59 protein-coding genes (2 of these 59 cut by a window edge) are annotated in these 55,715 nt (G+C 67.4%); 20 read left to right on the forward strand and 39 right to left on the reverse strand.

Annotated features, from left to right (window positions below; genetic code table 11):
* A protein-coding gene (hrcA, locus tag L5G33_RS13435; RefSeq protein WP_236998675.1) for a heat-inducible transcriptional repressor HrcA crosses the window boundary here: on the reverse strand, positions 1 to 69 show its beginning. The gene continues 966 nt to the left of window position 1, outside the view; 69 of the gene's 1,035 nt are visible here — the first part of the coding sequence; it begins with the start codon at positions 67 to 69; its stop codon lies off the left edge, out of view.
* 75 nt (positions 70 to 144) lie between these two features.
* On the opposite strand from hrcA, the gene L5G33_RS13440 reads away from it, so the two are divergent.
* Positions 145 to 576 (forward strand): type II toxin-antitoxin system VapB family antitoxin, encoded by a 432-nt coding sequence (locus tag L5G33_RS13440; protein WP_236998676.1) that lies wholly within the window; start codon positions 145 to 147, stop codon positions 574 to 576.
* Positions 577 to 597: 21 nt separating this feature from the next.
* Here the strand turns inward: L5G33_RS13440 and L5G33_RS13445 are convergent, their stop codons facing one another.
* Both L5G33_RS13445 and L5G33_RS13450 read right to left on the reverse strand, forming a co-directional pair.
* Positions 598 to 1,311, reverse strand: coding sequence for an HD domain-containing protein (locus L5G33_RS13445; protein WP_236998677.1), 714 nt, complete (start codon positions 1,309 to 1,311; stop codon positions 598 to 600).
* Positions 1,308 to 1,928: a TetR/AcrR family transcriptional regulator gene (locus L5G33_RS13450; RefSeq protein ID WP_236998678.1), complete on the reverse strand. Its 621-nt coding sequence runs from the start codon at positions 1,926 to 1,928 to the stop codon at positions 1,308 to 1,310. Before L5G33_RS13450 ends, L5G33_RS13445 begins: the two co-directional genes overlap by 4 nt.
* Before the next feature lie 79 nt (positions 1,929 to 2,007).
* Between L5G33_RS13450 and L5G33_RS13455 the strand changes: the two genes are divergently transcribed.
* On the forward strand, positions 2,008 to 2,478 hold the full coding sequence (locus L5G33_RS13455) for a PaaI family thioesterase (protein ID WP_236998679.1): 471 nt from the start codon (positions 2,008 to 2,010) through the stop codon (positions 2,476 to 2,478).
* 13 nt (positions 2,479 to 2,491) lie between these two features.
* Here the strand turns inward: L5G33_RS13455 and hemW are convergent, their stop codons facing one another.
* The gene (gene hemW / locus L5G33_RS13460; protein WP_372476909.1) at positions 2,492 to 3,715 is read right to left on the reverse strand and encodes a radical SAM family heme chaperone HemW; all 1,224 of its coding nucleotides are present in this window, start codon (positions 3,713 to 3,715) and stop codon (positions 2,492 to 2,494) included.
* A gap of 312 nt (positions 3,716 to 4,027) precedes the next feature.
* Between hemW and L5G33_RS13465 the strand changes: the two genes are divergently transcribed.
* From L5G33_RS13465 to L5G33_RS13485, 5 genes are read left to right on the forward strand one after another with little or no spacing between them, the layout of a single operon-like run.
* Complete coding sequence (locus L5G33_RS13465) at positions 4,028 to 5,752, forward strand: nitrite/sulfite reductase (protein ID WP_236998680.1); 1,725 nt, start codon at positions 4,028 to 4,030, stop codon at positions 5,750 to 5,752.
* 8 nt (positions 5,753 to 5,760) lie between these two features.
* Positions 5,761 to 6,501, forward strand: coding sequence for a phosphoadenylyl-sulfate reductase (locus L5G33_RS13470; RefSeq protein WP_236998681.1), 741 nt, complete (start codon positions 5,761 to 5,763; stop codon positions 6,499 to 6,501).
* Positions 6,498 to 7,457, forward strand: a complete 960-nt coding sequence (gene cysD / locus L5G33_RS13475) for a sulfate adenylyltransferase subunit CysD (RefSeq protein WP_236998682.1) — start codon at positions 6,498 to 6,500, stop codon at positions 7,455 to 7,457. The genes L5G33_RS13470 and cysD overlap by 4 nt, the downstream gene beginning before the upstream one ends.
* Positions 7,457 to 8,779, forward strand: coding sequence for a sulfate adenylyltransferase subunit 1 (locus tag L5G33_RS13480; RefSeq protein ID WP_236998683.1), 1,323 nt, complete (start codon positions 7,457 to 7,459; stop codon positions 8,777 to 8,779). The genes cysD and L5G33_RS13480 overlap by 1 nt, the downstream gene beginning before the upstream one ends.
* On the forward strand, positions 8,779 to 9,501 hold the full coding sequence (locus L5G33_RS13485; protein ID WP_236998684.1) for a sirohydrochlorin chelatase: 723 nt from the start codon (positions 8,779 to 8,781) through the stop codon (positions 9,499 to 9,501). The genes L5G33_RS13480 and L5G33_RS13485 overlap by 1 nt, the downstream gene beginning before the upstream one ends.
* A 46-nt stretch (positions 9,502 to 9,547) precedes the next feature.
* Here L5G33_RS13485 and L5G33_RS13490 read toward each other — a convergent pair whose 3' ends face one another.
* Both L5G33_RS13490 and L5G33_RS13495 read right to left on the reverse strand, forming a co-directional pair.
* Positions 9,548 to 10,546 carry a putative endonuclease domain-containing protein gene (locus L5G33_RS13490; RefSeq protein WP_236998685.1) on the reverse strand — a complete coding sequence of 333 codons (999 nt, stop codon included), beginning with the start codon at positions 10,544 to 10,546 and terminating at the stop codon, positions 9,548 to 9,550.
* 62 nt (positions 10,547 to 10,608) lie between these two features.
* The gene (locus L5G33_RS13495; RefSeq protein WP_236998686.1) at positions 10,609 to 11,532 is read right to left on the reverse strand and encodes an alpha/beta hydrolase; all 924 of its coding nucleotides are present in this window, start codon (positions 11,530 to 11,532) and stop codon (positions 10,609 to 10,611) included.
* 216 nt (positions 11,533 to 11,748) lie between these two features.
* Between L5G33_RS13495 and L5G33_RS13500 the strand changes: the two genes are divergently transcribed.
* Positions 11,749 to 12,141 (forward strand): DUF4189 domain-containing protein, encoded by a 393-nt coding sequence (locus L5G33_RS13500; protein ID WP_236998687.1) that lies wholly within the window; start codon positions 11,749 to 11,751, stop codon positions 12,139 to 12,141.
* Between the two features lie 7 nt (positions 12,142 to 12,148).
* Here the strand turns inward: L5G33_RS13500 and L5G33_RS13505 are convergent, their stop codons facing one another.
* The 7 genes from L5G33_RS13505 to lepA all read right to left on the reverse strand — a co-directional run bounded on the left by L5G33_RS13505 (position 12,149) and on the right by lepA (position 20,174).
* A complete protein-coding gene (locus L5G33_RS13505; RefSeq protein ID WP_236998688.1) occupies positions 12,149 to 13,138 on the reverse strand; it encodes a sulfate/molybdate ABC transporter ATP-binding protein in 990 nt (329 codons plus the stop codon).
* 1 nt (position 13,139) lies between these two features.
* Positions 13,140 to 13,988, reverse strand: a complete 849-nt coding sequence (gene cysW, locus L5G33_RS13510) for a sulfate ABC transporter permease subunit CysW (RefSeq protein ID WP_236998689.1) — start codon at positions 13,986 to 13,988, stop codon at positions 13,140 to 13,142.
* Positions 13,988 to 14,788, reverse strand: a complete 801-nt coding sequence (gene cysT / locus L5G33_RS13515) for a sulfate ABC transporter permease subunit CysT (RefSeq protein ID WP_236998767.1) — start codon at positions 14,786 to 14,788, stop codon at positions 13,988 to 13,990. The genes cysW and cysT overlap by 1 nt, the downstream gene beginning before the upstream one ends.
* Positions 14,789 to 14,820: 32 nt before the next feature.
* Positions 14,821 to 15,900, reverse strand: a complete 1,080-nt coding sequence (locus tag L5G33_RS13520; RefSeq protein WP_236998690.1) for a sulfate ABC transporter substrate-binding protein — start codon at positions 15,898 to 15,900, stop codon at positions 14,821 to 14,823.
* 187 nt (positions 15,901 to 16,087) lie between these two features.
* The gene (locus L5G33_RS13525) at positions 16,088 to 16,288 is read right to left on the reverse strand and encodes a hypothetical protein (protein ID WP_236998691.1); all 201 of its coding nucleotides are present in this window, start codon (positions 16,286 to 16,288) and stop codon (positions 16,088 to 16,090) included.
* Between the two features lie 9 nt (positions 16,289 to 16,297).
* Positions 16,298 to 18,316, reverse strand: coding sequence for a M3 family metallopeptidase (locus L5G33_RS13530; protein WP_236998692.1), 2,019 nt, complete (start codon positions 18,314 to 18,316; stop codon positions 16,298 to 16,300).
* Positions 18,317 to 18,320: 4 nt separating this feature from the next.
* Complete coding sequence (gene lepA / locus L5G33_RS13535) at positions 18,321 to 20,174, reverse strand: translation elongation factor 4 (RefSeq protein WP_236998693.1); 1,854 nt, start codon at positions 20,172 to 20,174, stop codon at positions 18,321 to 18,323.
* Between the two features lie 115 nt (positions 20,175 to 20,289).
* Between lepA and L5G33_RS13540 the strand changes: the two genes are divergently transcribed.
* The gene (locus tag L5G33_RS13540; RefSeq protein WP_236998694.1) at positions 20,290 to 20,973 is read left to right on the forward strand and encodes an alpha/beta hydrolase family protein; all 684 of its coding nucleotides are present in this window, start codon (positions 20,290 to 20,292) and stop codon (positions 20,971 to 20,973) included.
* 1 nt (position 20,974) lies between these two features.
* Here the strand turns inward: L5G33_RS13540 and L5G33_RS13545 are convergent, their stop codons facing one another.
* Positions 20,975 to 22,075 (reverse strand): sulfotransferase family protein, encoded by a 1,101-nt coding sequence (locus L5G33_RS13545; protein ID WP_236998695.1) that lies wholly within the window; start codon positions 22,073 to 22,075, stop codon positions 20,975 to 20,977.
* 192 nt (positions 22,076 to 22,267) lie between these two features.
* Here L5G33_RS13545 and rpsT point away from each other — a divergent pair, with 192 nt between their 5' ends.
* Positions 22,268 to 22,528, forward strand: coding sequence for a 30S ribosomal protein S20 (rpsT, locus tag L5G33_RS13550; RefSeq protein WP_236998696.1), 261 nt, complete (start codon positions 22,268 to 22,270; stop codon positions 22,526 to 22,528).
* Between the two features lie 106 nt (positions 22,529 to 22,634).
* Here rpsT and holA read toward each other — a convergent pair whose 3' ends face one another.
* Entirely contained in the window at positions 22,635 to 23,597 is a 963-nt protein-coding gene (gene holA, locus L5G33_RS13555; protein WP_236998697.1) for a DNA polymerase III subunit delta, read from the reverse strand.
* Positions 23,598 to 23,739: 142 nt separating this feature from the next.
* Here holA and L5G33_RS13560 point away from each other — a divergent pair, with 142 nt between their 5' ends.
* On the forward strand, positions 23,740 to 24,324 hold the full coding sequence (locus L5G33_RS13560; protein ID WP_236998698.1) for a D-alanyl-D-alanine carboxypeptidase family protein: 585 nt from the start codon (positions 23,740 to 23,742) through the stop codon (positions 24,322 to 24,324).
* Positions 24,325 to 24,393: 69 nt separating this feature from the next.
* Positions 24,394 to 25,305, forward strand: a complete 912-nt coding sequence (locus L5G33_RS13565; protein ID WP_236998699.1) for an alpha/beta fold hydrolase — start codon at positions 24,394 to 24,396, stop codon at positions 25,303 to 25,305.
* A gap of 41 nt (positions 25,306 to 25,346) precedes the next feature.
* Here L5G33_RS13565 and L5G33_RS13570 read toward each other — a convergent pair whose 3' ends face one another.
* A complete protein-coding gene (locus tag L5G33_RS13570) occupies positions 25,347 to 26,318 on the reverse strand; it encodes a glycoside hydrolase family protein (protein WP_236998700.1) in 972 nt (323 codons plus the stop codon).
* A 189-nt stretch (positions 26,319 to 26,507) separates the two neighbouring features.
* Between L5G33_RS13570 and L5G33_RS13575 the strand changes: the two genes are divergently transcribed.
* Positions 26,508 to 26,687, forward strand: a complete 180-nt coding sequence (locus tag L5G33_RS13575; protein WP_236998701.1) for a hypothetical protein — start codon at positions 26,508 to 26,510, stop codon at positions 26,685 to 26,687.
* On the opposite strand, the gene L5G33_RS13580 is transcribed toward L5G33_RS13575, so the two are convergent.
* The 13 genes from L5G33_RS13580 to L5G33_RS13640 form a co-directional block, all read right to left on the reverse strand.
* Positions 26,688 to 27,452 carry a sulfite exporter TauE/SafE family protein gene (locus L5G33_RS13580; protein WP_236998702.1) on the reverse strand — a complete coding sequence of 255 codons (765 nt, stop codon included), beginning with the start codon at positions 27,450 to 27,452 and terminating at the stop codon, positions 26,688 to 26,690.
* Between the two features lie 58 nt (positions 27,453 to 27,510).
* Positions 27,511 to 28,980 carry a ComEC/Rec2 family competence protein gene (locus L5G33_RS13585; RefSeq protein ID WP_236998703.1) on the reverse strand — a complete coding sequence of 490 codons (1,470 nt, stop codon included), beginning with the start codon at positions 28,978 to 28,980 and terminating at the stop codon, positions 27,511 to 27,513.
* On the reverse strand, positions 28,980 to 29,990 hold the full coding sequence (locus L5G33_RS13590; protein WP_236998704.1) for a helix-hairpin-helix domain-containing protein: 1,011 nt from the start codon (positions 29,988 to 29,990) through the stop codon (positions 28,980 to 28,982). The genes L5G33_RS13585 and L5G33_RS13590 overlap by 1 nt, the downstream gene beginning before the upstream one ends.
* Positions 29,991 to 30,111: 121 nt before the next feature.
* Positions 30,112 to 30,960: a DegV family protein gene (locus L5G33_RS13595; RefSeq protein ID WP_236998705.1), complete on the reverse strand. Its 849-nt coding sequence runs from the start codon at positions 30,958 to 30,960 to the stop codon at positions 30,112 to 30,114.
* Between the two features lie 2 nt (positions 30,961 to 30,962).
* The gene (octT, locus tag L5G33_RS13600; protein WP_236998706.1) at positions 30,963 to 31,700 is read right to left on the reverse strand and encodes a diglucosylglycerate octanoyltransferase; all 738 of its coding nucleotides are present in this window, start codon (positions 31,698 to 31,700) and stop codon (positions 30,963 to 30,965) included.
* A gap of 30 nt (positions 31,701 to 31,730) precedes the next feature.
* Positions 31,731 to 32,438: a histidine phosphatase family protein gene (locus L5G33_RS13605; RefSeq protein WP_236998707.1), complete on the reverse strand. Its 708-nt coding sequence runs from the start codon at positions 32,436 to 32,438 to the stop codon at positions 31,731 to 31,733.
* Positions 32,435 to 32,851: a ribosome silencing factor gene (gene rsfS, locus L5G33_RS13610; protein ID WP_236998708.1), complete on the reverse strand. Its 417-nt coding sequence runs from the start codon at positions 32,849 to 32,851 to the stop codon at positions 32,435 to 32,437. The genes L5G33_RS13605 and rsfS overlap by 4 nt, the downstream gene beginning before the upstream one ends.
* On the reverse strand, positions 32,838 to 33,500 hold the full coding sequence (gene nadD / locus L5G33_RS13615) for a nicotinate-nucleotide adenylyltransferase (RefSeq protein WP_236998709.1): 663 nt from the start codon (positions 33,498 to 33,500) through the stop codon (positions 32,838 to 32,840). The genes rsfS and nadD overlap by 14 nt, the downstream gene beginning before the upstream one ends.
* A 48-nt stretch (positions 33,501 to 33,548) precedes the next feature.
* Positions 33,549 to 34,952 (reverse strand): vWA domain-containing protein, encoded by a 1,404-nt coding sequence (locus tag L5G33_RS13620; protein ID WP_236998710.1) that lies wholly within the window; start codon positions 34,950 to 34,952, stop codon positions 33,549 to 33,551.
* 5 nt (positions 34,953 to 34,957) lie between these two features.
* A complete protein-coding gene (locus L5G33_RS13625; protein ID WP_236998711.1) occupies positions 34,958 to 35,881 on the reverse strand; it encodes an AAA family ATPase in 924 nt (307 codons plus the stop codon).
* Complete coding sequence (locus tag L5G33_RS13630) at positions 35,878 to 37,137, reverse strand: glutamate-5-semialdehyde dehydrogenase (protein WP_236998712.1); 1,260 nt, start codon at positions 37,135 to 37,137, stop codon at positions 35,878 to 35,880. The genes L5G33_RS13625 and L5G33_RS13630 overlap by 4 nt, the downstream gene beginning before the upstream one ends.
* Complete coding sequence (locus L5G33_RS13635) at positions 37,134 to 38,294, reverse strand: sensor histidine kinase (RefSeq protein WP_236998713.1); 1,161 nt, start codon at positions 38,292 to 38,294, stop codon at positions 37,134 to 37,136. Before L5G33_RS13635 ends, L5G33_RS13630 begins: the two co-directional genes overlap by 4 nt.
* Positions 38,291 to 39,040, reverse strand: a complete 750-nt coding sequence (locus L5G33_RS13640) for a response regulator (protein WP_236998714.1) — start codon at positions 39,038 to 39,040, stop codon at positions 38,291 to 38,293. The genes L5G33_RS13635 and L5G33_RS13640 overlap by 4 nt, the downstream gene beginning before the upstream one ends.
* Positions 39,041 to 39,172: 132 nt before the next feature.
* Here L5G33_RS13640 and L5G33_RS13645 point away from each other — a divergent pair, with 132 nt between their 5' ends.
* Complete coding sequence (locus tag L5G33_RS13645; RefSeq protein ID WP_236998715.1) at positions 39,173 to 39,802, forward strand: DUF305 domain-containing protein; 630 nt, start codon at positions 39,173 to 39,175, stop codon at positions 39,800 to 39,802.
* 28 nt (positions 39,803 to 39,830) lie between these two features.
* Here L5G33_RS13645 and L5G33_RS13650 read toward each other — a convergent pair whose 3' ends face one another.
* Genes L5G33_RS13650 through L5G33_RS13660 form a run of 3 tightly spaced genes read right to left on the reverse strand, consistent with a single transcriptional unit; the run spans position 39,831 to position 44,562 of the window.
* On the reverse strand, positions 39,831 to 40,565 hold the full coding sequence (locus tag L5G33_RS13650; RefSeq protein ID WP_236998716.1) for an HNH endonuclease family protein: 735 nt from the start codon (positions 40,563 to 40,565) through the stop codon (positions 39,831 to 39,833).
* 56 nt (positions 40,566 to 40,621) lie between these two features.
* Entirely contained in the window at positions 40,622 to 42,922 is a 2,301-nt protein-coding gene (gene recG / locus L5G33_RS13655; protein ID WP_372476910.1) for an ATP-dependent DNA helicase RecG, read from the reverse strand.
* Complete coding sequence (locus L5G33_RS13660) at positions 42,919 to 44,562, reverse strand: DAK2 domain-containing protein (protein WP_236998717.1); 1,644 nt, start codon at positions 44,560 to 44,562, stop codon at positions 42,919 to 42,921. Before L5G33_RS13660 ends, recG begins: the two co-directional genes overlap by 4 nt.
* 202 nt (positions 44,563 to 44,764) lie before the next feature.
* Between L5G33_RS13660 and rpmB the strand changes: the two genes are divergently transcribed.
* Both rpmB and L5G33_RS13670 read left to right on the forward strand, forming a co-directional pair.
* Positions 44,765 to 44,953, forward strand: a complete 189-nt coding sequence (gene rpmB / locus L5G33_RS13665; protein ID WP_236998718.1) for a 50S ribosomal protein L28 — start codon at positions 44,765 to 44,767, stop codon at positions 44,951 to 44,953.
* A gap of 168 nt (positions 44,954 to 45,121) precedes the next feature.
* On the forward strand, positions 45,122 to 45,916 hold the full coding sequence (locus tag L5G33_RS13670) for an enoyl-CoA hydratase/isomerase family protein (RefSeq protein ID WP_236998719.1): 795 nt from the start codon (positions 45,122 to 45,124) through the stop codon (positions 45,914 to 45,916).
* Between the two features lie 7 nt (positions 45,917 to 45,923).
* On the opposite strand, the gene L5G33_RS13675 is transcribed toward L5G33_RS13670, so the two are convergent.
* From L5G33_RS13675 to thiL, 3 genes are read right to left on the reverse strand one after another with little or no spacing between them, the layout of a single operon-like run.
* The gene (locus tag L5G33_RS13675) at positions 45,924 to 46,601 is read right to left on the reverse strand and encodes a uracil-DNA glycosylase (RefSeq protein WP_236998720.1); all 678 of its coding nucleotides are present in this window, start codon (positions 46,599 to 46,601) and stop codon (positions 45,924 to 45,926) included.
* A complete protein-coding gene (locus L5G33_RS13680; protein WP_236998721.1) occupies positions 46,598 to 47,122 on the reverse strand; it encodes a gamma carbonic anhydrase family protein in 525 nt (174 codons plus the stop codon). The genes L5G33_RS13675 and L5G33_RS13680 overlap by 4 nt, the downstream gene beginning before the upstream one ends.
* 32 nt (positions 47,123 to 47,154) lie before the next feature.
* On the reverse strand, positions 47,155 to 48,123 hold the full coding sequence (gene thiL, locus L5G33_RS13685; protein ID WP_236998722.1) for a thiamine-phosphate kinase: 969 nt from the start codon (positions 48,121 to 48,123) through the stop codon (positions 47,155 to 47,157).
* Between the two features lie 57 nt (positions 48,124 to 48,180).
* Here thiL and L5G33_RS13690 point away from each other — a divergent pair, with 57 nt between their 5' ends.
* Positions 48,181 to 48,738, forward strand: a complete 558-nt coding sequence (locus tag L5G33_RS13690; protein WP_236998723.1) for a DUF3515 domain-containing protein — start codon at positions 48,181 to 48,183, stop codon at positions 48,736 to 48,738.
* A gap of 6 nt (positions 48,739 to 48,744) precedes the next feature.
* Here the strand turns inward: L5G33_RS13690 and L5G33_RS13695 are convergent, their stop codons facing one another.
* On the reverse strand, positions 48,745 to 49,755 hold the full coding sequence (locus L5G33_RS13695; RefSeq protein ID WP_236998724.1) for an NAD(P)H-dependent glycerol-3-phosphate dehydrogenase: 1,011 nt from the start codon (positions 49,753 to 49,755) through the stop codon (positions 48,745 to 48,747).
* Between the two features lie 123 nt (positions 49,756 to 49,878).
* Between L5G33_RS13695 and cofC the strand changes: the two genes are divergently transcribed.
* From cofC to L5G33_RS13710, 3 genes are read left to right on the forward strand one after another with little or no spacing between them, the layout of a single operon-like run.
* Entirely contained in the window at positions 49,879 to 50,586 is a 708-nt protein-coding gene (gene cofC, locus L5G33_RS13700) for a 2-phospho-L-lactate guanylyltransferase (protein ID WP_308191575.1), read from the forward strand.
* A complete protein-coding gene (locus L5G33_RS13705) occupies positions 50,565 to 52,766 on the forward strand; it encodes an RNA degradosome polyphosphate kinase (RefSeq protein WP_236998726.1) in 2,202 nt (733 codons plus the stop codon). Before cofC ends, L5G33_RS13705 begins: the two co-directional genes overlap by 22 nt.
* 4 nt (positions 52,767 to 52,770) lie before the next feature.
* On the forward strand, positions 52,771 to 53,688 hold the full coding sequence (locus tag L5G33_RS13710) for an NUDIX hydrolase (RefSeq protein ID WP_236998727.1): 918 nt from the start codon (positions 52,771 to 52,773) through the stop codon (positions 53,686 to 53,688).
* Between the two features lie 12 nt (positions 53,689 to 53,700).
* Here the strand turns inward: L5G33_RS13710 and L5G33_RS13715 are convergent, their stop codons facing one another.
* The 3 genes from L5G33_RS13715 to leuC all read right to left on the reverse strand — a co-directional run.
* Positions 53,701 to 54,243, reverse strand: coding sequence for an HU family DNA-binding protein (locus L5G33_RS13715; RefSeq protein WP_236998728.1), 543 nt, complete (start codon positions 54,241 to 54,243; stop codon positions 53,701 to 53,703).
* 173 nt (positions 54,244 to 54,416) lie between these two features.
* A complete protein-coding gene (gene leuD / locus L5G33_RS13720; protein WP_236998729.1) occupies positions 54,417 to 55,004 on the reverse strand; it encodes a 3-isopropylmalate dehydratase small subunit in 588 nt (195 codons plus the stop codon).
* 27 nt (positions 55,005 to 55,031) lie between these two features.
* Positions 55,032 to 55,715: the final stretch of a 3-isopropylmalate dehydratase large subunit gene (gene leuC / locus L5G33_RS13725; RefSeq protein WP_236998730.1), read on the reverse strand. It continues 753 nt past the right edge of the window; only the last 684 of its 1,437 coding nucleotides appear in the window; its start codon lies off the right edge, out of view; the stop codon is at positions 55,032 to 55,034.

Consider the following 55,715-nt stretch of genomic DNA (forward strand, 5'->3'; position numbering starts at 1 on the left):
GTGAGTCCCCACGAAATCGGTGACAATGGCGTGGAGAATCTCAAAGCGACGGTCGTCTGTGCTCGACACAGGCACCTCCTCACACAGTGTGCATACAGTGAACTACGACCATTCTACGAAACTGACGGAAAGACTAGGCGGGCGATGATCTTCAAGGGGGTACACGAGGGCAGGCCGTACCCCGATCACGGTCTCGCCCCGCGTGATTGGGCCAAGATCCCGCCCCGCCAGTTTCGCCTCGACCAGCTGACCACCGTGACGACGGTGCTCGCACTCGACAAGTTGTTGGCCGAGGACTCGACGTTCTACGGCGACCTGTTCGCCCACATCGTCCAGTACGAAGACGTCATGTATCTCGAGGACGGACTACACCGCGCGGTTCGGTCCGCGTTGCGGAATCGGACGCTCATCCACGCCCGCCTGTTCGACTTCGACGAGCACCTGCTGCGCTTCGGTGTGGTGCCCGGTGCCGACGAGTCCGGGGCGGAGACGACGGCGCCCCTCCGGCCGGTATCGTCGCCGCTTCCTGTTCACCCGCGGCGTCCGCGGACACCCGGAGCACACCGGTTGGACTAGGTCGGCAGGGGGTGTCCGCGGTCAACGTGCCAGCGGATTCAATGCCATCGGCAGCCGAGCGCCGACTCGCCACAGCACCGCCGCGCTCGAATGCGGCCGGAGGCGGGTCTCGATCCGCATCGCGTCGGAGAATGCCTCACGGAACCCGTCACGTGGATGCTCGGCTTCGATCGTCGCGACCAACGCCGGATCGACTTCCCGTAACCGGTAGCCGACGACGTCGAGATTCACCGCCGAGTGAAGGCAGCGGGCGACCGGTTCGTCCGGCTCCGACGGATGGAAGTGCACGGCGATCGCGTCACGGACGACGTCCGCGTCAGCTGGGGGCCGGTGCCGCGCGACCAGCCGGGCCGCCGCCTCACCGCCGATCGCCGCGAAGCATCCGTACCCGGGCACGTCGGGACCGCCGAGCGCGAGATCATGCAGCATCGCCGCCGCCCACACCTGCTCCGGGTCGGTGCGCAGCTCGTCGATTCCCGCGAAGGCCATCGACCATTGAAAACATCGTCGACTGTGCGCGAGGACGGCAGGCGCCAACTGATCGGCGGCACGTTCAGCGACCTCCCTCGCATACCGAGAATCCGGCGGTCGGACCGGCTCCCCGCCAGATTCGACACGAACCCGACGGAGACAGCCGGGCATGGCCGTGGTCGCGGCGGTGGTCGCCGATGCGGCAGCGGCGAGCCGTTCCCGACCGGTCAGTTCGCCGACTCTCATGACTGGACCGACACTCATGACCGGGCGCCCTCTCGTGACTCGGCGATCCGCGCGGCCAACTCGGCGCGCACCGGCGAGAGAAGGTCCTCGACCTCGCTCGCTGTCGCGAACCCTTGCGTTCGCAGCGCGATCAACCCGTTCACCGTCCCCCACAGCCGGAGGGCTTCACCGCGTGCCGACCGGGCGTCGAGAGTCGATGCGGCCACCGTGCTGTCCAGGACGCCGCCGAGCAGGTCGCGGACGGTCCGGCGTGCCTGCGTGACGAGCTCGGAGTCGTCCCGCCCAAGATCTGACAGGCCCAGGATGCGGAATGCCGCCGGAGCGTCGGCGTGGAAACGGAGGTAGGCGTCGAAGACAGCGAGTTCCACCGGTTCGCGCGCGGCGGCGATGGCCGCAGCCATCTCGTCGGCGTGCTGTCGCGCGATTCGGCAGGCCAGTGCGGCGTAGACATCGGCTTTTCCGCCGGGGAAATTCGCGTAGATGGAACTGAGTGCGACATCGGCCGCCGAAGCGAGTTCGTCGACCGACGTCTCCCGGAACCCGCGGCTGGCGAACAGGTCGGCAGCGGCGTCCAGCACCGCGTTGTGGGTTCGACGGCGTCGTCGGTCGGAAGGCTCGATGAGCGGTGCGGTCATACCCGAACCGTAATTCACCTATGTTTTCGTAGTCAAATTATGTTTTCATAATTCTACTACGACTTGCTAGGAGATCGCGATGCCTGAACCGACCACCGGAACCGAGACCGAACCGACCACCAGCACCGAGGCTGACCTGACCACCGGCACCGAGACAATGCGCGCGTTCTTCCCGACGTCGCCGTTCATCTCGACGCTCGGAGTGAGGATCGTCGACCTCGGCGAAGGGACCGCACACCTGCGCTTGCCGTTCCGTGACGCCAACACCACGGTCGGCCCGATGGTGCACGGCGGCGCGATCGGTGCATGCGTCGACCTCGGCATCATGGCGGCCGCATGGGCGGGTGACGGACCAGTCCCGGAGCAGTTGCGCGGCGTCACCGTCTCCATGTCGGTCAACTTCATCGCACCGGCGATGAACGACGACATCGACATCGTCGCCACCCGATTGCGCCGAGGCCGCCGACTGTCCCACTGCGCCGTCGAGATCCGCACACGAACGGACGATCAGCTCGTAGCGACCGGCGCCGGCGTCTACCAGGTCGGCTGACTCGACGCGAGCATCAGTCGAGGATGTCGCGGACCACGCCGTCGGCGAGCAGGCGCCCGCGATCGGTGAGAACGTAGGCGTCGCCGCGGCGCACGAGCAGGCCCGCCGCCACCGCGACATCGGCCCGCATACGCTCACGGTCGTCGAGTGCATCGACGGCCAACCCGTCGCGCATCCGCAGGCGGAGCATCACCGTCTCGGTGTGCGCGTCCTCGAGGGTCAGGATCTCCTGCCCCGCGACCGGCAGCACCCCGCCCGCCAGCGACGCCGAATAGGTGGCCGGATGTTTCTGGTTCCACCAGCGCACCCCGTTCACATGCGAGTGCGCACCCGGTCCGACGCCCCACCAGTCGTCGCTGCGCCAGTACATCTCGTTGTGCCTGCACGTCGAACCCGGTTCCGGCAGCCCCGAATGTTCTTGCGCGCGAGCCCAATTCGACACCTCATACCAAGTGAGCCCGGCTTGCGAGAGCCGCTCGTCAAGCATCTCGTAGCGGGCCGCGAGGACGTCGTCGTCGGGCATCGGTACCTCGCCGCGTCGCACCTTGCGCGCGAAGGCCGTGCCGTCCTCGACGATCAGCGCGTACGCCGAGACGTGGTCGATCGGCACCGAGAGCACGGCGTCGATGGACGCGGCGAGATCGTCATCGGTCTCCCCCGGCGTCCCGTAGATCAGATCGAGGTTGAGGTGCTCGAAGCCCGCATCGGCCGCCTCGCGCGCCGCGTCGAGGGCACGCCCGGGGGTATGCGTGCGTTCCAGAACAGACAGGACGTGCTGCGCCGCCGACTGCATCCCCAGCGAGATTCGGGTGTAGCCGGCTTCGCGCAGCGTCGCGAAGAACTCCGGCGACGTCGATTCCGGGTTCGATTCGGTCGTCACTTCCGCGCCGTCCGCGAGATCGAACGAGTCGCGGACCGCGCCGAGGAGGTCGCCGAGTCCGTCCCCGCCGAGCAGCGACGGCGTGCCACCGCCGACGAAGACGGTCGAGACCTTTCTCACAGGCGACACCAGCTCCGCAGCAGCGTCGAGCTCCCGACGGACCCCTTCCATCCACGACTGCGGCGAGGACGACGAACCGAGTTCGCCCGCCGTATACGTGTTGAAGTCGCAGTAGCCGCATCGCGTCGCGCAGAACGGGACGTGCAGGTAAAGGCCGAGCGGGCGGGCGTCGTCGACGGCATGAAGGGCTGCCAGAGCCTTGCCTGAAAGCGCCTCGGGGGCCTGCCGGATCGTCACTCCTCCATGATGACGCACTGTGGAGCCTCACCAGCAGATGGGATTAATCCTCACCGTGAGTGAAAATATGCCCAAGTAGACGCGCTGGATCGGCTCGTGGCATGATGGACGACGTGACTTCCTCCGGAGTGTGGCTCGCCGAACGGCGGCACATCGATCTCAAGCGCGTCAACAGCGCATTCTGTCGGTTCTGACCGACGGCCACTCCGGCTACGCTGCCTTCTTGCGGTACGCCGAGTTCACGTCACTTCACCCCTGAGTACCAGCCCCCAGCAGTGCTGCCCTGTCCGCAGCATGCCATCAGGAGATCCGATGACGCTCACGTCAACCGAGTCGGCCGACCAGGCCGCGCAGGCCTCGGCCGCTGCGCCGCGAAAGCGGGCCCGGCCCACCAAGCGAAAGTCCGAAGGCCAGTGGGCCCTCGGCTACCGCACACCGCTCAACCCGAATGAGCAGTCCAAGCGCGACGACAACCCGCTCAACGTGCGACGACGCATCCTCGACACGTATCAGCACGTCGGGTTCGACGGCATCGACAAGGCCGACCTCCGTGGGCGCTTCCGCTGGATGGGGCTGTACACGCAGCGCGCCGACGGCTACGACGGCACGTATACCCACGACGACAACATCGACATCCTCGAGGCCCCGTACTTCATGATGCGGGTGCGCACTGACGGCGGACAGTTGTCCATCCCGCAGGTCCGCGCACTGGCAGGCATCTCCCGCGATTTCGCCCGCGGCACCGCCGACGTCACCGACCGGCAGAACATCCAGTATCACTGGATCGAGATCGAGAACGTCCCCGAGATTTGGCGTCGCCTCGACGAGGTCGGTCTCGACACCACCGAAGCGTGCGGCGACTGCCCGCGCGGCATGCTCGGCTCGCCGCTCGCGGGACTGTCCGTCGACGAGGTCCTTGATGCGAGCCCTGCGCTCGCCGAGATCAAACGTCGCTACATCGGCAACCCCGAGTACTCGAACCTTCCCCGCAAGTTCAAGACCGCGATCTCGGGACTGCAGGACGTCGTCCACGAGATCAACGACGTCAGCTTCGTCGGCGTCGAGCACCCGGAGCACGGCCCCGGCCTGGATCTGTGGGTCGGCGGCGGTCTCTCGACCAACCCGATGCTCGCCAAGCGTCTGGGCGTGTGGGTGCCGCTCGACGAGGTGCCGGACGTGTGGGAGGGCGTCGTCGCCATCTTCCGTGACTACGGCTACCGCCGACTGCGGTCCAAGGCTCGCCTCAAGTTCCTGATGAAGGATTGGGGCCCGGAGAAGTTCCGACAGGTCCTCGAGGACGAGTACCTGCACCGCAAGCTCGTCGACGGGCCGGCGCCCGAGGCACCGACGCAGCCGATCGACCACGTCGGCGTCACCAAGCAGAAGAACGGTCAGTACGCGGTCGGCTTCTCAGCCGTGTCCGGTCGACTGTCGGACGTCGTGCTCGACGCGATCGCCGACTCCGCCGAGACCGCTGGGAGCGACAGCGTCCGCCTCACCCCGTATCAGAAGCTCGTCGTCGTCAACGTCGACGAGGACAAGATCGCCGGTCTCGACGAGTCGCTCACCGCAGTCGGCCTGCAGTCGCGTCCCTCGGTGTGGCGCCGCAACCTGATCGCTTGCACGGGCCTGGAGTACTGCAAGCTCTCGTTCACCGAGACCCGCAGCCGGTCCCAGGCGCTCGTCCCGGAGATGGAGAGCCGGCTCGCCGAGCTGAACAAGGACCTCGACGTCCCGATCACCATCAACTTCAACGGGTGCCCCAACTCGTGCGCCCGCGTCCAGGTGGCCGACATCGGTCTCAAGGGCCAGCTCATCGACGAGGGCGGCACCCCGGTCGAAGGATTCCAGGTGCACCTGGGTGGCAGCCTCGGGTTCGACAGCGGGTTCGGCCGCAAGCTGCGTCAACACAAGATCTACGCGTCCGAGGCGACCGATTACATCGAGCGCGTCGTCCGCAACTTCGTCACCGACCGCAACGACGGCGAGCGCTTCGCCGAGTGGGCCGTCCGCGCCGACGACGAGAAGCTCAGGTAGGAGGAACTGTGAGTATTGATCTGGACTCCGCTCGATCGGTCGACGAGTTGCGTGCGATCGCGCAAGCAGGAGCGCAACAGCTCGGACCGGATGCGTCCGCCGATGAACTTCTCCGTTGGACCGCCGAAACCTTCGGCGCCGACTTCGTGATCGCCGCGAACATGCAGGACGCGGTTCTCATCGATGTCGCGAAGAAGGCGATCGACCCGGCGACGATCGAGGGGCAGCAGCTCAAGGCGCTGTTCCTCGACACCGGTTACCACTTCGCCGAGACCCTCGGCACCCGCGACGCGGTGACGGACGTGTACGACCTCGACCTCATCAACGTCACCCCCGAGCAGACCGTGGAGGAGCAGGACGAGCTCCTCGGAAAGAACCTGTTCGCGTCCGAGCCCGGCGAGTGCTGCCGATTGCGCAAGGTGGTGCCGCTCAAGGCGTCGCTCGCTCCGTTCAGCGCTTGGGTCACCGGCATCCGCCGCGTCGAGGCGCCCACCCGCGCCAACGCGCCGCTCATCTCGTTCGACGAAGGCTTCGGGCTGGTCAAGATCAACCCGCTCGCCGCATGGACGGACGAACAGTTCCAGGAGTACATCGACGCGAACGGCGTCCTCGTCAACCCGTTGGTCGACGAGGGCTACCCCTCCATCGGGTGCGCGCCGTGCACCGTCAAACCGAAGGCCGGAGAAGATCCGCGCAGCGGCCGTTGGGCCGGGCGCACCAAGACAGAATGCGGGTTGCACGCGTCATGACCATTTCCGATGAATCCCCCCTCGCTTCGCTGGACCGGACAGCGTCCGTCGACTCGTCGACCGACGAGTTCACCACGCTCGACGCACTCGAGTCGGAGTCGATCCACATCTTCCGCGAGGTCGCGGGCGAGTTCGAGCGCCCGGTGATTCTGTTCTCCGGCGGCAAGGACTCGACGCTCCTCCTGCATCTGGCGCTCAAAGCGTTCTGGCCTGCGCCGCTGCCGTTCTCACTGCTGCACGTGGACACCGGCCACAATCTGCCGGAGATCATCAAGTTCCGCGACGAGATCGTCGAACGCCACAACCTGCGTCTGCATGTCGCCAAGGTCGAGGATTATCTCGCCGACGGCCGCCTCACCGAGCGGCCCGACGGCATTCGCAACCCGCTGCAGACGATCCCGCTGCTCGACGGCATCACCGAGAACCGTTTCGACGCGGTGTTCGGCGGCGCCCGCCGCGATGAGGAGCGCGCCCGCGCCAAGGAGCGAATCTTCTCGTTGCGCAACGCGTTTGGCCAGTGGGACCCGAAGCGGCAACGTCCCGAACTGTGGAACCTGTACAACGGTCGCCACGCTCCGGGCGAACACGTCCGTGTGTTCCCGTTGAGCAACTGGACCGAACTGGACGTGTGGCGGTACATCGCCCGCGAGCAGGTCCTGCTTGCGCCGCTGTACTACGCGCACGAGCGTGAGGTGTACGAGCGCGACGGCATGTGGATGACGTCCGGCCCGTGGGGCGGGCCCCGCGAGGGCGAGTCCGTCGAGACGCGCATGGTGCGTTACCGCACCGTCGGCGACGGCTCCACCACCGGAGCCGTGCTGTCGGAGGCCGCCGACAACGAGTCCGTTCTGGCCGAGGTCGCAGCGTCGCGCCTCACCGAGCGCGGCGCCACCCGTGGCGACGACCGCGTCTCCGAGGCCGCCATGGAAGACCGCAAGCGCGAAGGATATTTCTGATGACTGCATCGAACACCGGGGTCGTCGCGGCCCCCGACCTACTCCGCATCGCGACTGCGGGCAGCGTCGACGACGGCAAGTCGACTCTCGTCGGCCGTCTCCTGTTCGACACCAAGTCGGTGCTCGCCGACCAGATCGACGCCGTCACCAAAGCGTCCGTCGACCGCGGCATGGACACCCCCGACCTGTCCCTACTGGTCGACGGCCTACGCGCCGAGCGTGAGCAGGGCATCACGATCGACGTCGCCTACCGCTACTTCGCGACGCCGAACCGGTCGTTCGTCCTCGCCGACACCCCGGGCCACGTCCAGTACACCCGCAACACCGTGTCCGGCGCATCCACCGCGCAGCTCGTCATCCTGCTGGTCGACGCCCGTAGCGGTGTGGTCGCCCAGACGCGTCGCCACGCGGCGGTCATGGCACTGCTCGGTGTGCCACGCCTGGTGCTCGCGGTAAACAAGATCGATCTCGTCGACAACGCCGAGCAGGTGTTCGAGCAGATCTCCGCTGACTTCAATTCAGTTACCGCAGCCCTCGGGTACAAGCCTGAGCAGGTGCAGGAGATCCCGGTCTCGGCGCTCCACGGCGACAATGTGGCGATCAAGTCGGACAACACCCCGTATTACGACGGGCCCACCCTGATCGAGCACCTGGAGACGGTTCCGAACGTGATCGATCGCAGCCCGGTCGGTCTGCGTTTCCCCGTTCAGTACGTGATCCGTCCGCGCACCCCCGAGTACCTCGACTACCGCGGGTACGCCGGTCAGATCGCGGCGGGTCGGGTGTCGGTCGGCGACGAGATCGTCGTCGCGCCGTCCGGCGTCCGTTCGACGATCGCCAAGATCGACACCGCGGACGGTGAACTGCAGACCGCGCATACCGGCCGCAGCGTCACCTTGCTGCTGACCGACGACATCGACGTGTCACGCGGCGACCTCATCGCGTCGGTGGACGACGCACCCGAGCCTGCGCAGCAGTTCACCGCGACGGTCTGCTGGTTGGCCGAGAAGGCGCTGCGTCCCGGCGCACGGCTGCTGCTCAAGCACGGTACGAAGACGACGCAGGTCATCATCGGTTCGCTCGACGCGCTGTTCGACGAGCAGAACCTGACGGTGATCGATGCACCGGACACGGTGGAGCTCAACCAGATCGGGCGTATCTCGCTGACGACGGCCGAGCCGATCGCCGCCGACGATTACCAGGTCGACCGGGAGTCGGGCAGCTTCCTGATCATCGACCCGCAGGGTGGCAACACTCTCGGCGCCGGGCTCATCGGTGACGCTCTCGCACCGCTGCACCTGTCCGAGGCTGCAGTAGTCTGATGACCCCCACTCTCGTGCTGGCCTCGCACGGCAGCCGAGACCCCCGATTCGATGCGACCGCCCGCCGGGTGGCCGACGCGGTCCGCGTCGCACTGCCCGGCGTGCGCGTCGAGTCGGCTTATCTCGATTTGAACGCGCCACTGATCGGCGATGTTCTAGCCAACCTTTCCGGTGCGGCTGTCGTCGTCCCGCTGCTGTTCGGCGACGGTTTCCACGGCAAGATCGACCTGCCGAACATGCTGGCGGACGCCTGCGCGTCGAACCCGTCGCTGTCGGTGCGGCAGACCGACGTGGTCGGCGTCCACTCGCCGGTGCCCGCGCTGGTCGACCGTCTCGCGGAGGCGGGTCTGCGCAGTGACGACGGGGTACTCATGATCGCCGTCGGCTCCTCCGATCCCGGGTCGGACGCGTCGATATCGGCCCGCGCCGACGAGCTCGCGTCGACACTGGGGCGGCCCGTCGAGTTGGTGTTCGCGACACGGATCGGGTGCGACGGGGCGGCGGTGCGTGAGGCCGTCGACTCTCTACTCGCCCGCGGCTGTGCACGGATCGCGTTGAGCCCGCTGTTCCTGTCGGCGGGGCTCCTCACCGAACGAGTGGAGCGTGTCCTCGACGCGCTCGACTCCCCCGCCGTCGTCGCTGGCCCGGTCGGCGCGCACCCGACATTGATCGACGCCATCGCGTCGCTGTACGCGCCGCACGCGACGACCGTCGCGGTGTGAAGGTTTCCCTCAACGCGGTAGATCACTGCCGCTCTATGACAGTGATCTACCGTGCTGATTCCGGCGGGCAGTTCGGGCACCGGACAAAAGGGCCGGGCCAGCCGTTGGCGGCGAGCGCCGTGGCGATCTTTCGAGCCGTCGAGCAGGGGCGCCCGACGACCTGACCGAAGCTCAGACGCAGGCTCAACCGTTGCTCCCCGATCGCCGCGTCGAGGTCGCGTTCCAGGTCCCGGTCGCGGGCGGCAGCATCATCGTGGAAGCGCCAGCCGTCGAGTTCAACGACCGTCTGCCACTCCGGATAGTCCAAGTCACGGAAACCTTTACGCCCGAACGCCGTCGGTGCCTGCCGGATCGGTGTCGGCAGAGCATGTCGACGTTCGACATGTGTCAGATATCGATACTCGAGTATCGAGCAGGTTCCATTCTCGATGTCGGTCAGAACAGCCTGGACAAGGGCGCGGCGCGGCATCCGGGCCCGCTCCGACAGCGCCGTCCTCAGCTGGGGCGCAGCAGTGATCCGAGAGTTGACGGCATCGGCAAGTATCGCGATAGCTTCCATCTCCGTCCGAGCCGAGGCTGCGATGTCGAGCACTGCTTCGTGCACGCGAAGCCGCGGCGGACTCATGTTCCACACCACGTGACGGTCAAACGCCACCCGGCGATGAACTCGTACGCCTGGATGCTTGGTCACCTTGCGGTCCGACTCGATCACGACGTGGATCGTCTCCCCGGGGTCGGGCAGAACCGAGCGGTCGCACAGGGCAGCCGGATAGGCGTCGAGGACCGCAGCCCACGCACGTTGACGCCACGTCAACGGTCCCGTGTGATCGACATAGACCCCCGGATGAACCGTGGCCCACTCACGACGCCGAAGCCGCCGTCGAATGTCTGCTTCGGAGCAACCGCAATCGAGTGCTTGTCTTCGTGAGATCACACCGTTCTGCTCGTACAGCAGCACAGCGACCTGCGAATCGACGGAATGCGGCAATGCGCCCATACGTAGATCGTCACGGCTGGAGAAGAACGTGTAAAGCAGCTTATCCACAGGCGCGAATCGCGACGGTAGATCACTGCCGCTCTATGACAGTGATCTACCGTCGCGATTCGTCACTCGTCGTGAAAGGTCCCGTCGAGGTATTCAGCGATGTCGTCGACGGCGGTCTTGCCGAGGCTCGCGACGCCGGCGAGATTGGCGACGAAGGCGTGGATCTGGCCGTCGTAGCGGCGAGCCTGGACGGCGACGCCCGCGTCGGCGAGACGCTGGGCGTACACCTCGCCCTGGTCGCGGATCGGATCGTATTCGGCGGTCACGACGAAGGCCGGGGCCACTCCCGACAGGTCATCGACGAGCATCGGCGACGACCGCCAGTCCTTCGGGTCGGACGGATAGTTCTTGCCGAACCAGCGCAGCAGGTCGAACGTGAGGAACTTGCCCTCCCCGTTCTCCTTGAGCGACGGATACGGCTTGGAGATGTCCGTCGCCGGATAGATCAGCACCTGGCCGGCGAGCCGATATCCGTTGTCACGGGCGTCAATCGCGACGACAGCGGCCAGGTTGCCGCCTGCACTGTCGCCCGCCACTGCGATGCGTGACGGATCGCCACCCAACTCGGCCGCGTGGTCGCCGACCCAACGGGTCACCGCGATCGCGTCGTCAGACGCTGCCGGGAACGCGTTCTCCGGCCCTTTTCGATAGTTGACCGAGACGACGACCGCGCCGACCTGAGCGCACCACACCGTGCACGGGCCGTGTACCGACTCCGGCGACCCGACGACGAACCCGCCGCCGGGGAAATAGACGAGCACCGGGAAAGGCCCGTCTCCCTTCGGGGTGTAGACGCGGACCGCGATGTCGCCCGCAGGCCCCGGAATCGTCCGCTCGACGACGTCACCGACCTCGACCGGCGGCAGACCCGACCGCACGCTCATCTTGTCGAACGCACGCCGCGCCTGCTCGACGGTCATCTCGTGCATCGGCGTCGCACTCGCTATCGCGTCGAGCAGAGCCTGCGTGTTCGGATCGATCGGCATGAAACCTCCAAGGTGTTGCGGCGTTGCGGAGTCGCGGTGTTGCGGAGTTGGGGAGTTGGGGCGCGGTCGATCCTCAGTCTGCCCCACCGGATGCGCAGACATCCGACTCGGAGCGCGTCCTCCCTCGTGAGAGCGTTTCCGGAGGTGTATATCGAACAACCGACATGTGCCGTGTCCGCTTGGGGAATCTGAGCATCGCCTGAGTACTGTCTTCTCATGAAACTTCGCCAGTTCCTCGCAGCATTCGCAATCACGGCATCGCTCGCCACCGGTGCGACGATGCTTCCCGGCACCACGCCGACCGCAGACGCCGCATCCAACTATTGGGGTGCGATCGCCTGGAACTACAACGGTCGGACCGCCTACGCCGTGAACTACCACACCCAGAACAGTGCGAAGCGCGCAGCCAAGGCACGCTGCGGGTCGAACTGCGGTTGGTTCACCTTCTACCGCTCGTGCGGCGCCGCAGCCTACAAGTTCACCTCGACTCGCACTCGCGTCGGCACCGCACGCGGCTATGCGACCCGTGCGGGCGCCCAGCGCGCGGCCAAGCGTCAGGCCGGACCCGGCTCCCACATCCGGGCGTGGGCCTGCACCGCGGGACGCTAATCGTCCGTCAATCGAGTTCTGGCACCTTGGTGGCCCGCGCGAAGATCTCCTCGCCTGCGACGAGATTCAACGCGTTCTGATCGCCGCGGGTGATCTGAGCCAGAAACTCTTCGCCAGTCGTCGCAGCCTTCAACTCGACGCGCGTCTCGAAGCCGAGATTCACCACACGGAGAATCTCGGCTTTGACGACTCCGGTGTCCAACGACGAGTCCGGCCCGGGGAACACCATCTCGGGTGTGCGCCCCAGACGGATGTCATGGGGACGGACCAGCTCACCGTTCAACTTGGACACCGAACCGAGGAACGACGCGACGAACACATTGTCCGGGTGGTCGTACAGCTCGTCCGGTGCGCCGACCTGTTCGATGCGCCCCTTGTTGAGGACGGCGATCCGGTCGGAGACGTCCAACGCCTCCTGCTGGTCGTGCGTGACGAGCACCGTGGTCACATGGACCTCGTCGTGCAGCTTCCGCAACCATCGACGCAGGTCCTCGCGAACCTTCGCGTCGAGCGCACCGAAGGGCTCATCGAGCAACAGCACCTGCGGGTCGACGGCCAGTGCTCGCGCCAATGCCATACGCTGCCGCTGACCGCCTGAAAGCTGTGCCGGGTACCGCTTCTGGAAGACGGTCAGCCCGACGATCTCGAGGAGCTCGTCGACCTTGTTCTCGATCTCGTTCTTTCCCCGCTTGCGGATCTTGAGCCCGAAAGCGATGTTCTCCCGCACCGTCAGGTGTTTGAACGCCGCGTAATGCTGGAATACGAAACCGATGTCGCGTTGCTGCGGCGACGCCTTCGACACATCGCGGCCGTTGATCTTGACGGTCCCCGAATCGAGCGTGTCCAGGCCCGCGATGGCCCGCAGCAGCGTCGACTTTCCGGAGCCCGACGGTCCGAGAAGCGACGTCAACGAACCCTCCGGGATGTCGATCGACACGTCGTCGAGGGCCGCGAACTCCCCGTACCTCTTGTTGGCACCGATCACCGAGATGGACATGTCAGTTCTTCTCCTCTTCGACGATCGACGCGCTCGCGTCGGCCACTCGTCCTTGTACGCGTCGTTCGACGATGGTCATGACGACGAGCACGAGGATCGCCACCAGCATCAGCAGAGTCGCGGCGGCGTACGCGCCGAACTCGTTGTAGTCGTCGGTGTACCGGGAGTGCACCAACAGAGTCAGGGTCTGGGAGACGCCCGGGAAGTTCGACGACACCATCGTGACGGCACCGTACTCGCCGAGCGCGCGAGCCACAGTCAAGACCACACCGTAGGTCAGACCCCAGCGGATGGCTGGCAGCGTGATCCGCCAGAACGTCTGCCATCCCGTGGCCCCGAGCGTCGCCGCGGCCTCTTCCTGCTCGGTGCCGATCTCCCGGAGCACCGGTTCCACTTCGCGCACCACGAACGGCAGAGTCACAAAGATCGTCGCCAGCACCATGCCCGGCAGTCCGAAGATGATGCGGATGCCGAGCGACTCGAGACCGCCGAACCAGCCGTCCGCGCCCCACAGTGCGATCAGCGCGACGCCGACGACCACCGGGGATACGGCGAACGGCAGGTCGACGACCGCCTGCAGGATCCCCTTGCCGCGGAAACGTCCGCGAGCAAGCGCGAGCGCCGTCACCACGCCGAAGATCACATTGAGCGGGACCACGATCACGACGATCAGCAGCGACAGCTGCAACGCTGAGATCGCAGCAGGCGTGGTGATCCACTCCCAGAACTGGCCGAAACCGTGCTCGAAAGACCGCCAGAAAATCAGGCCGACCGGAACGATCAGCAGAACGAACAGGTAGATCAACGCGATACTGCGCAGCCCGAGCCGCGTCCACCTCGACACGATCATTAGTCCGAGCCCTCTCGACGAGTCTGGATGCGCGAGATGACGCGCAGGACGAACAGGACGATGAAGGCGATCACCAGCAGTGCGACCGAGACGGCGGCCGCATTGACGGGCTCGTCGACCTCGATCTGCTGCTGAATGTACTGCGACGACACCTGCGTCTTGCCCGGGATGTTGCCGCCGATCAGGACGACGGATCCGAACTCGCCGATCGCGCGAGTGAAGGCCAGGCCCGCGCCGGTCAGGATCGATGGCAGCAGGGCCGGAAGCACGATCTTGGTCCAGATGATCCGGTTGCTGGCGCCGAGCACCGATGCGGCCTCTTCGACACTGTGGTCGAGTTCCATGAGCACCGGCTGCACTTGTCGGACGACGAACGGCAGCGTCACGAACGTCAACGCGATGACCAGCGCGGGCTGCGTCGCCGACAGGTGGACGTCGATCGGGCTGTTCGGCCCGTACAGCGACAGCAGCACGAGGCTCGCGACGATCGTCGGCAACGCGAACGGCAGGTCGATGATCGCGTTGACGAACCCCTTGCCGGGAAACTCGTCGCGCACCAGGACCCACGCGATCAACGTGCCGAAGGCCACGTTGATGATCGCGACGACGAGCGACACCACCACGGTGATGCCGAGCGACTGCAGAGCAGGTTTCGCGGTGATCGCGTCCCAGAATCCGGCAGGCCCGTCGTCGAACGACTGAGCGGCGATGGCCGCCAACGGCAGCAGCACGATGATGCTCAGCCACAGGCCGGCGACGCCGACGGTCAAGCCGGTGCTCGACCGACGGGCCTTACTGATCCCGGCGGGAGCTTCGGTGGTCTCTGCGGTGCTCAACTGCCCGCCTCCTCGTCGTAGACGGCGGTGATGGCGCCGTCTGACCCGAACAGCTGCTTGTCGACATCCTTCCAGCCACCGAGGTCCTCGATCGTCGTCAGCTTCGTGATGTCGCCTGGGAAGTCGCCTCGGGTCTGAGCTGCGACCGCCGGGTCCGTCGGTCGGAAACCGGCCTGCGCCCATAGCCGCTGGGCGGGCGGGGTGAACAGATAGTCGACGAAGGTCCGGGCGGCAGCCAAGTCGTCGCTCGTGTTGACGACGGCGACCGGGTTGTCGATGCGGAAAGTGTCCGACGGGACCATGTACTCGACGCGCTGCGACGCCGGCGCACCGGCGTTGTCTCGTTCGAGCATGATCGCTTCGTTCTCGTAACTGATCAACACGTCGCCCTGCCCCTGCTGGAACGTCGTGGTCGCTTCACGACCCGACTTCGGGAGCACGTGGATGTGGTTGCGCACCAGTTCCCGGATGTACCCGAGACCCGCGTCCGGGTTCTTCCCGGCGTCGCTCTTCGCTGCGTACGGCGCGAGGAGGTTCCACTTCGCCGAACCGGAGCTACCCGGGTTCGGGGTGACGACCTCGACTCCAGGTTTGAGCAGATCGTCCCAGGTCTGGATGTTCTTCGGGTTGCCCTCCCGGACGACCAGCGCGACGACCGAACCGAACGCAACCGACTTGTTCGGGTGTTGGTCCTCCCAGTCCTCGTCGACGACGCCCGCCTTGACCAGGCGCGTCACATCGGGCGCCACCGAAAAGTTGACGACGTCGACGGGCAGTCCGCGAGCAGCCTTACGCGACTGGTCGCCAGACGCGCCGTACGACTGGGAGAAACCGATGCCGTGGCCCTCCGGCGTCTCCCGGAACGCGGGGATCACCATGTCGAAGCCGACCTTCGGGACCGCATAGGCGGCGAGGTTCACATGCCTGCTGCCCGACGAGATGTCGATGCCGCCCGGCTCGTCCGTCGATCCGCCGCCACACGCGGCGACCGACACGACGAGTGCTGCGACGACAGCGAGGCAGCCGATGATCCGGCGCGGACGCCGCACGCGCCGATAGGTCTTCTCCGAGTTCACTCGATGACGCTAACAACGTTGCGATCTGCACCTCAACGTAGATCGGCATTGCGCTCACACTGATTCGAATTCTCGCTTTCGTGTCGACAGTGGGCCCACTCCCGTCAGCGCAGGATGAGCCAGGCGATGATGACGAGAATCAGCAGCGCGACGAGCGCCAAGGTGACTTTGGAACGGAACATGAGATCTAGATACCCAATCCGTGATCGTCGCCGACGTCACGTCGGGCGAGCACTGAAAACGCTTTGCCGACGAGGTAGTTGACCCCGAAGGCGAGGATCGTCGCGAGCGGGATCGCGACCAACAGGAACACTATGAGCTGAGGGATGAACGGGAGACCGGTGAGCCACTCCTCCACCGAGTCCCACCACGCCAGTGCTCCGCTCATGCCGTCACCCTACTCGCCGGGCGCGGCGAGACCGCGCCGCGCCAGCAGCGGTCCGACCTGGGCGTCGCGACCGAGCATCTCCGCATGCGCCTGCACCGGGTCCACACTGTCGCCGCGGGAGAGGACGGCGTCGGCGAACGCCCGGCCGAGTTCGCGGTCCAATCCGCCGCCGGTGAGGAACCACTGCTCGGTCTCGGCGTCGAGCACCTCCGACCAGATGTACGAGTAGTAGCCGGATGAGTAGCCGCCCGCGAACACGTGGTTGAAGTACGTCGTGCGGTAGCGGGGCCCGATCAGCTCAGACCACAGCCCCGCCGCGCGCAACGCCTGCTCCTCGAAGGCGAGGACGTCGACGGGGATCTCGTCCGGACCGAGGCGATGCCAGGCCAGGTCGAGGGCGGCGGCCGCCAGATACTCGATGGTCGAGTGGGCCGTCTCGGTGGCCGTCGCCGCGCGCACCGCGTCGAGCAGCGCCTCAGGCGCGGGCTCGCCGGTCCGATAGTGCTTGGCGTAGCCACCGACGACGTCCCGGTGAAGCGCCCACATCTCGTTGACCTGCGACGGGAACTCAACGAAGTCGCGCGGGACGGACGTCCCCGACTGGGACACGTAGTCGACGTCCGAGAGCAGTCCGTGGATCGCGTGCCCGAACTCGTGGAACACGGTGACCACCTGGTCCAGTGTGAGAAGGCACTTCTCGCCGTCGTCGGGCTTGGTCAGATTCGACACATTGACGATGATCGGCGACGTCCCGAGACTGCGGGACTGGTCGACGATGTTGTTCATCCATGCGCCGCCCCGCTTGGACGGGCGGGCGAAGAAGTCGCCGAGGAAGAGGCCGACGCCCTCGCCGTCACGGGCGACCTCCCACACGCGGACGTCCGGATGGTAGCCGTGCAGGTCGGGGCGCTCGGTCATGGTGAGCCCGTACAGCGTGTGCGCAGCGGTGAAGACACCGTCGCGCAGCACCGATTCGAGTTCGCAGTACTGCTCGAACTCGTCGATGTCGATGTCGCCGCCCGACCGTTGTGACGCGGCGAGCGCGTACGTGACGTCCCACGGCTGCAACTGCGCGCCGTCGGCGATCCGGTCGAGTTCCCGTCCGCCCGCAGCCATCGCCGCGTCACCGAGGTCGGCGAGCAGACCGGCTGCGGCCTGCGGGCTCGGAGCAGTCTGTTCGGCGATCACGTATTCGGCGTGGTTGGCGTAACCGAGGAGCCGCGCGCGACGGGCACGCAGTTCCACGATCTCGCGCACCGTGTCACGCGTGTCGTACTCGTTGCCGCGCGCGCACCGACGAATCGACGCCTCGAAGACCTGTCGGCGTGCGTCGGCGCTGGTCAGCTTGGCGACGCTGCCCTGACTCGTCGGCAGCTCCAACGCGATGAGGTAGCCGTCGTGACCGGCGTCTGCTGCGGCCCGTCGTGCGGCCGCGATCTCGCCGTCCGACAATCCGTCGAGGTCGGCGACGTCGTCGAACAGGACTGCCGACGCGTTCGTGTCGTCGAGGAGACGCTGGCCGAATTCGGTGGTCAACGTCGCCAGCCGCGACGACCACTCCCGCATCTGTGTCTGGCCCGTCTCGTCGAGCGCGGCACCCGCGCGGACGGCGTCCCGGTATCGCTGCTCGACGAGCCGCCGTTGCGGCTCGGTGAGTCCGACCTCCTCGCGCGTCGCGTACACAGCTTCGATCCGCGCGAACAATCGCGGGTTCATCGCGATTGTGTTGGCGTGCTCGGTGAGGCGAACGGCGAGCGTCTGGGCGATCTTCTGACGCGCCGGATTGCTGTCGGGCCCTTCGAGATTGAAGAAGATCCCGTTGGCTCGCGCGAGGGCACGACCGGAGTTCTCCAGCGCCTCCACGGTGTTGACGAATGTCGCCGGATCCGGGTCGGACGCGATGTCGCCGACCTCGGCGAGATGCTCGGCCAACGCGGCGTCGTACGCGGGCAGGAAGTCGTCGTCGGAGATGGACGCGAAGTCGGGCAGACCGTACGGCAGACCGGAGTCGGCGAGGACCGGATTCATCGCGCTACTTGCCCTTCGGCTTGTCGCCCGCCTCGCCGGTGGACAGCGCAGCCACGAACGCTTCCTGCGGAACCTCGACACGGCCGATCGTCTTCATACGCTTCTTGCCCTCCTTCTGCTTCTCGAGCAGCTTGCGCTTACGGCTGATGTCGCCGCCGTAACACTTGGCGAGGACGTCCTTGCGGATCGCCCGAATGTTCTCGCGCGCGATCACCTTCGATCCGATGGCCGCTTGCAAGGGGACTTCGAACTGCTGCCGCGGGATCAGCGCCTTCAGCTTGTTGGTCATCTTGTTGCCGTACGCGAACGCGGAGTCCTTGTGGACGATCGCACTGAACGCGTCGACAGCCTCGCCCTGCAGGAGGATGTCGACCTTCACCAGGTCGGCTTCCTGCTCGCCGGACTCCTCGTAATCGAGACTCGCGTACCCACGGGTCCGCGACTTGAGCGCATCGAAGAAGTCGAAGATTATCTCGGCCATCGGCAGCGTGTACCGCATCTCCACACGCGACTCCGATAGATAATCCATGCCGCCGAGTTCGCCGCGCCGCGACTGGCACAACTCCATGATCGAGCCGATGAACTCGCTCGGCACGATGACCGTCGTCTTCACCACCGGTTCGTAGATGTGGCGGGTCTTGCCGGTCGGCCAGTCGGACGGATTCGTGACGACCTTCTCGCTGCCGTCGTCCATCACCACGCGATAGACGACGTTGGGGGCCGTCGAGATCAGGTTCAGGTCGAACTCGCGCTCGAGTCGTTCACGGGTGATCTCCATGTGCAGCAGACCGAGAAAACCACAGCGGAAACCGAACCCGAGCGCCACCGACGTCTCCGGCTCGAAGGTGAGTGAAGCGTCGTTGAGCTGCAACTTCTCCAGCGCTTCCCGGAGCACCGGGTAGTCGGAGCCGTCCATCGGATACAGACCCGAGTAGACCATCGGACGCGGCTCGCGGTAGCCGGTCAACGGCGTTCCCGCGCCGCCGCGCGCGGTGGTCACGGTATCGCCGACCTTCGACTGCCGCACGTCCTTCACACCGGTGATCAGATAGCCGACCTCCCCGACGCCGAGCCCCTTGGTCACCTTCGGTTCGGGTGAGACGATGCCGACTTCGAGTAGTTCATGCGTGGCCCCCGTTGACATCATCGAGACCTTCTCGCGCGGAACGATCTTCCCGTCCACCACGCGGACGTAGGTGACGACGCCACGGTAGGTGTCGTAGACCGAGTCGAAGATCATCGCACGGGCAGGGGCGTCCGCGTCGCCGACCGGCGCTGGGATCTGGCGGATCGCCTCGTCGAGCAGCGCCGGAACGCCCTCACCTGTCTTCCCGGATACACGCAGCACGTCTTCTGGTTCGCAGCCGATGATGTGCGCGATCTCAGCGGCGTATCGGTCGGGGTCCGCTGCGGGCAGGTCGATCTTGTTCAGGACCGGGATGATCGTCAGATCGTTGTCCATCGCCAGGTACAGGTTGGCGAGCGTCTGCGCTTCGATTCCCTGCGCGGCGTCGACCAGCAGGATCGCCCCCTCGCACGCTTCGAGCGCACGCGAGACCTCGTAGGTGAAGTCGACGTGGCCCGGCGTGTCGATGAGGTGGATGACGTAGTCGTCGCCGTCCAGCGTCCACGGGAGGCGGACGTTCTGCGCCTTGATGGTGATGCCGCGCTCGCGTTCGATGTCCATGCGGTCGAGATACTGCGCACGCATCGCCCGCTCCTCGACCACACCGGTCAGCTGCAGCATGCGGTCCGCAAGCGTTGACTTGCCGTGGTCGATGTGCGCGATGATGCAGAAGTTCCTGATCTTGGCAGGATCGGTGAACGTCGTGTCTGCGAAGCTGGGAATCGAACTCACTCCTCGGGCGGCGGGGCCGGACCGGGTCCGGCACACAAATCACCCTCCAGTTTCGCACGTCGACCCGGCGGGCGACGATTCCCCGACCAGCCGGCGTGACGGTAGTGTCGCCCGCGTGACGAACGCCACCACCGTGACCGCCGGATCCGTCGCCGCCGACCTCGACTCGCCCGACGACCCGTCCGGTCTGATCGTGCTCGCGCACGGGGCGGGCAGCGATCGACGCTCCGCACTTCTCCGGACTCTCAGCGACGCGTTGGTCGACCGCGGGCTCGCGGTCGCGCGGATCGACCTCCCCTATCGCCAGCTCCGACCGAAGGGACCGCCGTCGCCATCGAAGGCCGCGCTCGATCGGGACGGCATCAGGTCCGCGGTCGCACTGCTCCGAGAAAAGGTCGCCGTCGACGGTCCGGTGATCGTCGGCGGACAGTCGTACGGCGGGCGGCAGGCGTCGATGGCCGTCGCCGACGACCCCGGGTTGGCCGACGGACTGCTCCTCACCTCGTATCCATTGCATCCGCCCGGTAAACCAGACAAGGCGCGGACCGAGCATCTCCCGCGGATCACGGTCCCGACGCTCGTCGTGCACGGCCGCTCCGACGCGTTCGGCACGTCCGACGAGTTCGCTGCTGTGCTCCCAGCATTCGGCGGGCCGACGCGGCTCATCGAGATCGAGAAAGCCGACCACAGCCTCAAACCCGAGCGCAGCGGCGTCGGACCGACCACAGCGGACGCGGTCGACGGCTGGCTGCTTCCGGCCGCGCGAGAGTGCGCGGCGAGCCGGTTCGGCTGGAGCTGAGTCAGCGTCGCAGCGCCTGCGTTCGACGTCGAACGGCGCGCACCACATTGCCGACCCTCGTCTTCAAGCGGACGGGTGGATCGATGATCGTCGACGCTTTCACCCATTGGGCGAGCGCGTCGAGCGCCGCGTCGAACGCCTGCTGATCGGTGACCGGTGGGGAGTCGGTGCCGCTGGGGGCGACGCGCAGGTCGTCGACCGTCCCCGACACCGGGTATCCGCCGTCGACGACGGCCGCGACGAGTTCCTCGGAGTAGTCGGCGAGCCAGGAGAGTTGGTCGGCGGCGAGTCCGATGGGGGCTCCGCCGTCGACCTCGGCCATCACCTCGTGGATGAGGACCTGTTTGACGAGCCGCTCGTACCGACTCCATTCGACGTCAGTCGGCTGCAGTCGCGTGTTGAGGCGACGCAGGAACTCAGTCTGGGACGACGACAGCGAGCTGTTGTCCCGGACCGGCGGTTCCGGGAGGACGGCCGGATCGACGTCGACGACGCGCAGGAACCGTTCCCACAGTCCGTCACCGGGTGCTGCGGAACCTTTCGCGGGGACGGTCACCACGTGGACGCGGTCGGCGCCGACGACCGACGACCAGTCCGCGAGGACGCGCCGACAGTCCTGGAACTCCCAGAACGGTTCGTCACCTGGAGCTTCGGGTCCGCCGCTGATCGACGAGAGGAACTCGTCAAGGGTGGTGCGACGCTGATTCTTGACGTTCTCCTGCCAGACCGACGGGACCTGCCGCCCGAGGTCGCGCACGGTGAGGATCGCATGGACTTCGTCGGCGAACGACAGGTCGTCGACCAGGCTGCGGATCCGGTCCGGGCCTGCGTTGGCGAACAACTCGTGCGAGACGAGTGAGCGTCGCGGCCACGCGCGCATCTGTTCGACCATGGCGGCCCACGCGCCGGCGTGCTCGGGCCGTGCCCAGTCGAGGTACCGCTCGGGTTGCAGGTGGGTCGCCGCATGGAAATGGTCGTCCATGTTGACGCCCGGGTACAGCAGGCCTGCGGCCATCGCGTGATCCCGGTTCTGCCAGAGGCGACCCTGGATGTGCGTGGTGCCGGTCTTCGGCAGACCGACGTGGACGTAGACGACTGACATGGCCCCACCCTATTAGGATCACGGTGAGCGTAATCGAGCCGACTCGGTCGGCCTCACGATTTGGGCGGCTCCCCCGGCGCTGGTATCGTTGACCGCTGTTGCGCTTGACGCCGACTTCTCGGTCGCGGAGCGCTGCCCAGAACACAGTACGGACGGCCGAACGGCCGCTGACAACGACGAGAAGGAATTCGCGTGGCAAACATCAAGTCGCAGATCAAGCGGAACAAGACGAACGAGGCGCGCCGTCAGCGCAACCAGTCGATCAAGTCGGCCCTGCGTACTTCGATTCGCACCTTCCGCGAGACCGTCGCCACCGGCGACAAGGACAAGTCGGCGGAGATGCTCCTCGACACGAGCAAGCAGCTCGACAAGGCTGCGTCCAAGGGCGTCATCCACAAGAACCAGGCCGCCAACAAGAAGTCGGCGATGGCTGTGGCAGTCAACAAGCTCTGACTCTTCGCGGGCCCCGGTCCGCAGCTCTTCACACGCATGTACGGGAAGAACCCCGACGGTGTCCACGCGGCCGTCGGGGTTCTTCTCGTATCGGCCGAGCTGGCCCCTACCGCCCCCGCCTCGGCCGCAGCTGCGCGACCTGTGACACGGCGCGTTCGACGGCGTAATCCATGTCTGCGGCTTGCCCTTTCACATCACCGTTGAGGTCGGCGACGACGAGCATCGCCTTCCCGATCGAGTCGGAGTCCCAGGCGCGTGCCTGACCTTGGATCTTGCCGACCCGTCCCGGCGACATGCCGAGCTCGGATGCGATCGAGTACTTGTCTGCACCGCCCAATGAGCGGACGCGGGCGATTCCGAACACGGCTTCGGCGAGGGCATCGGCGAGGAGCACCCGTGCGGTTCCACGATGCTGGGCCCAGGAGAGCGATTCCATCGCGCCTGCCAGGTCGCCGGTGACGGCCTTGTCGGCGACCTCGAAGCCTGTCACCTCGGCACGCCCGGTGTAGTAGGTGCGCACGGCCGCGGCGTCGACCTTGCCGTTGGTGTCGGCGACCAACTGATGGCAGGCGGCGGACAGTTCACGCAGGTCGGATCCGACCATGTCGGTGACGAGCTCGACTACTTCGGCACTCACTTTGACGCCGAGTTCGCGAAACTCAGCGCGCACGAAGTCGACCCGTTCGTTCGGCCACTTGGGCGCGACACACGCGAACTCTTGTGCGCCCTCCTTGCGGAGGAGGCCGACCATCGACTTCTGGCGTCCACCCCCGGAGTGGATGACGACCATCGTGATGCCTTCGGGCACCGACGTGGCTGTCCCGACGATGAGTCCGGCCGGTTCTTTGCCCGCGGCGTCGGCCGCTTCGACGACGACGACGCGTTCGTCCGCGAACAACGACGGGCTCAACAGTTCGGCGAGTTCGGGTGCGGTGACTTCTCCCGCACGCACGCGAGTCACCGGGACGTCGACCCCCGCCTCGCGCGAGCGTTCCGCGCTGATTCGCGAGATCACGCGACCGGTCAGGAAGTCGTCATCGCCGAGCAGAAGGAACAGTCGATCACTCACTCGTCCATCCTGTCATCCCGGCACCGACGGAGCACGGCCACGCCGGGCGAGGACTCCTCCTGCAGCTACTGCTACGACACTGATACATCCCTACGACATCGACGCCGGGCAACGGCGACACCGCAGGTCGAGCATCATCGGCATGAACATCGACACCACGAACGCCAACAGCCGAGACCGATCTCCGATCTTGTTGGGAGGGATCGCCGCCGCAGTGTTGGTAGCGCTCATCGTCGCGGCTGTGGTGGCCCACACACAATCTGTCTCGTCCAGCGCGGTCAGCGCTCCGTCGACTACCGGTGACTTGGACGGGTATATACCGGACGACGACCCGATCTCGCCGTTCGCGGAGGTCTCGGCGGTCGAGAAGTTGGACGACGAGCTACGCGCGGCCGTCCGCGCGGCTGCTCGGCGTGCTCGACGCGACGGTGTAGACGTACGTCTCACATCGGGGTGGCGCAGTGAGGCGTTGCAGGGCACACTGCTTCGTCAGGCCATCAGGGAGCAGGGCGAGGACTACGCGGCGAGCCATGTGAAATCGTCGACCGAGTCCGAGCATGTGCGCGGTCTCGCCGTCGACGTCGGACCTGCCGACGCCGCGTATTGGATGAGTCGGCATGGCGCCGAGTTCGGGCTCTGTCAGGTCTATGCGAACGAGGTGTGGCATTACGAGCTGACGGCGGACGACGGTGTGTGTCCGCCGATGCGGAGGGACGCCGGAGAATGAGCGGACTGGGACTTGGCCGACTGGCCGTGGGGACTCCCGGCAAACGCTGCCATCGCGTACTGTACGCAAATGGACGTAAGCCGCCTTATCAACGGCCACGAGCGACACACGACGTGGATCACCACCGCGGACGGTGCTCATCTCCGGGTCTGCTCGTTCGGACCGTCTGACGGGCCAGTCGTCGTGCTGTCGCACGGTTGGGCGTGCAGTGTCGAATACTGGGCACCCCAATTGGAGCTCGCCGACCGGTATCACGTCGTCGCCTACGATCAGCGCGGTCACGGCCAGAGTTCGTCGGGAGCACGCGAGATCAGCGCAGGCACGCTCGCGGACGATTTCGCGTGTGTGATGGACTACGTCGCCGAACTCACCGGTGGACGACGCACATTGACGGTCGGGCACAGCATGGGCGGAATCACCTTGCAAGCGTGGTGGAGGGACCACCCGGACCAGGCACGCACTCTGTCATCGGCCGCGATACTGGCTAACACCACCCACGGCGACATCGCTGCGGGCACGCGCATCGGCGCCCCGATCTTGAACGGCCGCCGCCGCAGCCACCAGGCCATCGCACGTCGCTTGTTCGGAGCGCCTGTGCGGATTCCCCGTGGACGCGCTTCGGGGTGGGCGGTCCGTCGTGCACTCATGAACCCGCGTGTCGCAACGCGCGACCACGCACGATTCGTCATCGACGTGACCGCCGCGTGCAAGCCTCGCGTCCGTGCTGCGACCGCGCTCATGCTTGCGGACATCGACGTTCTTACGCCCGAATCGCCGATCGACGTGCCGGCGACGGTCGTAGTCGGCACCGCAGACCGGCTCACACCGCCGAGCATGGGTCTCAAGATCGCCGACCAGCTCGACGCGGCAGGTCGACTCGATCGCGTAGTCCGACTGGACACCGGACACACCGGCAATGTCGAGGCCGCCGGACCGTTCAACGCCGAGATCCGCCGCATGGCCGACCGGTACCTGGTCTGACGATTAGCGCGGGCAGGCAGCCCCGACCACGACACCGGGCACTACGCCGGTTCGCGCATGATGCCGATGTGTCGCACTGTCCCGGACAGTCCGGGCAGCTCCTTCGCCGTGGACCATGTGCGCAGGCCGTCGGTGCTGTCAGAGTAGAGATATCTGCCGTCCCGGTAGGAGTCCAGGTACAACCGCCACGCACCGTCGGGCAGCCTGACAATTGCCGGCCCCTCCACCAGCGATCCCCAATCCCCCGGCGGGGCAAAGGAATAGCGGCCGGTCAGCGAGGATGCAACGGCATGTTCAACGACCTTCTTCGTCTCGTTCTTGGTGAAGGCGTGATACGTGGGCCCGATCTTGACCACCGTGGTGTCGATGTGGTCGGCGCCGATGCTCAGGAGAGGAACGGGCAGACCCCAGGTCCGTAGCGACCGGTCCTGTGCCGTCATCACGTACGGCATGAAGCCTCCTCCGGTCGAGAGGGAGACGATGATGCTGACGCGATCGCCGTCGACGAACCATTCGGGCGCCCACGCCTTGGTCACGAACGGCGACAGCGACGGCCCGTCTTTGAAGCCGGCCGATCCGGTGAATCCGAACGGGTTCACGGGCCCCTTGCCGTCGCCGGTCCCCGGCAGGAAGGCGCAGCAGAGCGGTAGGGGCCAGTTTCGCATCTGCGTCCAGGTGAGGCGGTCGGCGCTGCGGGCGAAGCCGATATTCGCGCCGTCCGCAGTCGTATAGGTGACGTAGTACAGACCGTCGGTGTGCCTCATGATGCTCGCATCGCGGATGTATCCGGACGACGGCCGGTACGCTGCTTTCGCGACGGGTCGGAACTGCGTGCCGTCGCCCGACTCGTACACGTCCATGTCACGAGCGCTGGCATTGCTGAACGCGACCATCGTGTACCGCCACTGCTCCGGTGGTTCGGCACCGCTGACGCCGGGGGTCGCGAACAGCAGGCCCGCCATGGCGAGCAACGTCACCGCCGCCACCGACGAGGCTCGCACGAGATCTCCCATCGCTGAATCATGACGAGAAGCGTCCGAACCACCAACCCCACCAGCCACAATGGCACCAGATCGTTACGTTTCCGACGGCGAGGCCGTGACGACCGACCACGCGACCCCAACCAGTGGAATGTTTCGGCATTCCCCGGCCGGGATACAGCATCCGGTGACCGCAACCACCTCAAAGCTGTGGAGAGAATCATGAACATCGTTCCGGGTGCCGTCCTGTATCTGAGCAGTGGTGGCGGGTCGGCCGCCTACCGAGTGGCAGCGGTACGTCACTATCCGGTGGACTTCGTCGAGTTGGTACCCAGAGACGGCGGCAAACGCGTCGGTATGGCCCTGTCGAAGGTGTCGAGCATCCTCCAACACACTCCCTGATCAGGCGAGCGCAAGATACGGCGCGAGGGCCAGCAACGCCACGATCAGCATGTTTTTCAAGACGTGGGTCGGCAGCGCGTGCGCGATCCGCCAGCCGATGATGACGCCCGCCAACTCGGGGATGCCGATCAGAGCGGCCAACTGCCAGTCGATGCTGCCTTGGGTCGCGTAGCCGACCGAACCGACGAGAGCGATCACGATTGACTGCACCTGGCTCGCGGCCAACGACTCCAACACCGGCACTCCGCACGCGATCAGAGCCGGGACCGCCAGCATCGGCCCACCGATTCCGATGATCCCGCTGACGATGGACACGGCCAGGCCGAGCCCGACGATGGCTGCCGCGCGCGGGTGTCTACCAGACTCTCCCGCGTCGGCCTGACGATCGCGGACCCAGATGAGCACGGCTGCTGCAGTGACGAGAACCGCGAGCATGATTCCGAATACGCGCTCGGATACGGAGGAGTTCACGAGCACGCCGAGTGGCGTCCCGAGCACCCCTGTCGCAGCGAGCACTATCGCGGTTCGGCGGGTGTCAGGCGCACGAAGCTGCCCGGATTTGGCGAAGGCCGCCGACCCGGCGAGTCCTGTCGCGACGTGCGTGACGATGGCCGTTCCGGCGACGACAGGCGCCGACAGCCCGGTGAGGGTGAACAGACCGATCGTCGGCAGAACTCCGCCAGGGCCGAGCGCGGTGATGCCGATGCCGCCGACCAGGCCGAGAATCATCAAGGCCGCCACAGTCAGCACTCCGAGATCAGCCACACCCGGACCTTCCCACACGGCGTGGTGACTCACGTCAGCAGCCCCGTCGACCGAACGCTCAATTGCGGGCCCTGATTCTCGTCCGGATGAAATGCGCCGTGCCGGCACCGACGACGACGAGAATCACGGCCGCGAGCACCCCGGGCACCTGGGGCGAGACCCAGCCGGGACCGCCCAGACGGTCGGCGACGACGACGAGCCAACGGACTGGCGGTCCCGTCGCACGCACCAGGAGTTCGGCTGGCACGATCTGCACCCCGTACCGAGGCCCGAGCGCGCCGACCGCCGCCGCGAGGGTCCCGGCGACGCCGACGAGCGGGACCACCGGTGCCGCAAGTAGATTCGCAGGTACAGCGAAGACACTGACCTGCCCGCTGAGCGCGATCACCAGCGGCGTCGTCAAGATCTGCGCGGCCACCGTCATCGACAACAGGGCGGCAGCCCACTCGGGCACGCCACGGTTGGTCATCGCGAAACGGATCGGCACCGACCACAGGACCAGACCGAGCGTCGCCGCCACGGACAGCGCGAACCCCGGTGCCAACGCCATCTCCGGCCACCACAGGACCACGACGATCACCGCTGCGCCGAGCGCGGGCAATGCCTGCGACCGCCTGGACGACAGGACTGCCGCCAATCCGACACCGCCCATGACCGCCGCACGCAACACACTGTCGGTCGGCCGCACCACGATGACGAACCCGACGACGGCGACCACACCGACAACGAACACCGTGCGCGGCCGAGCACCCAAGCCGCGAACGCACAGCAGTACCGCACCGACCACGAGCACGAGGTTCGCGCCGGACACCGCCAACAGGTGCGACAGGCCGGCCGCGCGGAAGTTGTCGCGTGTGGCCTGGTCGAGTCCGCTGGTGTCGCCCAGGATCAGGCCGGGCAGCAGACCACCGGCACGACCGCCGAGCGCGCCCGCTGCGATCTCGCGCAGCCGGAGCCGCACGACGCCTGCCGCGCGCTGCCACCACGGAGCGACGCCGAGTCTGCGCACGTCACCGACCGCGGTGAGGTCCGCGGCGACGAGACGATCTCGGCCGGGCGCGGCCGCCTCGGCGATGCGGACCCGCGCCGACAGCCGATCCCCCGGCAGCAGATCGCCGACGTCCGACGACGCGGTCAGCCGCGCGGCCACCGGACGTTGAGTACGCCCGGACACCGCGTCCACCTGGACGGCGACGCTGAATCGGTGCTGCCCCGGCCAGTACATCGGGTCGCCGTCGACGGTCATCGCGACGACGGGCTTACCGACGGTGTCGGCTATCGGTGCGGCATCGACGGCGGCGATCCGCAGCAATGCCACCGCGCCCGCCGCCGCGCCGATCCCGCACACTGCGGCCACCGTCACCGCCGCCTGCCGACGGTGCGGATCACGACTCCACCATCCGGCGGCGGCCGCGCCGACGGCGAGCAGCCCGACAACGACTCGCGACCCGCCGGTCGGCACGAGAAGTGTCACGACGGTCGTCGCCCAGCAGGCTGCCGCGGGCGCGGCCAACCGGAGGTCGATCATCAGCCGACGGCGACCAGCGGGCGCAGCTTGGCCAGCCGCCCCTCACCGATACCGTCGACTTCCGCGAGCTGGTCGACTGACGCGAAGGCACCGTTGGCCTCCCGCCACGCGATGATCGACTGCGCCGTCACCGGTCCCACCCCCGGCAGCGCATCGAGTTCCGCCTCGGTAGCCGTGTTCAGATTCACCAACTGGCCCGCGCCGGCGGAATCGCCCGACCCCGACTTCCCGCCAGACCCCGAGGCCCCGCCAGACCCCGCCGCCCCGCCGGAACCAACCACCGCGCTGCGGACCTGGCCGTCGCCCTTCTGCCCGACCAGGATCTGATCGCCGTCGTGCACGATCTGCGCCAGGTTCAGACTCATCGTGTCGGCGTTCGGACGGGTGCCGCCCGCCCGCGCCAGCGCGTCGGCCACGCGCGACTCGGCCGCCAGTCGCACCAGGCCCGGCCGGCGCACCAGACCGACCACACTGACGACGACCTCCGCAGGTGTGTTCTTTTCACTCGTGGCCGCCGGGACATCGGGCGTCGACGGCGGCGTCGAGCCGGCCGTGGCGTCGAATGCCACCAACGGTGTCGCCGGCTCGTTCTGCTTCAGCAGCGAGTAGCCTGCGAAACCGCATCCGATCAACCCGACCAGGATCAACCCGATGGCGGCCGGAGGCAGCATGGTCCAACGTCTGCGGGGCGCCTCCCACTCGTCGTACTCGTCGTCGCCCGTCTCATCGTGGGCCGTCTCGTTGTCGCCCGTCTCACCGTGGACCGCAGCTTCCGCGTCCTCCTCGTCGAGACACTCGAACCCAGACGACCGGCGCGCGTTCCACGTCTGCCTCCCCCGCCGAGTGTCAAGCCAGTCCGGCATCGCCGTCTCGCCCCACCGGTCGGCGACGACGTCGTTGCTCTCGTCATCGCGTTCGTCGGCTGGCGTGTCGGCGCGCGCGCTGATCAGTCGTGACAATCGATCCGGCCCAGAGTCGCGGTCCCGGCCCGCCCGCAGTTCCATCCCCATGCGTGGACGGTAGGTCGAGACACCGCATCATGAAAGGCTCGAACCGGTAAAACCGCCCAACTGTGGATGGCCTGCTGGTTGTCCACAGCTGTGGCGCATCACGAGAGCCCAGTCGAGTGAGTCAGTCGAGCGGGTTCAGCCCGAAGCCGAGAGCGACCCCGACGGCGCCGGGGCCGACGTGGGTGCCGAGTACGGGACCGAGATCGACGATCAAGGACGACGTGACGTCGTCGACGCGTTCGAGCATCGTGTCGAGGAGTTCCGACGCGAGGTCCGGGTTCTGACAGTGCTGGACACCGAGTGTCACCGGTTCCCCGTCGGCGAGTTCGACGGCGGCGTCGACCATCTTCGCGATCGCTTTCGTCATGGTCCGGTGCCGTTCCCGCAAAGCCAGGAGTCCGTCGGACATGTGCAGGATCGGCTTGATCGACAACGCCGAACCCAACAGGCGGCCGGTCAGGCTGAGTCGGCCGCTGTGGCGCAGGTTGTCGAGGCTCTGCACGCACAGCATCGACTCCGCGGTCGCCGCGGCACGCACCGCCGTCTCGTACACCTCGTCGCGGGTCGCGCCGGCCTCCGCGGCCTGCACGGCTGCCATCGTCGTCAATCCGAGGGACACACCGACCGACCGCGAGTCGACCACGCGGACCTCACCGTCGACGGCGTCGGCGGCCAGTCGCGCCGCGCTCCACGTTCCGGACAGTCGACGTGACATGTGGACGGCGACCACGCCGTCGCCGTCACTGCGTGCGACCGCTTCCTCGTACGCGCGGCGCAGATCCGCCAGGCTCGCGCCCGACGTGGTGGCACCCGACGCTGCGACGACATCGGGCGGGACATCGTCGCGGCCTTCGAGGTACTCGGTCCCGTCGTCGAGGGTCACATGCAGCGGGACCTGGGTGATCGTGTGAACATCGGTCAGTGACGCAGGCAACCGCGATGACGAATCGGTGACGATGACGACAGGCACGGTTACACGTTAACCGGTGTCGGTTCCGTGGCGAGCGCCCCCTCGACGACGGGAGCGGTCACCTCGGCGATCGCAGCGTGCGTGGAGACACTCCAGTGGATGCCGTCGGGATTCATCGTCGTGTCCGGATCGGCGAACGCGGCCGCCGTCGTCTCGTAGAACGACACCGTCGGCAGATCGTGTGCGCGCGCCCACCGTTCGATCGCGGTGGTCGTCGCGATACGCCCGGGGTGCGCGTTGCCGTAGTAGGGGCTGTCGTGCGTCGGCGGCAGACAGACGACGATCGGCAGGTCGGGCCGCAGGTGCGCGACGGCTCCGCGGACCTTCTCGTAGTAATCGACGGTCACCCGGGGCGGTAGCGCCATCGGCCAGCCGAGCGGCGACAGTCGCGGCTGCAGCCATGCGTAGGCGTCGCGAACACGCTGACGCAGCGCCGCGGGCCGGATGTATCTGATCTGTTCACGCAACGCCGTCGGAAGCGGTGACGGCAGCGAGTCCATCCCGCCGTACGCGAGGACCAGGACGTCGGCCTGCGGAAGTTCGGCCCAGATCCGCGGATCCTGGGTCGTCGCCCACCACACGTCGCGGCTCGTCCAGCCGATGCGGGCGAACAGTTCGACGCGCCGCCCGACCCGCTCGCCGACGATGTTCGGCCAGATCCGCCGATCGTCGGCGGCCAGACCACCCGTCTCGTCGTAGTACGACAGGGAGTCCCCGAGGACAAGAACCGAACCGGACACGCGTGCTCCTAGCTGTTGGCCGCTCTGACGTTACTGGACAGCAGATTCGGCCGACGCGTTCCACACGTCCAGCCGCCACACGGGAGGGTCTGTGTCGGTCGTCGAATGCCCCGACAGTTGAACCCACGCAGTGTTGGCGAGACCGCCGAGGATCGGCCAGTTCGCGACGGGTAGCCCGAGGAGGCTCGCCGTCAACGCGGCGATGCACCCGCCGTGCGCCACCAGCACCACGGGAGCGTCGGGATCGCTGCCGTTCCCCCAGTCGTCGAGGCCCGCGACGAGTTCGGCCACCACCGGGACCATGCGCGCGGCGACGTCGACCCGACTCTCCCCGCCCGGCGGCGACCAGGTCGCGTCGTCGCGCCAGTGCCGGCGTGCGCCCGGCATCGCGGCGTCGACGTCGGCATGGGTCATTCCCTGCCAGTCGCCGAGATGCGTCTCGCGCAGACGCTGATCAGTGGTGACGTCCTGACCGGTCACCGTACCGACGGCCATGGCGGTCTCGTGGGCACGACGCAGGTCAGACGCCAGGATCACCAACGGCGACCTGGTGGCCATCGACTCCCCGGCGATCCGCGCTTGCTCGACGCCCAGATCCGACAGATCGGTGTCGAGCTGGCCCTGCATCCGTTGCGTCGCGTTGTAGACCGTCTGGCCGTGGCGCAGCAGGATCAGGCGGCGTACGCGCGGCGTCAGCCGCTCGACGCTGGAGTCGCCCGGATCCGGGTCGCCTCTCACTCCGTGCCCGGCACGAGGTCGTCGTCGCGGTCGCCTTCGGGCCGGGCGGCGGGCTCGACACCGTCGAGCTCGACCAGCGGGCAGTCCTTCCAGAGCCGTTCCAGACCGTAGAAGTCACGTTCGTCGTCGTGTTGAACGTGCACGACGAGCTCGCCGTAGTCCAAGAGCGCCCAGCGGCCCTCGCGGGTGCCCTCACGGCGGAGCGGCTGGTGGCCGGCCGCACGCAACTTGTCTTCGACCTCTTCGACGATCGAGGTGACCTGGCGCTCGTTGTCGGCCGACGCGATCAGGAAGATGTCGGTGATGACGAGCTGTTCGGAGACGTCGATTGCGGCGACGTTCGTCGCCAGTCGGTCGACGGCCGCATGGGCGGCGATGGTCGCCATCGCGGTGGATTCTTCAGACGCGCTCACTGGGTTCCTTTCGGTACAGACCGTGCTTGGCGATGTATTGCACGACGCCGTCGGGCACCAGGTACCAGACGGGTCGACCCGCAGCGGCGCGGTCGCGGCAGTCGGTCGACGAGATCGCCAGGGCGGGGATCTCGATAAGCTGCAACGACCGGGCGGGTTTGGTCGCCAGATGTTCGGTCAGATGTTTGACGTTCAGTTCGTATCCGGGCCGCGACACGCCGATGAAGTTCGCGAGCTCGAAAAGTCCTTCCCAATCATGCCAGGTCAGGATGGTCTCGAGCGCATCGGCACCGGTGATGAAGTAGAGCTCGTCGTCCGGGAACGCGTCACGCAGGTCACGGAGCGTGTCGACGGTGTAGGTGACGCCCTCGCGTTCGATGTCGACGCGGCTCACCGTGAACCGCGGGTTGGACGCGGTCGCGACGACGGTCATCAGATACCGGTGTTCGGCCGGGCTGACCATCCGGGACGGGTCAGAGGCGTGCTCGCCCTCCTTCTGCCACGGTCGGCCGGTCGGGACGAAGATCACCTGGTCGAGTTTCACCCGGTCGGCGACCTCGCTCGCGGCGACGAGGTGGCCGTTGTGGATCGGGTCGAATGTGCCGCCCATGACGCCGATCCGGCGCGGTCGCGCGGTCTCCGATGACATGGACGGTGAGTTTACGCGGTGCGCCCCAGTGTCATTCCGGTAGCAGCCTCACACCGGCAGCAGATCGGCGATCACCCGACCGAGTTGATCGGCGTTGCGGCATTCGAACATGTCGACTTCGGCGGCGTAGACGCTCGCCGACGAGTCGCCCGAATCCCACGCCTGCTTGCGTTCCGGGTTGAGCCAGTACGCGTTGCGGACCCGTTCGCGGATCTTCGCCAGCGAGTCGGTATGCGCGGGCCGGAAGTTGTTGCGGGCGTCGCCGAGGATGAGCAGCGCGCTGCGGTGCGTCAACGAGTCCAGATACGTCTGAGCGAACCCCTTCAACATGTGTCCGTAGTCGGAGTGTCCGTCGCGGGTGCTGATCCGCGCCGTCGACAGCATCTCCGTCATGCGGGTGCCGAACTGCGTGTCGTCGTTCCCGTGGGCGAAGAAGTCGGTGACCTCGTCGACCGTGTCGACAAAGGCGAACACCCGGACGTTGGAGAACTGTTGGCGCAGCGCATACACGAGTTGGAGGGTGAACTGACTGAATCCGGCGACCGACCCGGAGACATCGCAGATGATGATCAGTTCGGGTTTGCCCGGCCGCGGTTTGCGACGCCGCAGGTCGATCGGCACCCCGCCGGTCGACATCGACGCGCGGAGGGTGGCGCGGACGTCGACGGCGGCGTGCTTGTTGCGGCGACGTCGGAACTCCAGTTTCGCCGCGAGCAGACGCGCGATCGGGTCGATGGTGCGCCGCATCTTGATCATGTCCTGGGCGTTCGCCGAGAAGAAGTCGATGTTCTCCGGCAGTTTCGGCACCGCGTACGACGACACCGCGTCCCGTCCGCGGACCTCCGCCATGCGGCGCTGCGTCTCGGTGGTGACGGCCTCGCGCAGCCGGTCGGTCGCACCGCGAGCGGCCTGCCGGTTGAGGGCGTCGGTGCCCGCCCGCTCGCCGTCGCTGCCCTGGCCGCCCGCCATCGCGGCGGCGATCCGCGCGATCAACGTCTGCGGCGAGATCTGCGACATAGCCTGGTACACCGAATACGATTCGCCACGCGCCGACTCGTATCGCCCCATCTCGGCGACGATCGACGCGACCAACTGGTCGAAACGCCCATCGGCCGTCGCCTCCGGATCGGCGAGGACGTCGACGATCATCTCACGCAGTGCCTCGACGTCGACGTCGCCGTCCTCGTCGCTCGGCATCTCGAACGCCTCAAGGCGCGCCGCGTTGCCGAGCGGGAACCAGAGTTCGAAACACAGGTCGAACGTGTCGCGGTGGTTGTGGTCCGACAGCAGGGTCGCCGCGAGCCCTTCGCGCAGCGACTCACGGTCAAGCAGGTCGAGGACAGTCATGGCCTGCCCCGCGTCGATCAGGTTCGACGGCCCGACAGTGATCCCTCGCCCGCGCAGATCCTCGACGAAACCCGTCAGCGTGTCGACGACCGCCTCGGCGCCCATGCGCCTCAGCCCAGCTTCAGTTCGCGGATCGCGGTGGTCACGTCGGGACGGTGCTTGAGGACGACGCCGAGGGTCTTGGCGATCAGCGATTCGTCGAGTCGTCCGCCCTTGATGGCCTCCAGGGCCGACTCTTCGCCTGCCGCGCCGCTCCCGGCGGTCATCGCGAGGAGCGTGTTGCCCCAGTCGATGGTCTCAGCGACGGACGGCTTCTTCTTGATGTCGAGTCCGCGCAGCACGCCGACGACGCGCACGAGTTCTTCGGCGACCTTCTGCGGCAGGTCCGGGACACGGGAGGCCAGGATCTCGCGTTCGAGGTTCGCGTCCGGGAAGTCGATGTACAGGTACAGGCAGCGCCGCTTCAACGCCTCCGACAGCTCACGGTTCGCATTCGAGGTGAGCAGCACGATGGGCCGACGTGCGGCCCTCACCGTCCCCATCTCCGGGATGGTGATCGCGAAATCGCTGAGCACCTCCAGGAGCAGCCCTTCGATGTCGACGTCGGCCTTGTCGATCTCGTCGATCAGCAGCACGGTCGGCTCGGTGCGCGAGATCGCCGTCAGCAGTGGCCGCGCGAGGAGGAACTCTTCGGAGAAGATGTCGTTCTTGGTCGCGTCCCAGTCCCGGTTGTCCGTGGCTTGAATCGCCAGGATCTGCTTCGCGTGGTTCCACTCGTAGAGGGCGCGCGCCTCGTCGATGCCCTCGTAGCACTGCAACCGGATCAGCTCGGCTCCGGTCGCCTGCGCGATGGCGCGAGCGAGCTCGGTCTTGCCGACCCCCGCAGGGCCTTCGACGAGGAGCGGCTTGCCGAGTCGGTCGGCGAGGAACGTCGTGGTCGACGTCGGACCGTCGGCGAGATACCCGGTCTCGGCGAGACGCGCGGTGACGTCGGCTGCGCCGGTGAACGCGGGAACTATGTCGCCGCCGCTCATGCGGGACGCACCTGTCCGTCGCCCCACACAAGCCATTTCGTGGAGGTCAACTCGGTCAGGCCCATCGGCCCGCGGGCGTGTAGCTTCTGCGTCGAGATGCCGATCTCGGCGCCGAAACCGAACTGCTCACCGTCGGTGAAAGCCGTCGACGCGTTCACCATGACGGCGGCGGCGTCGACGCGCGCAGTGAACTCTTGCGCCGCTTGCAGCGACCTGGTGATGATCGCCTCGGTGTGACCGGTGCCGTAGGTGTCGATGTGGTCGATCGCCTCGTCGAGTCCGTCGACGACCTTCACTGCGATGTCGAGGGACAGGTATTCGCGGTGCCAGTCCTCTTCGGTGGCGGGCTCCATGCCCGGTTCGTCGCCGTGGATGACGACGCCCTGCGCTTGCAGCGCCGACGTCAACGGCGCGAGCGCGTCGGCGGCGATCGCCTTGTCGACGAGCACCGACTCAACGGTGTTGCACACGCTGGGTCGGCGGGTCTTCGCGTTGAGGACGATGCGGGTGGCGATATCGATGTCGGCGTCGGCGTGCACGTAGACGTGGCAGTTGCCGGTGCCGGTCTCGATGGTCGGGACGGTGGCGTCGCGGACGACCGCCGAGATCAGGCCGGCTCCGCCTCGCGGGATCACCACGTCGACCAGCCCCCGGGCCTGAATGAGCGCAGTGACGCTGTCGCGGCTCTCGCTGGGCAGCAGCGCGACGGCGTCCGCGCTGACCGCGTTGTCGGACAGCACTCCGCGCAGAACGTCGACGAGTGCCGCGTTCGAGCTGGCCGCCGACGATGACCCGCGGAGCAGCACGGCGTTGCCCGACTTGAACGCGATGCCGAACCCATCGACGGTCACGTTGGGACGCGCCTCGTAGACGAAGCCGACGACGCCCAACGGCACCCGGATCTGGCGGAGGTCGAGACCGTTCGGGAGCGTCTTGCCCGATACGACCTGCCCGACCGGATCGGGCAGCGCGGCCACCTGGCGGAGCCCGCCGGTGATGCCCCCGATGCGTTCGGGGGTGAGCCGGAGGCGATCGATCAGCGCGGCCTCGGTCCCCGCCGCCTCCGCACGGTCGACGTCCTCGGCGTTGGCGGCGAGGATCACGTCCGCGGCCGCATCGATGGCGGCCGCGGCGGCCAGGAGAACAGCGTCCTTCTGCGCGGTGGTCAGCGTGGCGAGGCCTCGCGAAGCCTTCTGCGCTGCGGCCGCGAGTCCGGTGACGACGGCGACGACGTCGGTGTCGGTGGGTGCACTCATGAGTCCAGGTTAGCGGGGCGGTCCGACGGTTCGGCGCTGGCCGGTCCCGCGGCGGGGAGCGTCACCGTGAACACCGCGCCGGCGCCAGGTCCGGCGCTGGAGGCCGTCACCGATCCGCCGTGTGCCTCGACGAGGACACGGACGATGGTCAGGCCGATCCCGCTGCCGCCGTCGCGCCTCGTGCGGGCGTCGTCGGCGCGGTAGAACCGGTCGAAGACGTGCGAGAGGTGCTCGGCTGCTATCCCGCAGCCGGTGTCGGCGACGGTGAAGACGACGTCGGGTCCGCGGTGAGTCGTGGTGACGGTGACGGTGCCGCCGGGCGGCGTGTGCCTGCGGGCGTTGTCGAACAGGTTTCCGAGGACCTGCCCCACCCGTGCGGGGTCGACGGTCAGCGGGATGTCGTCTCCGGTCGCGGCGAGCGCGACCCCCGCGGCATCGTACGAGGGAGTTGCGACGGCCACCGCCGCGTCCACGAGGCATCGGGCACCCGTCGGTTCGGGCCGGATCCGGTCGATTCCCTCCTGGACGATCCCCTCCTGGACGCGGGACACCGCGCTCAAATCCTCGGCGAGACGGCGCAGACGCTGCGTGCCCGTCCGGAGGACGCCGATCGTGTCCGCGTCGGCGGCACGGACACCGTCCTCGACGGCCTCCAAGTGCGATTCGATGGTCGCGATCGGGGTCCGCATCTCATGTCCGAGGTCGGCGACCATCCGGCGCCGCGTCGTCTCGGTCTCGTTGAGGCGTCGTGCGAGTTCGTTGACAGCGTCGGCGAGCTCGGCGAACTCCCGTCCGAGTCCGGACGCGTCGACGCGCGTCTCGTAGCGGCCTGCGGCGATCCGACCCGTCGACGTCGACAACTCGCCGACCGCGCGCTCCACGCGACGGGCCACCCACCAGCTGAGGACGATCGCCACCACGACGGCGGCTGCCGCTGCGGGCGCCCACGCACGCAGGAGCGTGCCGCGAAAAGCCATCTCGATGTGGTCGGTCAGTCCGTCATCACCCGAGATGCCCGCCTGATGGAGGTGCTCGTGGAACATGCCCGGCGCGATGACGACCGCGACCAGGGTCGCGGTCACCAGGCAGACGAGCACGACGAGAGTCGTCCCGAGGAACAGCCTGGTGCCGAATCTCGCCCGCTGCGGGCTGGTCATCGGCCTGCGCCCATCCGGTAGCCGACTCCGCGAACGGTCGTCACATACTGTCCGCGTGCCGCGTCGTCGCCGAGTTTGCGACGCAGATGCCCGATGTGGACGTCGACGAGGTGGTCGGCTCCGTCCCACCCAGTCCGCCAGACCGCGTCGATGAGCGCACTGCGTGTGACGACCACGCCGGGATCAGCGGACAGGACGGCGAGGACGTCGAACTCCGTCCGGGTCAGGTGGATCGGCGAACCGGCCAGCGTCACCACGCGTGCGGCGACGTCGATCGTGAGGTCACCGAACACCCGTGTCTCGCGGTCTGTCCGGACCGTCCGGGGCCCGCCTAGACCTGCGCGGGGACGACGTATCCGCGCCTGGACGCGGGCAGACAATTCGCGCGGGCTGAACGGTTTCGTCAGGTAGTCGTCGGCGCCGACCGACAGTCCGATGAGGGTGTCGACTTCGTCGGCACGCGCGGTCAACATCACCACGTACGCGTCGGAGAACTCGCGCAGCCGCCTGCACACTTCGACGCCGTCGAGCCCGGGCAGACCGAGGTCGAGCACCATCAGGTCGGGATCGACGCTGCGCGCGAGGTCGACGGCCTGCACGCCGTCGCCGGTCACCGCGACCTCGAAGCCGTCGCGTTCCAGGTATGACGCGACGAGTCGCGCGAGGTCGGGCTCGTCGTCGACGACCATCGCCCGTAAGTCTCGCGCGGGTCCGGCTGCACGATCCGCGGCGTCGGTGTAGTTCATGACATCCATCATGACGGTCGGCCGCCTTGAGGAGATCTTGAGGAGACGTCGCACCGAATCCGTCAGTTCCTCGGGAAGACTCGGTGAGGAACCGATGCCGCTAGAGAAGAGGTCCGCCTGATGGATGCCGCGATGAAGAAGCCCCAGCCGATGACCGGCCGCACGATCGTCTGCGGCGTGGCGGTGGCCGCGGCCGTCGCCGTCCTCGGAGCTTGCTCCGACTCGGACGATGCGGCGAACAACGGTCACGAGGGCCACGGGTCGATGACGTCGATGTCGATGCCCGCGTCCTCCGGAGAGCAGGCGCAGGGCACGCATAACGATGCCGACGTGATGTTCGCGCAGATGATGATCCCCCACCATCTGCAGGCGGTGCAGATGAGCGACATCCTTCTCGCCAAGGACGGGGTACCCGACGACGTCCGGGAGCTCGCCGAGTCGATCAAGTCCGCGCAGGCGCCCGAAGTCCAGCAGCTCACCGGCTGGCTCGGCGACTGGGGCGCCCCGGCCGACACCGACATGAGCGGACACCACATGGACGGAATGGTGTCCGACGCCGACCTCGCTGAGCTCAACTCAGCCCCCGGCGAGGACGCCGCCCGCCTGTATCTGCAGCGGATGATCGGGCACCACGAGGGCGCAGTGACGATGGCTCAGACCGAGATCGACGACGGGCAGAATCCGGAAGCCGTCGCGATGGCCCGCAGTATCGTCGACACCCAGAAGACCGAGATCGACGAGATGAAGAAGATGCTCGGCTAGCGGCGCTCGGCGCTAACGTCTGCGCGCGTCAACACAGTTCAAAGGCGGCGCCGAGGACCGTGCGCGACGGCTCGTCCACCGGCAGGCCGTACTCGCCCAGCACCGTGACGAACTGCACCGCGTACTGGCAGCGGAAGCCGTCGAGCGGCGGCATCCACACGGCCGGCTCGGCGTCCGACTTGGCCTGATTACTGCCCCCGTCGACGGCGACGAGATTCGCCGGATCGTTCGCGAATGCGGTGCGGCGCTCGCGCGGCCAGTCCTTGGCGCCCATGTCCCACGCGTACGCGAGCGGAACGACATGGTCGATCTGCACCGCGGCCGACGAACGTCCCCGCTCGAAGACGACCGACCGACCCGTGTACGGACTCGTCAACACGCCCGACGACACCGCGCGTGGACACGAATCGATCGACACCCGTCCGGACACCGCCAGGTCGCGAGCCAAGATGTCGTTGCGGGTGTCACAGCCGTTGCCCGCGCCCGGTGCAGCAGAGGCGTCGGTCCACGCCGTTCCGAACGCGCCGCGGTCGTAGGCAGAGTCGTGCGGCGGCCTGGCCGGGACCACGGTCAGAGCCGCGAACACCGTCGACGCCTGCGAGACACGGGCGACGGGCACGCGCGGGCCGTCGCCGCGCGGCGGACCGACTCCCACCGCGACGAGGACCGCCAGCAGGGCGAACACCGCCAACCCGCCCCACTGTCCGACCGTCAACCGGGTCGCGCCGCCGCGTCGGCGTGCCCGCCAGTCCCTCCACCGCATCGCTTCCTCCCCTTAGAGTCAGACGCGCGAGGCGGGCGTGCGGTTCCCGAGACCGGCTACGACTTCTCGAGATACTCCGCACGGGACGGCAGGAGCACGGCGCGGACCAGGTCGGCCAGGGCCGGATGGTCGGTGAGGTCACGGTCGCCGTCGACGATCGATTCGGACAGGTCGCGAGCGTCGGCGATCACGTCGACGTCGTCGATGAGCGAGAGGAAGCTGAGCGACGACTTACCGCCCGACTGGAGCGCACCGAGGATGTCGCCTTCACGACGTTGCTGTAGGTCGACCATCGCCAACTCGAACCCGTCGTTCGACGCTTCGACGGCCTTCAGCCGTTCCATCGACGCCGACAGGTCGTGCGCCGCCGTCATCAGCAGGCACAGCCCGGCATGTCGGCCGCGGCCGACGCGGCCGCGCAACTGGTGCAGTTGACTGACCCCGAAGCGTTCGGCGTTGACGATCGCCATGGTCGTCGCGTTCGGCACGTCGACGCCGACTTCGATGACGGTGGTGGCCACGAGCACGTCCACGTCGCCGCGGGTGAACGCGTCCATCACGTCGTTCTTGTCGTCCGGGTGCATCCGGCCGTGCAGCACCGCGATCCGACGTGCGGCGAGCGGACCGGTCTCCAGCATCTGTGCCTGTTGGAGGACGGAGACGGTGTCGTCCTCCTTCTCCTCGGCCTTCGTCCGCGTGCTCTTCCCAGTGGCCTTCTTCCCCGGGGTTTTCTTGTTCGACTCCTCGTCGCCGATCCGGGTGCACACCACGTACACCTGTCGGCCGGCGTCGATCTCCTCGTTCGCTCGCTCCCAGACCCGGTCGACCCAGGCAGGCTTGCTCATCGGGACGACGGTCGTCTTGATCGGCTGCCGCCCGCGCGGAAGTTCGGTCATCACGGATGTGTCGAGGTCGCCGAACGTCGTCATCGCCACGGTTCGCGGGATCGGCGTCGCCGTCATGACGAGGAAGTGGGGGCGCCGGTCCTCTCGTCCTTTGCCGCGCAGCACGTCACGCTGCTCGACGCCGAAGCGATGCTGTTCGTCGACGACCACCATGCCGAGGTCGAAGAACTCGACGTTCCCCTGCAGGAGTGCATGAGTACCGATCACGATGCCGGAGTCGCCGGTCACCGCGTCCAGGAGCGTCTGCCGTTTCGCGGCGGTCCCGAGCGACCCGGTGAGCAGGCCGACGCGGGTCGCCCCGTCGGCACCACCGAGTTCACCGCCGCGCGCGAGGTCGCCGAGCATCGTCATGACTGTCCGATAGTGCTGGGCGGCAAGGACTTCGGTTGGCGCGAGTATCGCGCACTGGTGTCCGTTGTCGACGACGCGGAGCATCGCCAGCAGCGAGACGAGGGTCTTGCCGGAACCCACCTCGCCCTGCAGGAGACGGTTCATCGGGTGATCGACGGCGAGGTCGTCGCCGATCTCGGACAGCACCGTCTTCTGGCCGCCGGTCAGCTCGAACGGGAGTCGTTCGGCGAGTTGGTCTTCGAGCCCGCCCGGCACGTGCGGACAACCGATCGCCACCTCGGCGCCGAGGTCGGCGCGACGCTGCGCAAGAGCGGTCTGCACCGCGAGCGCCTCATCGAACTTGAGTCGGTCCCTGGCCTGCTCCACCTGGTCCATCGTGTCGGGCAGATGGATGTGCCGGATCGCTTCATCGCTGGTGATGAATCCACGCGCGCTTCGCTGCTCGCCGGTCAACGGATCGGCGGCGGGCACGGTGTCGGCGACGACCTGCCGAACGGCGCGCCATATCTCCCACGTCTGGACGTCGCGGGTGGCGGGGTACATCGGGATGATCGCGCGGCTGAAGTGTTCGACGTCGTCGGCGGTGCCAGTCAACGCCTCCGGACCATCAGCACCGTCGTCGGCGGGACCGCCGCGCTCGTCGGCGAGAAGCTCGGCCATCATCGACGTGCCGTGCACGTCCATCCCGTCGTCGGGCAGCACCAGCCAGTCCGGGTGCGACAGCTGGATCTGGTTGTTGAAGTATTTGACCTTGCCCGCGAGAGCCACCCGCACCCCGGACACCAGTACCCGTTGGATGTACTTCGCGTTGAAGAAGCTCGCCTCGTAGCGGTTCTGACCATCGTTGACGACGATCTTGAGGAACTTGCCGTACCGCCGCTTCATCGCGATCATCTGCGACTTCTCGACGCGCCCGATGACGGTGATCCACTCATCGGGCTCCGGGCGTTCAGTCGCCGACACTTGGCCTCGCCGGATGTAGCGGCGCGGGACGTACCGGAGAAGCTCGCCGACGGTCGTCAGCTCGAGCCCAGCGAGTTTCGTGATGAGTTTCGGATCGATCGACGAGTCGGTGAGCGGCGACGCTGTCGTCAGCATCATTCGACCCCCACTTGCAGCAGATGGGAGGTCTGGCCCGCCTCGTGCACCTCCAACTCGATGCCCTGATAGTGGGCGCGGACGTGCTCAACGATCGCCGTCCGCGCCTCGTCGGCGAGATCGGAGCCCGCGAGGACGGTGACCATCTCGCCACCGGTCGAGAGCATGAGGTCCAGCAGCGCGGTCGCCGCCTGCGACTGCTCCTTCGCGATGACGAGGACGTCGGAACCGATGAGTCCGAGCGTGTCGCCGATCTCGGCGGTGCCCGCAAGGGTCATGATCTTCGATGTCGACCGGACGAGCGAACCCCACCGGGTGGCCGCGGCGGCTTCGGCCATCGCGAACGCGTCGACGTCGGGTTCTCCGCCGGGATCGTGGACGGCGAGCGCCGACAGGCACTGCACCATCGACATCGTCGGCAGGAACACCACCGACCGCTGCGTCGACCGGGCGTGCGCGCCGACGGCGACGAGGTCCTGCGACGACATCATCCCGTTGCCCATGACGACGACGTGCGCACTGTCGGTCGCTCGGATCGCTTCACCGAGCGTCGACGGGTGGACACCGTGGTCGGCGCGCACGACGGATGCGCCCGCCGCGGTGAACAGCTCTTCCGCACCGTCGCCCCGCACGAGGACCACGACGGCTCGTTTGAACCGGGGCGGCGGCTCGTTCGCGCCGGGCGCAGCGCGGTAGGCGTCGAGCATGAAACAGCTGATCCGGATGTCCCGGACCGCGCCGAGCGCGAGGCCCGCTTCTACTGCGGCTCCTGGCTCGTCAGTGTGGACGTGGACGGAGAACTGCTCGGACCCCGCCGAACTGTCGCCGACGATGACGACGGAGTCCCCCAGCTCGCCGAGACGGTCGCGCAATCCGGCGATCAGTGCGGCGTCCGCCCCGTCGAGGAGGTACATCACCTCGAAAGCGGTGTCGCCGTCGGCCGAACACTCGCCGATCTGCAGTCCGCCCGGACCGCTCAGCGAACCGCGGTAGACGCGGCGCTTGTTGGCGACGCCGGTGACGACCGACACGAGCGCGTCGGCGAGCACCAGGAAGCCGCGGGCGCCCGCATCGACGACCCCGGCCTTCGTCAGTTCAGGCAACTGATCGGTCGTGAGATCGAGCGCTTCGGCCGAGTTCTCGGCGACCGCGCGCACGAGGTCGGCCGGCGGGCGCGCCGCGCTCTCCGACGCCGTCTGTGCGGCCACGGTGAGTAGTGTCAGGACGGTGCCCTCTTTGGGTTCGGCGACCGCGCGTCGAGCCGACAACGCGGCGAGCCGGAGTCCGTTGATGCACAGCCGGTTGAAGCCGAGATCGTTCTCGGCGACGGCGAGGTCTGCGGCGTCGGCGAGCCCGACGAACAGCTGGGCGAGGATGATCCCGGAATTGCCTCGAGCGCTCATGACCGCGGCGTCGGCGAGCGCGCGGGTGACCGTCTGCAGATCGGCGTCCGCCGCGACGGCGTCGAGCGCGCCGACCGCTCCGGCCATGGTATTCGCCATGTTGCTGCCGGTGTCGGAGTCGGGGATCGGGAAAACGTTCAGATCGTTGATCTCGCCGCGTGAGGCCGCGAGACCGTCCGCGCATGCGAGCGCCCAGTCGCGGATGAACTGCGGATTGACCGCGGTACCGCCGTAGGCCATTAGTCCACCCCCGAAACGTAGAGTCGTGTCCGAGGTTACCGGTGCCGTCGGACACCGATACAGCTCACTCGACCTGACGGCCAGGATTTGGCGCGGGCCCGATCGCGGGTTACTCTTGTCGGGTTGCCTATTGCGGCTGCGTGATAGCTCACGCGCCGTGTGGGCGAAGAGACCAGACCATTTTCTACCAAGGGAGTTCGCTATGGCTGCCGTTTGTGACGTTTGCGGCAAGGGCCCCGGATTCGGTAAGTCGGTCTCGCACTCGCACCGGCGCACCAACCGCCGCTGGAACCCGAACATCCAGTCTGTGCGTGTCGAGGTCGCCCCGGGCAACAAGAAGCGCAAGAACGTGTGCACCTCCTGCTTGAAGGCGGGCAAGGCCTCCGTCTGAGGATCACTGCGCTACCCAGCTTTCCACGACCGCCGTCCGGTTCACCGGGCGGCGATCGTTGTGTTCGCAACCCTCACGCAGACCGCCATACGCTGATCGATCCCGATCCGCTGATCGAGCGAGTGGACCAGAATCGGCTGCCGAACGCTCGCTCGGTAAGGTCTTCTCATGACTTCCTCCCCCAGTGACGTGATCACCCTCGACGACGGTGTGCTGACGCTCCCGCTCGCCACCACCGACAACGGGACGGCACTCGACCATGACCTGGTGCTCGCCGGTGCCGCCGAACTCGACCGGGTGACGCGCGGCCAGGTCGACGCGGGCGCGATCCTGCTCGCATCGACCGGCAAGAACTTCTGTGCGGGCGGGAACGTCGGCGCGTTCGCCGCGGCGGACGACCGCGCCGAATACCTCCGCGGCCTCGCCGACGACCTTCACCACATGATCGGCAGGCTGTACGAGACGGGCCTACCCGTCGTGGCCGCCGTCAACGGGTGGGCCGCAGGCGCAGGGATGAGCATGGTGCTGCACGCCGACATCGCGATCGGCGGCACCACGACCAAGCTTCGGCCCGCATATCCGGGCATCGGCCTATCCCCCGACGGCGGCATGTCGTGGACGCTCCCGCGCGCCGTCGGCCCGGCCCGCGCGCGGCACATCATCATGACCGACCAGATCATCGACGCCCAGCGCGCGCTCGACTTGGGCCTGCTGGCCGAGGTCGTCGCCGACGACGCCGTCACTGACACCGCACGCGCGACCGCCGTTCAGCTCGCCGCCGGGCCGCGCGGATCGATGACCGCGATCCGCCGTCTGGTCCACGACTCCGCAGGCCGGACGCTCACCGATCACGTCAACGCAGAAGCGCAGTCAATTTCGCGCCTGTCGTCGACGCCCGAGGGCATCGAGGGCGTCGACGCGTTCATCGCGAAGCGCGCACCCGACTTCGGGTCGGTGCGCTAGCGCCGGTTCACGGCAGCACCCAGTCGACCGGATCTCCGCCGAGGTCGAGCAGTTCCTCGTTCGCACGGCTGAACGGCTTCGATCCGAAGAAGCCGCGCGACGCGGACAGCGGCGACGGGTGCGCCGACTCGATGGTCGGCACGTCGGGCATCCACGCAGTGAGCTTGCGCGCATCGTTGCCCCACAGAATCGCGACGAGCGGCTCGTCGCGGGCGGCGAGTGCCTTGATCGCGCACTCGGTGACGATCTCCCAGCCTCGGTTGCGGTGCGATGCGGGCTCACCCGGCATCACCGTGAGGACCCGGTTCAACAGGAGGACGCCCTGCTGCGCCCACGGGGTGAGGTCGCCGGTCGACGGTCGAGGGTGACCGAGATCGTCGCAGTACTCGGTGTAGATGTTTTGCAGCGAGCGCGGCACCGGTCGCACGTCAGGCGCCACGGAGAAGCTCAGGCCGACGGCGTGTCCCGGCGTGGGATACGGGTCCTGTCCGACGATGAGCACCCGGACCTCGTCGAACGGCTGGGTGAACGCCCGCAACACGTTCGCGCCCGCGGGCAGGTACCGGCGGCCCGCCTCGTTCTCGGCGCGCAGGAACTCGCCCATCGCGGTGATCTGCTCGGCGACCGGCGTCAACGCCTGCGCCCAGCCGGGATCGAGCAGTTCAGCGAGCGGCTTGGGGCTCATCCGTCGATCCGGCGCAGGTTGGCCCGGTAGAACTGGGCGTTCTGGTAGTACAGTTCGGTGTTCGCCGCCAGATGTCCCTCCGGAACGACGTGGCCTTCGCGAACCTTCGCGGGCACGCCGAGCGCCATCGACCGCTCGGGCACCGTCGCGCCGTACGCGAGGACTGCGCCGGCGCCGATGATCGAACCCGCACCCACCGTCGACCCGTTCAACACCACCGATCCGGAGGCGATCAGGCATCCGTCGCCGATCTCGGCGCCCTCGATGTGCGCGTTGTGGCCGACGACACACCCCTCGCCGATCACGGTCGGCTCGGTGAACGTGCAATGCACGACCGTGCCGTCCTGGATGTTGGTGCGCGCACCGACGGTGATGGTTCCGTAGTCGCCTCGCAGGACCGCGCCCGGCCACACCGAGACTCCGTCGCCCAAAGTGACGGCGCCGATCACCGTCGCGTCGGGATGGATGAACACGTCTTCACCGAGGGTCGGCTCACGATCGCCGAGCGCATAGACAGCCATGAGTGCATCTAATCACTGGCACGCCACGTCGATCACGTCTGGGTGAATGACTGCCAACCGCGGATCGATCCGACGGGCTCTCCGTCGACGAACGCACCGCTACCGGCCGACACGACCCCGATGGGCGTCCAGTCCGCGGGCACCGTACCCGAAGCGAACGCCGCCAGCAGGACGTGGTCCTCGCCGCCGCCGAGCGCCCAGCGCACCGGGTCGACCGCGAGATCCTCGCCGACCGCGTCGAGACCGGCGACGCGGGGCACCAGCGCCGACTCGACGTCCAGCCGCACGTTCGACGACGCGGCCAACGTCACCAGTTCTTCGACGAGGCCGTCGGACACGTCGGTCATCGCCGTCGCGCGTGCGGCCGCGGCACGAGGCCCGGCGCCCAGATCCGGTTGGGGCAGACGGTAGGCGGCCAATGCCACCGGATGTCGGTCGACGAGTGCGGGATCCGCCCCGTGCTCGACGGCCGAAAGCACCGCGAGTCCGCCAGCCGCACCGCCGAGCGGTCCGCTGACGGCCAAGACCTCGCCTGAGCGGGCACCGGACAGCGTGACCGGTGCGACGTCGTCGAGCACCCCGATCGACGTGACGGTGATGACGACGGTAGGCGCCGACACGAGGTCGCCGCCGAGGACACGTGCACGGTAGGCGTGCGTCTGGTCGACGATGCCGGAGTTGACGGCGAGCAGACGGTCGACGGACGTCTCCGGCGGACAGCCGAGTGAGACGGTCACCCCGGTGAGGCGACCGCCCATCGCCGCGATGTCGGCGGCACTCTGCACCACCGCGCGGGCACCGATCTGTTCCGGCGACGACCAGTCGAACCGGAAGTGCCGTCCCGCGACTGCGGTGTCCGTGCTAACCACCACCGGCCCCTGCGCGGTGAACACCGCGGCGTCGTCGCCCGAACCGATCACGACATCGTCGTCGGTCGATGCCGCCGCCTCGGTGAACATCGCGATCAATCGCCGTTCGCCGACCTCACTGACTGTCTGCACCAGCCCGATCCTACTGGCGAGCGGGGTCACACAGCGGCGCTGGCTATCCTGGCACCCATGGCCGACACACCAGAAGCCGAGACCCCGGACGAGGGTCAGCGCTCACCGCTGAGCCCCGCGCTCATCGCGACCCTGGTCGCCGTTCCCGTTGTGGTGATCGGCGTGTTCATCGCCTTCGCGGCCTTCAAGTTCTCAACTCGGCCCGACTCCGGCCCGATCCCCGTCGACGAGTATTCGACGGCGCAGGGCGAGGACGCACAGAAGTGTCCTGCGTTCCTCGACGCGCTGCCCGAGACCCTCGGCGACTACGGCGGGAAGTCCGTCGACGGCACCACTGTCCGCTGGAGTATGGACGGCTCCGACCCGATCGTCGTCCGCTGCGGTGTGGCACGCCCGGAGGGACTGGCCCCCACCAGCGGACTGCAGGTCATCGACGCGATCCAGTGGTTTATGACCGACACCGTCGACGGGCGGGGGCAAGCGTACGTCAGCGTCGACCACCGCCCGTACGTCGCGATGTGGCTGCCCTCCGGGTCGGGAAACGCTCCGATCACCGATGTCTCGACGCTGATCGCCCAGAAGCTGACCCGCGCGCCGCTCGACTTCGGGAAGTAGGCGAGGCTAGACGGGGCCGTACACCTCAGGTTTGGTGGACCGCCCCAATAGGTTGGTCACCATGTCCTGCACGGTCATCCCCTCGTGGCAGAGCAGGTAGACCGCTTCGGTGAGCGGCATCTCCACACCGTGGGTCTGCGCGAGTGCCCGCACCGACCGGCACGACTTCACCCCCTCGGCCACCTGGCCGTTGGTCGCCGCCTGCGCTTGGTCGAGGTTCGCGCCCTCACCGAGCCGCGCGCCGAATGTGCGGTTGCGCGACAGCGGCGACGAGCAGGTCGCGACGAGGTCGCCGACTCCCGCGAGACCGGCGAGCGTCGTGATGTCGGCGCCAAGCGCGACACCGAGCCGGATAGTCTCGGCGAGTCCGCGCGTGATGATCGTCGCCAACGTGTTCTCGCCGTATCCGAGGCCCGACGCGACACCGCACGCGAGCGCGATAACGTTCTTGGCCGCGCCGCCGATCTCGCATCCGACGACGTCGGTGTTGGTGTACGGCCGAAAGTAGCCGGTCGCGAACGCCGCCTGCACCCGCTTGGCCTGGTCTTCGTCGGCGCACGCGATGACGGTCGCCGCGGGCTGCCCCTGCGCGACTTCCCGCGCCAGGTTCGGGCCAGAGAGGACGGCGATCTGCTCGGCCGGGAACTCGGTCACCTCGGCGATCACCTCGCTCATCCGTTTGCCGCTGCTGACTTCGACGCCTTTGGCCAGCGACAGCAGGATCGCGTCGGGCGGCAAGTCGTCGAGCCACTGGGACAGGTTGTCCCGCAACGACTGCGACGGAACGGCGCACACGACGAGTTCGCGCCCCGCGAGTGCTTCCTTCGGTGAACTGACTGCCCGCAACGACTGCGGCAGTTCGATGCCCGGCAGATAGTCGCCGTTCACGTGGCCGGTGTTGATCTGCTCGGCCAGCTCGGGTCGGCGAGCCCACATCACGACGTCGTTCCCGGCGTCCGCCAACACCTTCGCCACCGCGGTCCCCCACGAGCCGGATCCCATCACCACTGCACGCACACGCAACTCCTCCACCGGTCCACACGAGAGTGCGTCCAGCGTAAGCCATGCCGCCGTACTCGTGCCCGGTTCGCGTCGACCCGATCTACCCGTCGACGTCCCCGGTGCTGCACCATGGTTGCCATGTCCATTCCAGCGTCGACGCCGCCCCGGTGCACGGTGGTCCTCGCGGTGAAGTCGTTGTCGGACGCCAAGTCGCGGCTGACTCCGCTCCCCGAGGACGCCGACCGTCCCGCACTGGTGTCGGCCATGCTCGTCGACACACTCGACGCTGTCGCCACCGTCGGAGCCGACGCCGTGGTCGTCAGCCCCGACCCGGACGTGCATCGTCTCGTCGCCGACCGCGGCGCGAGGCCCGTCGACGAGCCCGAGCCGACCGCGGGACTGTCCCCGCTCAACGCCGCGCTCGTGCACGGCGCGGCGCCGGTCGGTCGCACGGCGTATCTGCAGGCCGACCTGCCCGCACTGCGCCCCGACTCGCTCGCCGCCGCGCTCGACGACGCGGCCCGCGCGCTGACCGGCGCCCCGGCGGCCTTCGTGGCCGACCGGTCGGGCAACGGCACCGTCCTACTCGTCGCGACATCGGGTTTCACGCCCCGCTTCGGGATCGATTCGGCGCGCCGCCACCGCGATGCGGGCGCCGTCGAACTCGATCCGGAGCGACGGCGCTGGGCCGACCTCCGCACCGACATCGATACCCCGGACGACCTCACCGTCGCAGTCGGTCTCGGGCTCGGTCCGCGTACCCAGGCGGCCCTCGCCCGCCACACCGCTGACGCCGATCGGTTCGGCAGGACACCACGCCGCGGATGCGGCACAATGAACCGGTGAGTACCGCCGACGACATCGAGACCGCTTCCCTGACCGCGCTGCCGTCTGCTCTGCCCGCCGAGACGGCGACACCCGAGGTCGACGCAGACCTTCCGGTGGACCGCTACCTGAACCGGGAACTGAGTTGGCTCGACTTTAACTCGCGGGTCCTGGCGCTGGCCGAGGACCAATCGATGCCGATCCTCGAACGCGCCAAGTTCCTGGCGATCTTCGCGTCCAATCTCGACGAGTTCTTCATGGTCCGCGTCGCGGGGCTCAAACGCCGCGACGAGACGGGCCTCAGCGTGCGGTCGGCGGACGGCCGTTCGCCGCGCGAGCAACTGCAGATGATCGCGTCCCGGTCGCAGAAGATCGCCGACCGGCACGCGCGCGTTTTCATCGACTCGGTGGCGCCCGCGTTGGAGGCCGAGAACATCCGCCTCGTCGAATGGACCGAGCTGACACCGGAGCAGCAGTCCCGGCTGCGACAGCACTTCCACAACGAACTGTTCCCGGTGCTGACGCCGCTGGCCGTCGACCCCGCACACCCGTTCCCGTACATCTCCGGCCTGAGTCTCAACCTGGCCGTCACCGTGCGCGATCGCATCGAGGGCAGCGAGCACTTCGCGCGCGTGAAGGTGCCCGACAACGTCAACCGGTTCATCCGGGTCGACACATTGACCGGCGACTCCGACCGCGGGCGTGAGGACACTCCGGCCCCGGTGCTCTTCTTGCCGTTGGAGAAGCTGATCGCGGCGAACCTTTCCGAACTGTTCCCCGGCATGGACGTCGTCGACCACCACCTGTTCCGGGTGACCCGCAACGCCGACTTCGAGGTCGACGAGGACCGCGACGAGGACCTCCTGCAGGCGCTCGAACGTGAGTTGGCGCGCAGGCGTTTCGGATCGCCGGTCCGCCTCGAAGTCGGCGACGACATGACCGAGCACATGCTCGAGATGCTGTTGCGTGAACTCGACGTCGCCGCCGTCGACGTCGTCCAGATCCCCGGCCTCCTCGACCTGACCGCCCTCTGGCAGGTGTACGGCCTCGACCGGCCTGCCCTCAAGGAGCGACCGTTCGTCCCGAAGACGCATCCCGCGTTCGGTGAGCGGGAGACGCCCAAGAGCATCTTCTCGACGCTGCGTGACGGGGACGTCCTCGTCCATCACCCGTACGACTCGTTCTCGACGAGCGTCCAACGTTTCATCGAACAGGCCGCCGCCGACCCGCACGTCCTCGCTATCAAGCAGACGCTGTACCGAACGTCGGGCGACTCACCGATCGTCAACGCGTTGATCGACGCGGCGGCAGCAGGCAAGCAGGTTGTCGCCCTCGTCGAGTTGAAGGCACGATTCGACGAGCAGGCCAACATCAAGTGGGCACGCAAACTGGAGCAGGCGGGCGTCCACGTGGTCTACGGTCTCGTCGGCCTCAAGACGCACTGCAAGACGTGCCTGGTGGTACGGCGCGAGGGTTCCACGATCCGCCGCTACTGCCACATCGGCACCGGCAACTACAACCCGAAGACGGCGCGCCTCTACGAGGACGTCGGCCTGTTCACCGCGGCGCCGGAGGTCGGAGCTGACCTGACCGACCTGTTCAACACGTTGACCGGATACTCACGTAAGCAGGAGTATCGCAATCTCCTCGTCGCGCCCGCCGGTATCCGCAAGGGAATAGTGGACCGGATCGACGGTGAGATCCGCGCCTTCGAGAACGGGGACGCACGCGCCCGCATCCAACTCAAGGCCAACGCCCTCGTCGACGAGCAGGTGATCGACGCACTCTATCGCGCGTCGCGTGCGGGCGTGCCCGTCGACGTCGTGGTCCGCGGCATCTGCGCGCTCAAACCAGGAATCGTCGGACTCAGCGAGAACATCGTCGTTCGGTCGATCCTCGGCCAGTTCCTCGAACATTCGCGCATCCTGCACTTCGGGGCACAGGACGAGTACTGGATCGGCAGCGCAGACATGATGCACCGCAACCTCGACCGACGCGTGGAGGTGATGGTCCAAGTACGCGATCATCGTCTCGTCGCTGACCTGCAGGACATCTTCGACTCCGCGATGGACTCGCGTACCCGCTGCTGGGAACTGCGATCCGAGGGCCGGTGGGAGGCGCGGCCGGCCGCAGGCGAGGAAGTCCGTGACCACCAGCGTCGGATGGCTCGGCGTACCCGCCGCAACGTGGAGCCGAAGTAGCCCGATGTCCTCGTCCTCGCAGAAGGTCGTGTGGGCGGCCGGTGGCGTTCTCTGGCGCCACTGCGACCACGGGCGCGGCGACGACCTCGAGGTAGCGCTGGTCCACCGGCCCCGATACGACGACTGGTCGCTGCCGAAGGGCAAGGCCGAGCCGGGCGAGCTACTCGTGACCACCGCGGCGCGCGAACTCGTCGAGGAGACCGGTTACGAGATCCGGATGGGCCACCGCCTCATCACCGTCGAGTACACGCTCGGGTCGGGTGCACGCAAGAAGGTCGGCTACTGGTCGGTCGCCGCGACCGGCGGCGAGTTCGTCGCCAATCACGAGTGCGACGCGCTGCGCTGGTTGTCGGTGTCCGACGCGATCGGCCTGGTCAGTTATGCCGCCGACCGGAAAGTACTGCGTGCCTTCGCATCCCAGCCGGTCGACGAACTGCGCACGATGCTACTGGCGCGACACGCGAAAGCGGGCAGGCGCGCGGCTTTCCACGGCGACGATCGGGACCGTCCGCTCGACGCCGAGGGCCGTCGCCAGGCTGCGGCTCTGACGGATCTCCTCGGACTGTTCGGCGCGCATCACCTGCACGCCGCCGACCGCTTGCGCTGCGTCCAAACCCTTGAACCGCTGGCCGAAGCGCTCCGCAGGCCCGTCAGCGTGGAGTCGGCGCTCACCGAAGAGGCCTACGCGGCCGACCCCGAGGCCGCGTACCGACGACTGCTCGCACTCGCCGGAAAGAAGGGCGCAGTACGCGTCGTCTGCAGTCAGGGGAAGGTGATCCCGCCCGTGCTGTCCCGGTGGGCTGAGCGGGACGGCGTCACACTGCCAGCCTCCCGGAACCGGAAAGGCAGCGTATGGGTGTTGACGTTGCGAGGCGAGCGGCTGGTCGCGGCCGACCACATCCCGAGTCCGCTCGCAGACTGAGCTCGCGCGAGGTCACTTCTTCTTTGCTGCGGTCTTCTTGGCTGGGGCTGTCTTGGCTGGGGTCTTCTTCGCGGCTGTCGTCTTGGCTGCGGTCTTCTTCGCTGGGGCCGTCTTGGCTGGGGCCTTCTTCGCGGCTGTCGTCTTCTTAGCCGCTGACTTCTTCGCTGCTGTCTTCTTCGCTGCTGTCTTCTTTGCTGCCGTCTTCTTCGCTGCGGCCTTGACCGGCGCCGCTTCGGGGGCAGCACGTTTCACAGCGGGCTGACCTGCGGACAGCTTCTGGTCGCCGGAGACGATGGCCTTGAACTGCGCTCCCGGCCGGAACGACGGGACCTGCGTGGCGGCGACCTTGACGGTCTCGCCGGTGCGCGGATTCCGGGCGACACGAGCTGCGCGCTTGCGTTTCTCGAACACCCCGAAGCCAGTGATCGTCACGCTCTCGCCCTTGTGCACGGCGCGGACGATGGCGTCGATCATGTGCTCGACGGCGGCGTTCGCCGTCTTTCGATCAGCGTCGAGGCTTTTTGCCAATTCCTCGACGAGTTCTGCCTTGTTCATTCAAACCTCCGCGGATCACGCCGACTCGGCTCGCCAGCTATGTCACACGGTAGAGGAAAATATGTCGGGGATCACACAGACTCTCCGAAAAGTTCTGGAGACTGTTCGACGCCGAACCCCCGCCGCGACACCGCATTCGGCGTCGCGACGGGGGTCGGCGGATGGGGCAGCGGTCAGAGGGTCACCGGTTTGAACGACGGACGACGCTGCTCGTACTCGGTGATGCGGTCCACCTCACGCAAGGTCAAGCCGATGTCGTCGAGGCCTTCCATCAGACGCCAGCGCGTGTAGTCGTCCACCTGGATCGGGACGACTAGGTCGCCCGCGGCGGCCGTCATCTCCTCGAGACTGACGGTCACTTCCAGGCCGGGTTCGGCGTCGAGCCGCTTCCACAGCAGCTCGATGTCCGACTGCTCGACCTGCGCGGCCAGAAGTCCAGCCTTCCCGGAGTTGCCGCGGAAGATGTCGGCGAACCGCGAGGAGAGGACGACCCGGAATCCGAAGTCCATGAGCGCCCAGACGGCGTGCTCGCGCGACGATCCAGTTCCGAAGTCGGGCCCGGCGACCAGGACGGACCCGTTCGACCATGGCTCGTTGTTGAGGATGAATCCAGGGTCGGTGCGCCAGCTCGAGAACAGACCGTCTTCGAAGCCGGTCCGCGTCACTCGCTTGAGGTAGACGGCGGGGATGATCTGATCGGTATCGACGTTGCTGCGCTGCAACGGAACTCCGATTCCGGTGTGCGTAGTGAATGCTTCCATCTCAGTTTCCTGTTCAGCTCGTCGGATTCAGACCAGGTCCGCGGGGGCGGCGAAGCGACCGCGGACGGCGGTGGCCGCTGCGACGGCGGGCGACACGAGGTGGGTGCGTCCGCCCTTGCCCTGACGGCCTTCGAAGTTGCGGTTGGACGTGGACGCGCACCGCTCCCCCGGCGACAGCTGGTCGGGGTTCATGCCAAGACACATCGAGCAGCCGGCCATCCGCCAGTCGGCACCCGCGGCGGCGAAGATCTCGCCGAGACCCTCCTCGTCGGCCTGCGCGCGGACCTTCATCGACCCGGGCACGATCAGCATCCGCATCCCGTCGGCGACCTTCCGACCCGACAGGATCTCGGCGACCACTCGCAGGTCCTCGATGCGGCCGTTGGTGCACGAGCCGACGAAGACGGTGTCGACCTCGACCTCGCGCAGCGGCGTGCCCGGCGTCAACCCCATGTACTCGATGGCGCGGGCGGCGGCGGTGGCTTCGGTCTCGTCGACGATCTCCGACGGGTCCGGGATGCTCGCCCCCAACGGCAGCCCTTGACCCGGGTTGGTCCCCCAGGTCACGAATGGCGTCAGTGCGGTGGCGTCGATGTGGACTTCACGGTCGAACACGGCGCCGTCGTCGGTACGCAGGCCGTCCCAGTACTCGACCGCCGCATCCCAGTCGTCGCCGACCGGCGCGTTCGGGCGCCCCTTCAGGTACTCATA

The organism is Gordonia liuliyuniae (assembly GCF_021738805.1).
Classification (GTDB): Bacteria; Actinomycetota; Actinomycetes; order Mycobacteriales; family Mycobacteriaceae; genus Gordonia; species Gordonia liuliyuniae.

Excerpts from the sequence above, each read along its gene's own strand:
- L5G33_RS13440 (WP_236998676.1), top strand. The coding sequence starts at position 145 with ATGATCTTCAAGGGGGTACACGAGGGCAGGCCGTACCCCGATCACGGT.
- L5G33_RS13445 (WP_236998677.1), bottom strand. The coding sequence starts at position 1,311 with ATGAGTGTCGGTCCAGTCATGAGAGTCGGCGAACTGACCGGTCGGGAA.
- L5G33_RS13450 (WP_236998678.1), bottom strand. The coding sequence starts at position 1,928 with ATGACCGCACCGCTCATCGAGCCTTCCGACCGACGACGCCGTCGAACC.
- L5G33_RS13455 (WP_236998679.1), top strand. The coding sequence starts at position 2,008 with ATGCCTGAACCGACCACCGGAACCGAGACCGAACCGACCACCAGCACC.
- L5G33_RS13465 (WP_236998680.1), top strand. The coding sequence starts at position 4,028 with ATGACGCTCACGTCAACCGAGTCGGCCGACCAGGCCGCGCAGGCCTCG.
- cysD (WP_236998682.1), top strand. The coding sequence starts at position 6,498 with ATGACCATTTCCGATGAATCCCCCCTCGCTTCGCTGGACCGGACAGCG.
- L5G33_RS13480 (WP_236998683.1), top strand. The coding sequence starts at position 7,457 with ATGACTGCATCGAACACCGGGGTCGTCGCGGCCCCCGACCTACTCCGC.
- L5G33_RS13485 (WP_236998684.1), top strand. The coding sequence starts at position 8,779 with ATGACCCCCACTCTCGTGCTGGCCTCGCACGGCAGCCGAGACCCCCGA.
- L5G33_RS13495 (WP_236998686.1), bottom strand. The coding sequence starts at position 11,532 with ATGCCGATCGATCCGAACACGCAGGCTCTGCTCGACGCGATAGCGAGT.
- L5G33_RS13500 (WP_236998687.1), top strand. The coding sequence starts at position 11,749 with ATGAAACTTCGCCAGTTCCTCGCAGCATTCGCAATCACGGCATCGCTC.
- L5G33_RS13505 (WP_236998688.1), bottom strand. The coding sequence starts at position 13,138 with ATGTCCATCTCGGTGATCGGTGCCAACAAGAGGTACGGGGAGTTCGCG.
- cysW (WP_236998689.1), bottom strand. The coding sequence starts at position 13,988 with ATGATCGTGTCGAGGTGGACGCGGCTCGGGCTGCGCAGTATCGCGTTG.
- L5G33_RS13525 (WP_236998691.1), bottom strand. The coding sequence starts at position 16,288 with ATGAGCGGAGCACTGGCGTGGTGGGACTCGGTGGAGGAGTGGCTCACC.
- L5G33_RS13530 (WP_236998692.1), bottom strand. The coding sequence starts at position 18,316 with ATGAATCCGGTCCTCGCCGACTCCGGTCTGCCGTACGGTCTGCCCGAC.
- L5G33_RS13545 (WP_236998695.1), bottom strand. The coding sequence starts at position 22,075 with ATGTCAGTCGTCTACGTCCACGTCGGTCTGCCGAAGACCGGCACCACG.
- L5G33_RS13560 (WP_236998698.1), top strand. The coding sequence starts at position 23,740 with ATGAACATCGACACCACGAACGCCAACAGCCGAGACCGATCTCCGATC.
- L5G33_RS13565 (WP_236998699.1), top strand. The coding sequence starts at position 24,394 with ATGGACGTAAGCCGCCTTATCAACGGCCACGAGCGACACACGACGTGG.
- L5G33_RS13570 (WP_236998700.1), bottom strand. The coding sequence starts at position 26,318 with ATGGGAGATCTCGTGCGAGCCTCGTCGGTGGCGGCGGTGACGTTGCTC.
- L5G33_RS13575 (WP_236998701.1), top strand. The coding sequence starts at position 26,508 with ATGAACATCGTTCCGGGTGCCGTCCTGTATCTGAGCAGTGGTGGCGGG.
- L5G33_RS13585 (WP_236998703.1), bottom strand. The coding sequence starts at position 28,980 with ATGATCGACCTCCGGTTGGCCGCGCCCGCGGCAGCCTGCTGGGCGACG.
- L5G33_RS13590 (WP_236998704.1), bottom strand. The coding sequence starts at position 29,990 with ATGGGGATGGAACTGCGGGCGGGCCGGGACCGCGACTCTGGGCCGGAT.
- nadD (WP_236998709.1), bottom strand. The coding sequence starts at position 33,500 with ATGTCATCGGAGACCGCGCGACCGCGCCGGATCGGCGTCATGGGCGGC.
- L5G33_RS13620 (WP_236998710.1), bottom strand. The coding sequence starts at position 34,952 with ATGGGCGCCGAGGCGGTCGTCGACACGCTGACGGGTTTCGTCGAGGAT.
- L5G33_RS13625 (WP_236998711.1), bottom strand. The coding sequence starts at position 35,881 with ATGAGCGGCGGCGACATAGTTCCCGCGTTCACCGGCGCAGCCGACGTC.
- L5G33_RS13630 (WP_236998712.1), bottom strand. The coding sequence starts at position 37,137 with ATGAGTGCACCCACCGACACCGACGTCGTCGCCGTCGTCACCGGACTC.
- L5G33_RS13635 (WP_236998713.1), bottom strand. The coding sequence starts at position 38,294 with ATGACCAGCCCGCAGCGGGCGAGATTCGGCACCAGGCTGTTCCTCGGG.
- L5G33_RS13640 (WP_236998714.1), bottom strand. The coding sequence starts at position 39,040 with ATGAACTACACCGACGCCGCGGATCGTGCAGCCGGACCCGCGCGAGAC.
- L5G33_RS13645 (WP_236998715.1), top strand. The coding sequence starts at position 39,173 with ATGAAGAAGCCCCAGCCGATGACCGGCCGCACGATCGTCTGCGGCGTG.
- L5G33_RS13650 (WP_236998716.1), bottom strand. The coding sequence starts at position 40,565 with ATGCGGTGGAGGGACTGGCGGGCACGCCGACGCGGCGGCGCGACCCGG.
- recG (WP_372476910.1), bottom strand. The coding sequence starts at position 42,922 with ATGATGCTGACGACAGCGTCGCCGCTCACCGACTCGTCGATCGATCCG.
- L5G33_RS13660 (WP_236998717.1), bottom strand. The coding sequence starts at position 44,562 with ATGGCCTACGGCGGTACCGCGGTCAATCCGCAGTTCATCCGCGACTGG.
- rpmB (WP_236998718.1), top strand. The coding sequence starts at position 44,765 with ATGGCTGCCGTTTGTGACGTTTGCGGCAAGGGCCCCGGATTCGGTAAG.
- L5G33_RS13670 (WP_236998719.1), top strand. The coding sequence starts at position 45,122 with ATGACTTCCTCCCCCAGTGACGTGATCACCCTCGACGACGGTGTGCTG.
- L5G33_RS13675 (WP_236998720.1), bottom strand. The coding sequence starts at position 46,601 with ATGAGCCCCAAGCCGCTCGCTGAACTGCTCGATCCCGGCTGGGCGCAG.
- L5G33_RS13680 (WP_236998721.1), bottom strand. The coding sequence starts at position 47,122 with ATGGCTGTCTATGCGCTCGGCGATCGTGAGCCGACCCTCGGTGAAGAC.
- L5G33_RS13690 (WP_236998723.1), top strand. The coding sequence starts at position 48,181 with ATGGCCGACACACCAGAAGCCGAGACCCCGGACGAGGGTCAGCGCTCA.
- cofC (WP_308191575.1), top strand. The coding sequence starts at position 49,879 with ATGTCCATTCCAGCGTCGACGCCGCCCCGGTGCACGGTGGTCCTCGCG.
- L5G33_RS13705 (WP_236998726.1), top strand. The coding sequence starts at position 50,565 with ATGCGGCACAATGAACCGGTGAGTACCGCCGACGACATCGAGACCGCT.
- L5G33_RS13710 (WP_236998727.1), top strand. The coding sequence starts at position 52,771 with ATGTCCTCGTCCTCGCAGAAGGTCGTGTGGGCGGCCGGTGGCGTTCTC.
- L5G33_RS13715 (WP_236998728.1), bottom strand. The coding sequence starts at position 54,243 with ATGAACAAGGCAGAACTCGTCGAGGAATTGGCAAAAAGCCTCGACGCT.
- leuD (WP_236998729.1), bottom strand. The coding sequence starts at position 55,004 with ATGGAAGCATTCACTACGCACACCGGAATCGGAGTTCCGTTGCAGCGC.